Source organism: Shinella zoogloeoides (assembly GCF_033705735.1).
In the GTDB taxonomy this organism is placed as follows: Bacteria; Pseudomonadota; Alphaproteobacteria; order Rhizobiales; family Rhizobiaceae; genus Shinella; species Shinella zoogloeoides_A.
Window position 1 is genome coordinate 3125726 of the sequence record NZ_CP131130.1, and the last position, 54434, is coordinate 3180159.

Annotated in this window: 53 protein-coding genes, 1 tRNA gene and 1 pseudogene (2 of these 55 running past the window's edge); 24 read left to right on the forward strand and 31 right to left on the reverse strand. The window is 66.6% G+C overall.

Features of this window, described 5'->3' with window-relative positions:
* Positions 1 to 317: the 3' portion of a methionine synthase gene (gene metH, locus ShzoTeo12_RS15460; RefSeq protein ID WP_318910255.1), read on the forward strand. Its footprint begins 3478 nt before the window's first position; 317 of the gene's 3795 nt are visible here — the last part of the coding sequence; the start codon falls outside the window, past its left edge; the stop codon is at positions 315 to 317.
* Positions 318 to 323: 6 nt separating this feature from the next.
* Here the strand turns inward: metH and ShzoTeo12_RS15465 are convergent, their stop codons facing one another.
* The gene (locus tag ShzoTeo12_RS15465) at positions 324 to 1358 is read right to left on the reverse strand and encodes a YeiH family protein (RefSeq protein ID WP_318910256.1); all 1035 of its coding nucleotides are present in this window, start codon (positions 1356 to 1358) and stop codon (positions 324 to 326) included.
* 78 nt (positions 1359 to 1436) lie between these two features.
* Between ShzoTeo12_RS15465 and ShzoTeo12_RS15470 the strand changes: the two genes are divergently transcribed.
* A complete protein-coding gene (locus ShzoTeo12_RS15470; RefSeq protein ID WP_413251155.1) occupies positions 1437 to 2291 on the forward strand; it encodes a LysR substrate-binding domain-containing protein in 855 nt (284 codons plus the stop codon).
* 50 nt (positions 2292 to 2341) lie between these two features.
* Here ShzoTeo12_RS15470 and cobM read toward each other — a convergent pair whose 3' ends face one another.
* Together cobM and cbiE are read right to left on the reverse strand one after the other, a co-directional pair.
* A complete protein-coding gene (gene cobM, locus ShzoTeo12_RS15475; RefSeq protein ID WP_318910258.1) occupies positions 2342 to 3103 on the reverse strand; it encodes a precorrin-4 C(11)-methyltransferase in 762 nt (253 codons plus the stop codon).
* A gap of 1 nt (position 3104) precedes the next feature.
* On the reverse strand, positions 3105 to 4367 hold the full coding sequence (cbiE, locus tag ShzoTeo12_RS15480; RefSeq protein WP_318910259.1) for a precorrin-6y C5,15-methyltransferase (decarboxylating) subunit CbiE: 1263 nt from the start codon (positions 4365 to 4367) through the stop codon (positions 3105 to 3107).
* Here cbiE and ShzoTeo12_RS15485 point away from each other — a divergent pair.
* Positions 4351 to 5121, forward strand: coding sequence for a cobalt-precorrin-6A reductase (locus tag ShzoTeo12_RS15485; protein WP_318910260.1), 771 nt, complete (start codon positions 4351 to 4353; stop codon positions 5119 to 5121). The two genes, cbiE and ShzoTeo12_RS15485, sit on opposite strands and share 17 nt — an antisense overlap.
* Here ShzoTeo12_RS15485 and ShzoTeo12_RS15490 read toward each other — a convergent pair.
* The 6 genes from ShzoTeo12_RS15490 to ShzoTeo12_RS15515 form a co-directional block, all read right to left on the reverse strand.
* Positions 5085 to 5849 (reverse strand): precorrin-3B C(17)-methyltransferase, encoded by a 765-nt coding sequence (locus tag ShzoTeo12_RS15490; protein ID WP_318910262.1) that lies wholly within the window; start codon positions 5847 to 5849, stop codon positions 5085 to 5087. The genes ShzoTeo12_RS15485 and ShzoTeo12_RS15490 overlap by 37 nt on opposite strands.
* Positions 5846 to 6577, reverse strand: a complete 732-nt coding sequence (locus ShzoTeo12_RS15495; RefSeq protein WP_318910263.1) for a precorrin-2 C(20)-methyltransferase — start codon at positions 6575 to 6577, stop codon at positions 5846 to 5848. Before ShzoTeo12_RS15495 ends, ShzoTeo12_RS15490 begins: the two co-directional genes overlap by 4 nt.
* A complete protein-coding gene (locus ShzoTeo12_RS15500) occupies positions 6574 to 7206 on the reverse strand; it encodes a precorrin-8X methylmutase (protein ID WP_318910264.1) in 633 nt (210 codons plus the stop codon). Before ShzoTeo12_RS15500 ends, ShzoTeo12_RS15495 begins: the two co-directional genes overlap by 4 nt.
* Positions 7203 to 8528: a precorrin-3B synthase gene (cobG, locus tag ShzoTeo12_RS15505; protein ID WP_318910266.1), complete on the reverse strand. Its 1326-nt coding sequence runs from the start codon at positions 8526 to 8528 to the stop codon at positions 7203 to 7205. Before cobG ends, ShzoTeo12_RS15500 begins: the two co-directional genes overlap by 4 nt.
* On the reverse strand, positions 8525 to 9298 hold the full coding sequence (gene cobF / locus ShzoTeo12_RS15510) for a precorrin-6A synthase (deacetylating) (protein WP_318910268.1): 774 nt from the start codon (positions 9296 to 9298) through the stop codon (positions 8525 to 8527). The genes cobG and cobF overlap by 4 nt, the downstream gene beginning before the upstream one ends.
* A gap of 114 nt (positions 9299 to 9412) precedes the next feature.
* Positions 9413 to 10234: a helix-turn-helix transcriptional regulator gene (locus tag ShzoTeo12_RS15515; RefSeq protein ID WP_318910270.1), complete on the reverse strand. Its 822-nt coding sequence runs from the start codon at positions 10232 to 10234 to the stop codon at positions 9413 to 9415.
* A gap of 106 nt (positions 10235 to 10340) precedes the next feature.
* Here ShzoTeo12_RS15515 and ShzoTeo12_RS15520 point away from each other — a divergent pair, with 106 nt between their 5' ends.
* Positions 10341 to 11540, forward strand: a complete 1200-nt coding sequence (locus ShzoTeo12_RS15520; RefSeq protein WP_119257874.1) for an MFS transporter — start codon at positions 10341 to 10343, stop codon at positions 11538 to 11540.
* 62 nt (positions 11541 to 11602) lie between these two features.
* On the opposite strand, the gene ShzoTeo12_RS15525 is transcribed toward ShzoTeo12_RS15520, so the two are convergent.
* Both ShzoTeo12_RS15525 and ShzoTeo12_RS15530 read right to left on the reverse strand, forming a co-directional pair.
* Entirely contained in the window at positions 11603 to 12907 is a 1305-nt protein-coding gene (locus ShzoTeo12_RS15525; protein ID WP_119257875.1) for an NAD(P)/FAD-dependent oxidoreductase, read from the reverse strand.
* Positions 12907 to 14256: a glutamine synthetase family protein gene (locus ShzoTeo12_RS15530; RefSeq protein ID WP_318910273.1), complete on the reverse strand. Its 1350-nt coding sequence runs from the start codon at positions 14254 to 14256 to the stop codon at positions 12907 to 12909. Before ShzoTeo12_RS15530 ends, ShzoTeo12_RS15525 begins: the two co-directional genes overlap by 1 nt.
* Positions 14257 to 14435: 179 nt before the next feature.
* Here ShzoTeo12_RS15530 and ShzoTeo12_RS15535 point away from each other — a divergent pair, with 179 nt between their 5' ends.
* The gene (locus tag ShzoTeo12_RS15535; protein ID WP_245424875.1) at positions 14436 to 15089 is read left to right on the forward strand and encodes a GntR family transcriptional regulator; all 654 of its coding nucleotides are present in this window, start codon (positions 14436 to 14438) and stop codon (positions 15087 to 15089) included.
* A 71-nt stretch (positions 15090 to 15160) separates the two neighbouring features.
* Positions 15161 to 16414 carry an FAD-binding oxidoreductase gene (locus ShzoTeo12_RS15540; protein WP_318912464.1) on the forward strand — a complete coding sequence of 418 codons (1254 nt, stop codon included), beginning with the start codon at positions 15161 to 15163 and terminating at the stop codon, positions 16412 to 16414.
* Between the two features lie 60 nt (positions 16415 to 16474).
* Here ShzoTeo12_RS15540 and ShzoTeo12_RS15545 read toward each other — a convergent pair whose 3' ends face one another.
* Positions 16475 to 16915, reverse strand: coding sequence for an Lrp/AsnC family transcriptional regulator (locus tag ShzoTeo12_RS15545; protein WP_119257878.1), 441 nt, complete (start codon positions 16913 to 16915; stop codon positions 16475 to 16477).
* Between the two features lie 112 nt (positions 16916 to 17027).
* Between ShzoTeo12_RS15545 and ShzoTeo12_RS15550 the strand changes: the two genes are divergently transcribed.
* Entirely contained in the window at positions 17028 to 18128 is a 1101-nt protein-coding gene (locus ShzoTeo12_RS15550) for a saccharopine dehydrogenase family protein (protein WP_318910275.1), read from the forward strand.
* A 134-nt stretch (positions 18129 to 18262) separates the two neighbouring features.
* On the opposite strand, the gene ShzoTeo12_RS15555 is transcribed toward ShzoTeo12_RS15550, so the two are convergent.
* From ShzoTeo12_RS15555 to ShzoTeo12_RS15575, 5 genes are all read right to left on the reverse strand, one after another.
* Positions 18263 to 19222, reverse strand: coding sequence for a MerR family transcriptional regulator (locus ShzoTeo12_RS15555; RefSeq protein WP_318910277.1), 960 nt, complete (start codon positions 19220 to 19222; stop codon positions 18263 to 18265).
* 133 nt (positions 19223 to 19355) lie between these two features.
* Complete coding sequence (locus ShzoTeo12_RS15560; protein ID WP_318910279.1) at positions 19356 to 20588, reverse strand: pyridoxal phosphate-dependent aminotransferase; 1233 nt, start codon at positions 20586 to 20588, stop codon at positions 19356 to 19358.
* Positions 20589 to 20610: 22 nt separating this feature from the next.
* The gene (locus ShzoTeo12_RS15565; protein WP_318910280.1) at positions 20611 to 22134 is read right to left on the reverse strand and encodes an aldehyde dehydrogenase family protein; all 1524 of its coding nucleotides are present in this window, start codon (positions 22132 to 22134) and stop codon (positions 20611 to 20613) included.
* Positions 22135 to 22155: 21 nt separating this feature from the next.
* Positions 22156 to 23574, reverse strand: coding sequence for an FAD-binding oxidoreductase (locus ShzoTeo12_RS15570; RefSeq protein WP_318910281.1), 1419 nt, complete (start codon positions 23572 to 23574; stop codon positions 22156 to 22158).
* Positions 23575 to 23585: 11 nt separating this feature from the next.
* Entirely contained in the window at positions 23586 to 24983 is a 1398-nt protein-coding gene (locus ShzoTeo12_RS15575) for a VOC family protein (RefSeq protein WP_318910282.1), read from the reverse strand.
* A gap of 170 nt (positions 24984 to 25153) precedes the next feature.
* Here ShzoTeo12_RS15575 and ShzoTeo12_RS15580 point away from each other — a divergent pair, with 170 nt between their 5' ends.
* Positions 25154 to 26047 (forward strand): LysR family transcriptional regulator, encoded by an 894-nt coding sequence (locus tag ShzoTeo12_RS15580; RefSeq protein WP_318910284.1) that lies wholly within the window; start codon positions 25154 to 25156, stop codon positions 26045 to 26047.
* Positions 26048 to 26170: 123 nt separating this feature from the next.
* Positions 26171 to 27454, forward strand: coding sequence for an FAD-binding oxidoreductase (locus ShzoTeo12_RS15585; RefSeq protein ID WP_318910286.1), 1284 nt, complete (start codon positions 26171 to 26173; stop codon positions 27452 to 27454).
* A 120-nt stretch (positions 27455 to 27574) separates the two neighbouring features.
* Here ShzoTeo12_RS15585 and purU read toward each other — a convergent pair whose 3' ends face one another.
* A complete protein-coding gene (gene purU, locus ShzoTeo12_RS15590) occupies positions 27575 to 28459 on the reverse strand; it encodes a formyltetrahydrofolate deformylase (protein ID WP_119257885.1) in 885 nt (294 codons plus the stop codon).
* A gap of 370 nt (positions 28460 to 28829) precedes the next feature.
* Here purU and ShzoTeo12_RS15595 point away from each other — a divergent pair, with 370 nt between their 5' ends.
* On the forward strand, positions 28830 to 30017 hold the full coding sequence (locus ShzoTeo12_RS15595) for a hypothetical protein (RefSeq protein ID WP_318910287.1): 1188 nt from the start codon (positions 28830 to 28832) through the stop codon (positions 30015 to 30017).
* On the opposite strand, the gene ShzoTeo12_RS15600 is transcribed toward ShzoTeo12_RS15595, so the two are convergent.
* Genes ShzoTeo12_RS15600 through ShzoTeo12_RS15635 form a run of 8 tightly spaced genes read right to left on the reverse strand, consistent with a single transcriptional unit; the run spans position 30007 to position 38168 of the window.
* Positions 30007 to 31020, reverse strand: coding sequence for a succinylglutamate desuccinylase/aspartoacylase family protein (locus ShzoTeo12_RS15600; protein WP_318910289.1), 1014 nt, complete (start codon positions 31018 to 31020; stop codon positions 30007 to 30009). The genes ShzoTeo12_RS15595 and ShzoTeo12_RS15600 overlap by 11 nt on opposite strands.
* Before the next feature lie 30 nt (positions 31021 to 31050).
* Positions 31051 to 31395: a RidA family protein gene (locus tag ShzoTeo12_RS15605; protein ID WP_119257888.1), complete on the reverse strand. Its 345-nt coding sequence runs from the start codon at positions 31393 to 31395 to the stop codon at positions 31051 to 31053.
* 39 nt (positions 31396 to 31434) lie between these two features.
* Complete coding sequence (locus ShzoTeo12_RS15610) at positions 31435 to 32745, reverse strand: alanine racemase (protein ID WP_318910291.1); 1311 nt, start codon at positions 32743 to 32745, stop codon at positions 31435 to 31437.
* The gene (locus tag ShzoTeo12_RS15615) at positions 32738 to 33673 is read right to left on the reverse strand and encodes an amidohydrolase family protein (protein WP_318910293.1); all 936 of its coding nucleotides are present in this window, start codon (positions 33671 to 33673) and stop codon (positions 32738 to 32740) included. Before ShzoTeo12_RS15615 ends, ShzoTeo12_RS15610 begins: the two co-directional genes overlap by 8 nt.
* Positions 33670 to 34611, reverse strand: a complete 942-nt coding sequence (locus ShzoTeo12_RS15620) for an ABC transporter permease (protein WP_318910295.1) — start codon at positions 34609 to 34611, stop codon at positions 33670 to 33672. Before ShzoTeo12_RS15620 ends, ShzoTeo12_RS15615 begins: the two co-directional genes overlap by 4 nt.
* Positions 34608 to 35573, reverse strand: a complete 966-nt coding sequence (locus tag ShzoTeo12_RS15625) for an ABC transporter permease (RefSeq protein WP_318910297.1) — start codon at positions 35571 to 35573, stop codon at positions 34608 to 34610. Before ShzoTeo12_RS15625 ends, ShzoTeo12_RS15620 begins: the two co-directional genes overlap by 4 nt.
* Complete coding sequence (locus ShzoTeo12_RS15630; protein ID WP_318910299.1) at positions 35570 to 37078, reverse strand: sugar ABC transporter ATP-binding protein; 1509 nt, start codon at positions 37076 to 37078, stop codon at positions 35570 to 35572. The genes ShzoTeo12_RS15625 and ShzoTeo12_RS15630 overlap by 4 nt, the downstream gene beginning before the upstream one ends.
* Positions 37079 to 37097: 19 nt before the next feature.
* Positions 37098 to 38168, reverse strand: a complete 1071-nt coding sequence (locus ShzoTeo12_RS15635; RefSeq protein WP_318910301.1) for an ABC transporter substrate-binding protein — start codon at positions 38166 to 38168, stop codon at positions 37098 to 37100.
* Between the two features lie 221 nt (positions 38169 to 38389).
* Here ShzoTeo12_RS15635 and ShzoTeo12_RS15640 point away from each other — a divergent pair, with 221 nt between their 5' ends.
* Positions 38390 to 39175 carry an IclR family transcriptional regulator gene (locus tag ShzoTeo12_RS15640; protein WP_318910303.1) on the forward strand — a complete coding sequence of 262 codons (786 nt, stop codon included), beginning with the start codon at positions 38390 to 38392 and terminating at the stop codon, positions 39173 to 39175.
* 9 nt (positions 39176 to 39184) lie between these two features.
* On the opposite strand, the gene ShzoTeo12_RS15645 is transcribed toward ShzoTeo12_RS15640, so the two are convergent.
* Together ShzoTeo12_RS15645 and ShzoTeo12_RS15650 are read right to left on the reverse strand one after the other, a co-directional pair.
* Positions 39185 to 40393 (reverse strand): TIGR03862 family flavoprotein, encoded by a 1209-nt coding sequence (locus ShzoTeo12_RS15645; RefSeq protein ID WP_318910305.1) that lies wholly within the window; start codon positions 40391 to 40393, stop codon positions 39185 to 39187.
* A 94-nt stretch (positions 40394 to 40487) separates the two neighbouring features.
* The gene (locus tag ShzoTeo12_RS15650) at positions 40488 to 42110 is read right to left on the reverse strand and encodes an ABC-F family ATP-binding cassette domain-containing protein (RefSeq protein WP_318910307.1); all 1623 of its coding nucleotides are present in this window, start codon (positions 42108 to 42110) and stop codon (positions 40488 to 40490) included.
* Between the two features lie 211 nt (positions 42111 to 42321).
* On the opposite strand from ShzoTeo12_RS15650, the gene ShzoTeo12_RS15655 reads away from it, so the two are divergent.
* Complete coding sequence (locus ShzoTeo12_RS15655) at positions 42322 to 43383, forward strand: class I SAM-dependent methyltransferase (protein ID WP_318912465.1); 1062 nt, start codon at positions 42322 to 42324, stop codon at positions 43381 to 43383.
* Between the two features lie 87 nt (positions 43384 to 43470).
* Here ShzoTeo12_RS15655 and ShzoTeo12_RS15660 read toward each other — a convergent pair whose 3' ends face one another.
* Positions 43471 to 43686 carry a hypothetical protein gene (locus ShzoTeo12_RS15660; protein ID WP_119257898.1) on the reverse strand — a complete coding sequence of 72 codons (216 nt, stop codon included), beginning with the start codon at positions 43684 to 43686 and terminating at the stop codon, positions 43471 to 43473.
* A gap of 133 nt (positions 43687 to 43819) precedes the next feature.
* Positions 43820 to 43909 (reverse strand) — tRNA-Ser (locus tag ShzoTeo12_RS15665).
* A 329-nt stretch (positions 43910 to 44238) separates the two neighbouring features.
* On the opposite strand from ShzoTeo12_RS15665, the pseudogene rplU reads away from it, so the two are divergent.
* From rplU to ShzoTeo12_RS15685, 4 genes and pseudogenes are all read left to right on the forward strand, one after another.
* Positions 44239 to 44550 (forward strand): annotated as a pseudogene (gene rplU, locus ShzoTeo12_RS15670) (50S ribosomal protein L21); the annotation flags it as partial.
* Between the two features lie 88 nt (positions 44551 to 44638).
* The gene (gene rpmA, locus ShzoTeo12_RS15675; protein WP_318910310.1) at positions 44639 to 44908 is read left to right on the forward strand and encodes a 50S ribosomal protein L27; all 270 of its coding nucleotides are present in this window, start codon (positions 44639 to 44641) and stop codon (positions 44906 to 44908) included.
* Between the two features lie 128 nt (positions 44909 to 45036).
* Positions 45037 to 45669, forward strand: coding sequence for a GNAT family protein (locus ShzoTeo12_RS15680; protein WP_318910312.1), 633 nt, complete (start codon positions 45037 to 45039; stop codon positions 45667 to 45669).
* Positions 45666 to 46256 carry a GNAT family N-acetyltransferase gene (locus tag ShzoTeo12_RS15685; RefSeq protein WP_318910314.1) on the forward strand — a complete coding sequence of 197 codons (591 nt, stop codon included), beginning with the start codon at positions 45666 to 45668 and terminating at the stop codon, positions 46254 to 46256. Before ShzoTeo12_RS15680 ends, ShzoTeo12_RS15685 begins: the two co-directional genes overlap by 4 nt.
* 37 nt (positions 46257 to 46293) lie before the next feature.
* On the opposite strand, the gene ShzoTeo12_RS15690 is transcribed toward ShzoTeo12_RS15685, so the two are convergent.
* The gene (locus tag ShzoTeo12_RS15690) at positions 46294 to 47154 is read right to left on the reverse strand and encodes an endonuclease/exonuclease/phosphatase family protein (RefSeq protein ID WP_318910315.1); all 861 of its coding nucleotides are present in this window, start codon (positions 47152 to 47154) and stop codon (positions 46294 to 46296) included.
* A gap of 85 nt (positions 47155 to 47239) precedes the next feature.
* Here ShzoTeo12_RS15690 and obgE point away from each other — a divergent pair, with 85 nt between their 5' ends.
* The 8 genes from obgE to ShzoTeo12_RS15730 form a co-directional block, all read left to right on the forward strand.
* Complete coding sequence (gene obgE, locus ShzoTeo12_RS15695) at positions 47240 to 48250, forward strand: GTPase ObgE (protein ID WP_119257904.1); 1011 nt, start codon at positions 47240 to 47242, stop codon at positions 48248 to 48250.
* Position 48251: 1 nt separating this feature from the next.
* Positions 48252 to 49406 carry a glutamate 5-kinase gene (gene proB / locus ShzoTeo12_RS15700; protein WP_318910318.1) on the forward strand — a complete coding sequence of 385 codons (1155 nt, stop codon included), beginning with the start codon at positions 48252 to 48254 and terminating at the stop codon, positions 49404 to 49406.
* 3 nt (positions 49407 to 49409) lie between these two features.
* Entirely contained in the window at positions 49410 to 50687 is a 1278-nt protein-coding gene (locus tag ShzoTeo12_RS15705; RefSeq protein WP_318910320.1) for a glutamate-5-semialdehyde dehydrogenase, read from the forward strand.
* Between the two features lie 37 nt (positions 50688 to 50724).
* The gene (locus ShzoTeo12_RS15710) at positions 50725 to 51333 is read left to right on the forward strand and encodes a nicotinate-nucleotide adenylyltransferase (protein ID WP_245424876.1); all 609 of its coding nucleotides are present in this window, start codon (positions 50725 to 50727) and stop codon (positions 51331 to 51333) included.
* A 40-nt stretch (positions 51334 to 51373) separates the two neighbouring features.
* Entirely contained in the window at positions 51374 to 51844 is a 471-nt protein-coding gene (rsfS, locus tag ShzoTeo12_RS15715; protein ID WP_119257908.1) for a ribosome silencing factor, read from the forward strand.
* Between the two features lie 79 nt (positions 51845 to 51923).
* On the forward strand, positions 51924 to 52406 hold the full coding sequence (gene rlmH / locus ShzoTeo12_RS15720) for a 23S rRNA (pseudouridine(1915)-N(3))-methyltransferase RlmH (protein WP_318910322.1): 483 nt from the start codon (positions 51924 to 51926) through the stop codon (positions 52404 to 52406).
* A 185-nt stretch (positions 52407 to 52591) separates the two neighbouring features.
* Positions 52592 to 53977 carry a murein hydrolase activator EnvC family protein gene (locus ShzoTeo12_RS15725; RefSeq protein WP_413251156.1) on the forward strand — a complete coding sequence of 462 codons (1386 nt, stop codon included), beginning with the start codon at positions 52592 to 52594 and terminating at the stop codon, positions 53975 to 53977.
* A protein-coding gene (locus tag ShzoTeo12_RS15730; protein ID WP_119257911.1) for a S41 family peptidase crosses the window boundary here: on the forward strand, positions 53967 to 54434 show its start. The gene runs 855 nt beyond the window's last position; only the first 468 of its 1323 coding nucleotides appear in the window; its start codon is at positions 53967 to 53969; its stop codon lies beyond the right edge, outside the window. The genes ShzoTeo12_RS15725 and ShzoTeo12_RS15730 overlap by 11 nt, the downstream gene beginning before the upstream one ends.

The following is a 54434-nucleotide window of genomic DNA, read 5'->3' on the forward strand; positions in this document are numbered from 1 at the left end:
ATGCCGGCATCCGCCCCGCGCCGGGCTATCCCGCCCAGCCGGACCACACGGAGAAGACGACGCTCTTCCGCCTGCTCGACGCGGAAAAGGAGATCGGCGTCGAACTGACGGAAAGCTATGCCATGTGGCCGGGCTCCTCCGTCTCCGGCCTCTACATCGCCTCGCCCGAAAGCTACTATTTCGGCGTCGCCAAGGTGGAGCGCGACCAGGTGGAGGACTATGCGCGCCGCAAGGGCATGGCGGTCGGCGATGTCGAGCGCTGGCTCGGTCCCGTGCTCAACTACGTGCCGACGACCGTGCGGGAAGACGCGGCCTGAGACCTCTCAGGCCGTCGCAAGGTTGAGCAGCAGCACCATGGCATAGCTGGCGACGACCAGCAGGCCGAGCGAAAGCACGACCGTCACCGTCACCCGTGGCCCGGCGCGCAGGACGCGCTTCAGGTCGATGCCGAGGCCGAGCGCGGCCATGGAGAGAATGGTCAGCACGGTGGCCGCTTTGCTCATGGTCCCGGCAAGCCCGGCATCGATGAGACCGAAGCTGCGCGCGAAAAGCATGGCGAGGAAGCCGAGGATGAACCACGGCACCAGCCGGTGCAGCGCCGGCCGGCGCCCGCCCGCCTTGCCCGAGACGAGCGACAGCACGAAGACGACCGGCCCGAGCATCAGCACGCGCATCAGCTTGACGAAGGTGCCGATCTGGATGCTGAGGGCCGAGACCGGGGCGGTGGCGGCCAGCACCTGCGGCACCGCATAGACCGTCATGCCCGCCATCACCCCGTAGCCCGTCGCCGACAGGCCGAGCAGCGGCACCAGCGCCGGCAGCAGCAGCACCGTCACCATGCCGAGCACCGCCGTGAAGGCGATGGAGGAGGCGACGTCCTCCGCATCCGCATGGATGACCGGCGCGGTCGCGGCGATCGCGGAATTGCCGCAGATGGAATTGCCGCAGGCGACCAGCAGCGCGACACGGCGCGAAAGCCCGAGCCCCCGGCCGATCCCGTAGCTGGCGACCAGGACCATCGCAACCACCGCCGCGATGGCGGCGATCAGCGGCAGGCCCATGCCGGCGATCGCCGCCGCGCTGACGCCGGCGCCGAGCAGCACGATGGCGACCTCCAGGAAATACTTGGCCGAGAAGGCGATGCCGGGATCGAAGGCCTCCGGCCGGCGCAGGAAGAGGCGCACGAGCGAACCGATAAGGATCGCCAGCACCAGAGCCTCGATCCACGCGCCGCCCGTCAGCCTGAGTTCGGCGCGTTCGGCGGCGAGCGCGAGGCCGGAGACCAGCGCCGAGAGAAGCACGCCCGGCGCCAAAGCGCGAATTCCAAGGATCGGATGTTTTTTGGGTGTTTTTTCCATGCGCAGATCAATGCGCTTGAAAAACCATTCGATCCATCGGCAAATATCTGATGTTTCATTCGATTGGATCGAACGATGATGACATTGGAACAACTTCGCATCTTCACCGCCGTGGCGGAGCGCGAGCACCTCACCCGGGCTGCCGAGACGCTGCACCTCACGCCGTCGGCGGTGAGCTCGGCGATCCGCGTCCTGGAGGAGCGCTACGGCATCGCCCTTTTCCACCGCACGGGCCGGCGGATCGAGCTGACGGAGGCGGGCCTTGCATTCCTGCCCGAAGCGCGGGCGACGCTGGCGCGCGCGACGAGCGCCGACCTCTTCCTCACCGAGATCGGCGGCCTGAAGCGCGGCACGCTCGCCATCGCCGCCAGCCAAACGGTGGGCGGCTACTGGCTGCCCCCGCTCCTCATCCGCTTCCACGAGACCTATCCGGCCATCGACATCCGCATGGTGGGCGGCAATACGGAGCAGGCGGCAGAGGCCGTTCTGGAGGGGCGGGCGGAGCTGGGCATCGTGGAGGGCGAGGTCGATCACCCCGCATTGTCGCAGCGCATCGTCGCCCGCGACCGGGTGCTCGTCGTCGCACCTCCGGGCCATCCCCTCGCCGGCCGGCCGGTCACGCCGGACGAACTGACGCAAACCCGCTGGATCCTGCGCGAACCCGGCTCCGGCACCCGCAGCGCGCTGACCTCGGCTCTCGACGAAACGGCGCTGGATATCGCGCTGTCGCTGCCCTCCAACGAGGCGGTGCGCAGCGCCGTGCTGGCCGGCAACGCCCTGACGGCCGTCTCAGAATATGTGGTGCGGGACGACCTTGCCGCCGGCCGGCTCGCGCTGGTCGCCTTCGACCTGCCCGAGCGCGCCTTCCGCCTGCTGCGGCACAAGGAGCGCTACCGCTCCAAGGCCGCCCTCGCCTTCGAAAAGCTGCTTTAAAGCAGTTTTACGCCCGGAATTGCGTCGCTTCGAGGAAAAGCGGAAATACTCTAGTCGCCCCTGCCGCGGAACCGGCGCTGATAGCCGGGATCGTAAAGTGCGCTCTCGCGGAAATCCGCCGCCGCGAGCGTGCGGCCGACAAAGATCAGCGCCGTGCGCTCGATGGGCTCTTCCGTCACTTTTGCCGCGATATCGGCAAGCGTGCCGCGCACGACGCGCTCGTCCGGCCAGGAGGCCTTGACGACGATGGCGACCGGGCAATCGGCGCCATAGAGCGGCGTCAGCTCTTCCACGACCTTGTCGAGCGCGTGGATGGCAAGGTGGATGGCGAGCGTCGCCCCCGTCGCGCCGAACCCTTCCAGCGTCTCGCGGTTCGGCATGGGCGAGGCGCGGCCGGAAACGCGGGTGAGCACGAGGCTCTGCGCGACGGCCGGGATGGTCAGTTCGCGCCCGAGCGCGGCGGCGGCGGCGGCGAAGGAGGGCACGCCCGGCGTCATCGTATAGGCGAGCCCATGTTTCTCCAGCCGGCGGATCTGCTCGGCGACGGCGCTCCAGACGGAGAGATCGCCGGAATGCAGCCGCGCCACGTCCTCGCCCGCTTCGGCGGCGCGGATATATTCCGCCTCGATCTCGTCGAGCGACAGCGGCGCCGTATCGACGATGCGCGCGCCCGGCGGGCAATATTGCAGCAGCTCCGGCGAGACGATGGATCCGGCATAAAGGCAGACCGGACATTTGCCAATGAGATCGCGGCCGCGAACGGTAATGAGGTCGGCCGCGCCCGGGCCGGCGCCGATGAAGTGAACGGTCATGTCATTCCTCAGTTTGTTGAGCCGGCTTCACCCAGCGCCATTGCGTCACCGGCATGGCCGGCCGCCAGCCGGTCATCCGGCCGACGGGCGCGGCCCGCGCGATATCGATGCGGATCAGCGACCCGCCGAGGCGGGCGTGACGGGCAAGAAGCACGGCTTCCATCTCCGTCGTCACTGCATTGGCGACGAGCCGCCCGCCGGGCTTCAGGCCGGCAAGCACCGCCTCCATCACCCCCGCCTCGCTGCCGCCGCCGCCGATGAAGATGGCGTCGGGCGCGGCAAGCCCGGCCAGTGCCCCGGGCGCGGTGCCTTCCACGACGGAAAGCCCCGGCACGCCGAAGCCTCGCGCATTGCGGCGGATGCGGGCGGCACGCTCCGGATGACCTTCGATGGCGATCGCCCGGAGCGAGGGGTCAGCCAGCATCCACTCGATGCCGATCGAGCCCGAGCCCGCGCCGATATCCCACAAGAGCTCGCCGTGCCGGGGCGCGAGCGCCGAAAGCGTCAGCGCGCGGACCTCCCGCTTGGTGATCTGGCCGTCATGCTCGAAAAGGCCGTCGTCCAGGCCCGACGTATAGGGGAGGATCCGCGCGCCCTCGCCGGCCACGACCTCCACGGCGCAGACATTCAGCATGTCCGCGTCCGCAAGGGCAAAGCGGTCGGCCCGGTGGCTGCTCACCCGTTCCCGCGTGCCGCCGAGGGCCTCCAGCACGGTCAGTCGCGAAGCGCCGAAGCCGCTCTCGGCCAACAGGGCCGCGAGATCAGCCGGGCCATCGCTGTCCGAGGTCAAAGCAAGGATGCGGCTGCCGGGATGAAGATGCGGACGGATGAGATCGATGGGGCGGCCATGCAGGGAGACGCAGACCGTATCCTGCAGCGCCCAGCCCAGGCGCGATGCGGCGAGGCTGAAGGAGGAGGGGGCGGGGAAGACACGCATTTCCGCCCGCGCGATGCGCCGGCAAAGCGTGACGCCGACGCCATGGAAGAAGGGATCGCCCGAGGCGAGCACCGCGACGGGCCGCCCCCGCGCCGCCAGCACCGCCTCGATTGAACGCTCGAAGGGGCTGAGCCAGGCATGCCGCTCGCCGCGGATCGCCGCATCGGCAAGCTCCAGATGCCGCGCGCCGCCGAAGACCATTTCGGCGCCGGCGATGGCGGCCTTGGCCTCGCTGCCGAGACCGGCTAGACCATCCTCGCCGATGCCGACGATGGTGAGCCACGGGGCGGGCAAGGGAGCTGGATCAGGCGTGGACAAGAGACGCATCCTCATTCTGGGCGGCACGGCCGAGGCGCGCGACCTTGCGGCCCGGCTCGCCGGAAGGGCCGATCTTGCCGTCACGCTGTCGCTCGCCGGCCGCACGCTCGATCCCGCGCCGCAACCGGTGCCGGTGCGTAGCGGCGGCTTCGGCGGCGCCGAGGGGCTTGCCGCCTATCTTCGCGGCGAGGCCATCGATCTCGTCATCGACGGGACCCATCCCTTCGCAAGGCAGATCTCCGCCAATGCCCGCGCCGCAAGCGAAGCCACCGGCATTCCGCTGCTGTGGCTGGAGCGCCTCGGCTGGGAGGAGACGGAAGGCGACCGCTGGACGCGCGTCGCCTCGATCCCCGAGGCCGTGGCGGCGCTGGGCACGGAGCCGCGCCGCGTCTTCCTCGCCATCGGCCGGCAGGAGGCGAAGGCCTTCGACGCCGCCCCGCAGCACCACTATCTGGTGCGCAGCGTCGATCCGGTCGATCCGCCGCTCGATGCGCCCCATGTCGAATACCTGCTCGCCCGAGGGCCCTTCGCCGTCGAGGCGGACGTAGAATTGCTGCGCGACCGCCGCATCGAGGTGATCGTCAGCAAGAATTCCGGCGGCGACGCCACCTACGGCAAGATCGTCGCGGCGCGCATCCTCGGCCTGCCCGTCGTGCTGGTCGAGCGGGCGGCGAAGGGCGATGGCCACCAAGCCGGAACGGTCGAGGAGGCGTTGCGGCTTGCCGATCATCTGCTCGGCGCCTTCAGGAAGCGCGGCGTATAGACGAGGTCAGGCAGGTCGGGCCGCGCGATGATGCGGGTCTCCGGCGAGCCGATGACGACGCAGGTCGCCATGTCAGCACGCTCCGCCTCTGCTTCTCCAAGCGGCATGACCAGCATGCGCTCGTCCGCCCGGCCGGCGGCGCGGCCGAAAATGACGGGCGTTTGCGCCGGCAGGACCCCTCTCAATATCTCGAAGGCCTTGCCGAGCTGCCAGGGCCGCGCCTTGCTGATCGGATTGTAGAGCGCGATGACGAGGCCCGCTTCGGCAACCATGCGCAGCCGCTTTTCGATGATCTCCCAGGGCTTCAGGTTGTCCGACAGCGAGATGGCGCAGAAATCGTGGCCGAGCGGCGCGCCGATGCGCGCGGCGACCGCCAGCATGGCCGTGACGCCCGGCACGACGACGAGATCGACGGACTTCCATTCCTCCGGCCCGGCATCGATGGCCTCGCAGACCGCCGCCGCCATGGCGAAGACGCCCGGGTCGCCGCCCGAGACGACGCAGACATTGACGCCCGCCGCAGCCCGTGCCAGTGCCGCTTCGGCGCGGTTCAGCTCCTCGCGGTTGTCCGAGGCGACCTTGACCTGGTCAGGCCGAAGGTTCAGCCGGTCGATATAGGGGAAATAGCCGAAGAACTCCGTCGAGGCCTCAACCGCGCGAAGCGCCTCCGGCGTCATCTGGTCCGGATTACCGGGGCCGGTGCCGATCACATGCAGCCTGCCGGTCATGGGCGGCCGCTCCAGCCGGGCACGAGCACCAGCGAGAAATAGGGCGCGGTATCGTCGAGCTTTTCCGAAAGCCGCATGGACTTGCCGGCCGGCGTCGTGCCGCGCTCGACATAGACCGCCTCGCCGAGCCGGCCGGCATTGGAAAGCGCCCGGCGGATCTTCGGCAGGTTGCGGCCAACCTTCATGATCACGGCGGCCTCGGTATCCCCGAGACGGCGCGACAGCTGCTCCTCGCCCATCGTGCCCGGCAGCACGGAGAGCACGTCGTCGCCCTGCACGATCGGCAGGCCCGAGAGCGACCAGCAGCCGGACATGGCGGTGATGCCGGGAATGACCTCCGTCGAGAAGCGGCCGGCGAGGCGCACATGCAGGTGCATATACGAGCCGTAGAACATCGGGTCGCCTTCGGACAGGATCGCGACCGTGTGGCCGGCGGCAAGATGCTCCGCGACGGCAACGGCAGAGGCATTATAGAAGGCCGTGATCCGGCTCTTGTAATCCTCGTGCTCCTTGTCGATCTCGACCGTCACCGGATAATGGAGCGGCAGCTCCACCATGCCGGGCTTGAGCAGGCCTTCGACGATGGCGCGCCCGTTGCCGGTGCCGCCGGCCTTGGCGAACCAAGCCAGCACATCGGCCTCGCCAATGGCGCGCACGGCTTTGAGGGTCAGGAGTTCCGGATCGCCCGGGCCTGTGCCCACGCCGTAGAGTTTTCCCGTCATGGTCATACTCCCGGCCTTGCCAGCGCATTGAGCGCGGCCGCTGTCATGGCGCTGCCGCCGAGGCGGCCGCGCACGATGGCGAAGGGCACGCCATAGGAATTTTCCGCCAGCGCCTCCTTCGATTCCGCCGCGCCGACGAAGCCGACCGGCATGCCGAGGATCGCCGCCGGCTTCGGCGCACCGTCGCGCAGGAGTTCGAGCAGGTAGAAGAGCGCCGTCGGTGCATTGCCGATGGCGACGACCGAGCCGGCCATGCGCTCCAGCCAGAGGCGGATGGCCGCGGCCGAGCGGGTATTGTCGATCTCTTTGGCGATCTCCGGCGTGCGCGGATCGCGCAGCGTGCAGATCACCTCGTTCTCCGCCGGCAGGCGGGCGGCGGTGACGCCGCGGGCGACCATTTCGGCATCGCAGAAGATCGGCGCGCCGGCCTGAAGCACCGCGCGGGCCGAACCCACGAAGTCCGGCGAGAAGACGAAATGCGCCGCCGCCTCGACAAGGCCGGCGGCATGGATCATGCGAACGGCGACGTCCGATTCCGCCTCGGAAAAGCGCGAAAGATCGGCTTCGGCGCGGATGATCGCGAAGGATTTCTCATAGATGGCCGTGCCATCCTTCATGTAGTCGTAGTCTGTCATTGCTGGCCTTGATATGCGGAAATAAGGGCGGCGGGCGCTGTGCGGTCGATGAGGCTCTTCGCCGTCTCGCCCTCCATGCGACGCGCGCGCAAAAGAGTGCCGATGCGCTGGATCGCCGGCCTGAGGTCGCCGGCGGGCAGGGTGGCGGCGGGCGCATCGCTTGCCCGCCCATCGAGGACGAACCCGACGCCGGCGGCCGTGCCGCATAGCGTGACGGCGGCGCGCGCCGGATGGGCGCAGCCCTTCGGGCAGCCGGAAATGTGCACGTCGAGAGAACCGTCCAGCAGGCCTCCCGCCTCCGCTACCACGGCATCGGCCGCGGCACGGGTATCGAAGCGCGCCGAGGCGCAGCCGGCGGCACCGGCGCATATCGAGATGAAGCGGCCGGGCGCGGTCTCCGCGCACCAGAAGCCTTCGCGGTCCGCACAGGCTTGAGCGGCCGCCAGCCTCTCCCCGGAAAGCCCGCGCACAAGAAGCGCCCGATGCGGCGCGAGGCGGAATTCGGAAGCGCCGCAGGCGGCAAGGCCCTGCACGAGGGCGGCAAGTCTGTCGGCCTGCACCTGACCGTAGGCGGGGGCGATGCCGAGCAGGCTTTCGCCGCCAATGTAGTGAATGCCGAGGGGGTGGCTGGGAAGAACCTCGGAGAAGGCCGCTTCCGGAACCGTGCCGAACTGCGCGGCAAGCACCGCCGCATCGAGGTCGCGCCCTCGGGCGGCCGGGCCGATGGCGGCAAGGGCGGTGACGACCGCCATCGCGCCGGCGATGACGCGCTCCGGCGGAAGCACCGCGACCGGCCGCGCCGTCCGCCGGTCGCCGCCGACCGAAAGCCGCCATCCCGCACCATCGGCAAGCGCGTCCAGCCGGATATCGGCCACCATGTCGGCAAGGGAAAGCACCCCGCCGCCATCGACGACGATGGCGAGCTTGGGCGCGAGCGTGAGCGAGGCCGCGGCGATCGCCTTGCGCAGCGCATCGGCAATCAGTGTCGCATCGGCGATCTCGGAAGGATCGATGCCGGACAGCGGCGGGATCTCGATGGCGACGCCCGCCTGCGGCACGATGCCGGCGGCGGCAAGCCCTTCGGCAAGGCGCGGCACCGAGGCTTCCGTCAGGCCGCGAAGCTGGAGATTGCCGCGGGCGGTGATCTCGATGAGGCCGTTGCCGTGCTCGCGGGCGAGGCCGGCAAAAGCGAGCAGGTCTTCGCCCGTCAGCGCCGGAGCGGCCGGGCGCAGGCGCACGAGGAGGCCGTCGCCGGTCTGCATCGGCGCGGAAAGCGACGGGCAGGCGCCGCGGCGCAGGGCGCTCGTTGCGAAGGCCGTCATGCGGCTTCCTCCTCGCCGGCCGGACGGCGGATCAGGTAGGTGTCCATGATCCAGCCGTGCTCCTCGCGCGCTTTGGCCCGGGTTTCGGTGATGGCCTCAGCCACGTCGGCAAGCTTGCCGGACAGCAGAATTTCGTGCGGCGTGCCGAGATAGGCGCCCCACCAGATCTCCGCCTCGGGATCCGTCACCGTGCGGAAGGCCTGCACGCCGTCCAGCATGACGAGCGCATCGCGGGCGGATTCCGGCCAGCCTTCCGCAAGGCGGCGGCCGGTGGTGATCTCGACGGGCAGGCCGATACGGTTGAGCGCGATGCCGTGGCCGGCACAGAGCGCCTGCACGCTGGTGATGCCGGGAACGACCTCCGTGCCGAAGGCGACGCGGCCGACGTCGCGCACATGCCCGACGATGCGCAGCGTGCTGTCGTAAAGCATCGGGTCGCCCCAGACGAGGAGGCCGAGCGTCTGATCCTCGCCGAGCTCGTCCAGCAGCGTGCGCTCGTAGATGGCGGCGATGGCGCGGTGCCAGTCATGGACGCCGTCCTCATAGGAGCCGTCGGCGCGGCGTACCGGCACGGCATAGTCGAGGATGCGGCAGGCGGGGTTTTCCAGAAAACGGTCGCAGATTTCACGGCGCACCTCGGCAAGATAGGCCTTTTCTGCACCCTTGGTGGGGATGAGCAGCACATCCGCCCGGTTCAGCGCCTTGATGGCCTGAACGGTCATGTGCTCGGGATTGCCCGCGCCGATCCCGATAACCAGTATCTTCCTCAAAATCCGTCTCCCGTGCGGCTGGCGCTCCCGGCTTGCGGCCCGGTCTGGGTCCCGCACCCCTTCCTAACGCCAAACGCCACCGGAAAACAGTCCCCGATTGTCGCAAGCCTTGGCTCAAGCCGCCTTGCGACTCGTGAGGTAGGCGAGCGGCGAGGTGCCCAGCATGCGGCGGAACATGGTGGTGAAGGCCGGCACGCTCTCGTAGCCGGCATCGAGCGCGACGCGCGTCACCGGCTCGCCGGCGGCAAGGCGCGGCAGGCAGGCGAACAAACAGGCCTGTTGCCGCCAGGTGACGAAGCTGACGCCCATTTCCTGCCGGAAGAAGCGGGTGAAGGTGCGCCGGCTCATGTTGAGGCGCCGCGCCCAGTCGTCGATCTTCGCCGTCGGCGAGGGCTGGTCGACGAAATCGCGGCAGAGGCCGGCCAGCCGTCCGCTCGCAGGAAAGGGCAGGCCGAGCCGGCGCTCCGGCAGGCGGCCGATCTCGTCGAGAAGCAGGGCCATGATCAGCTCCGCCCGCCCGCGCTCCTCCGCCGGCGCGCCCTGCCGCACCACTTCGGCGATGAGCTGGCGGGCAAGATCGGTCACCTCCAGCACGGTCGGCTCCAGCGTGGCGGCGCGGCCCTCGGGCGAATAGATATAGACCGAGCGCATGCTGACATCGCTGTACATCTCGACGGAATGCTCCAGCCCGCGCGGAATGACGAGGGCATGGCCGGGCGGGATCATCCAGCGGCCGCGATCGGTCGCAACCAGCACGACGCCGGAAAAGACGCAGAGGAACTGCGTGCGGCGGTGGCGATGTCGCGGCACGGTATAGCCGCCCGGAATATCCGAACTGTGGACGAGGATATCCTCGTTGGATTGCTCCATGCGGGCGAGGTTGCGGATGTGGTCGGCATCCAGCGCCCTGAGGCGCGCAGCGTTGAGTTTTTCCATTTTGGCCCACTCGCGTAAGAAATGGACCTCACCACAAAAGCAGGCCGCAAGCAATCCTTGTATTTCAGCAAAAATCGCCGATCTGGCGGATCATTTCGAGGCCAATATGTCGACTGTCGTTCCTGCGGCGCCGCGCAGCGCCGCCGCCACCACCTATTCCATCATCGTCGCCGTCAGCGCGTGCCACATGCTGAACGACATCATGCAGTCGCTGCTGACGTCGCTCTATCCGCTGCTGAAGGAGAACTACGCGCTCGATTTCGTGCAGATCGGCCTGCTCACCATGGCCTTCCAGGTCACGGCCTCGCTGCTGCAGCCGGCCGTCGGCATCGTGACGGACCGCTGGCCGATGCCGTTCTCGCTGCCGGTCGGCATGGGCAGCACCTTCGTCGGGCTGATCATGCTTGCCTATGCCCATTCCTTCCCCGTGCTCGTCTTCGGCGCCTGCCTGATCGGCCTCGGCTCGGCGATCTTCCACCCGGAATCCTCGCGCGTCGCGCGCCTCGCCTCCGGCGGGCGGCACGGCCTTGCGCAGTCCATGTTCCAGGTCGGCGGCAATGCCGGCACGGCGATGGGGCCGCTGCTCGCCGCCTTCATCGTGCTGCCCTTCGGCCAGACGAGCGTCGCCTGGTTCTCGGCCGTCGCGCTTGTCGGCATGGTCATCCTCACCTGGGTCGGCAACTGGTATGCCGGCGAGCGCCGCCTTGCCGCCGGCCGGCCGGCCGCCAGCCGCGAGCTGCCCCTGCCGCGCGGCAGGGTCGCCTGGGCGCTCGCCGTCCTCGTCCTGCTGACAACGACGAAGAACGCCTATCTCGCCAGCATTTCCAGCTACTTCACCTTCTATACGATCGAGCGCTTCGGCCTCGACGTGCAGCAGGCGCAGCTCATGCTGTTCCTCTTCCTCGGCGCCTCCGCGCTCGGAGTCTTCATGGGCGGCCCGATCGGCGACCGGCTCGGCACGCGCTTCGTCATCTGGTTCTCGATCCTCGGCGTCATCCCCTTCGCGCTGATGCTGCCCTATGCGAACCTCTTCTGGACGGGCGTCCTGACGGTGCTGATCGGCCTGATCTTCTCCTCGGCCTTCTCCGCCATCGTCGTCTTCGCACAGGAACTGGTGCCGGGCCGCGTGGGCATGATCGCCGGCATCTTCTTCGGCTTCGCCTTCGGCGCAGGCGGCCTCGGCGCTGCGCTGCTCGGCGGCGTCGCCGACAGCCACGGTATCGAGTTCGTCTACAAGGTCTGCTCCTACATGCCGCTGCTCGGCATCCTCACGGTCTTCCTGCCGCGCCTGCCGGCAAAGCACTGAGGCCCTCCACCTCAAGCAGAAACGCCCGGCTCTCGCCGGGCGTTTTCGTTTCGGGACGGTTTTCAAAGCCCGAAGGCATCCTTGAACTGGTACCACCAGGAGCCGATAGTCGAATATTGCGCGCGGAACATCCGCCCGCCCGGGAAGGGGATCCAGGGCAGCTTCTCGAACTGGCTGAAGCGCGACAGGTCGCCGTGGATCGCCTCGCTGAGGATCCTGCCGAAGAGATGCGAGCCGGTGACGCCGTGGCCGCTGTAGCCATGGGCGAAATAGGTGTTCTTGCCGATCTTGCCCATCTGCGGCACGCGCGAGAAGGAGAGCGCGAAATTGCCGCTCCACGCATAGTCGATCTTCACGCCCTTGAGCGACGGGAAGACCTTTTCGAGGTTCGGGCGGATCTTCGCGCGCACATCCGCGGGGTCCGTGCCACCATAGACGGTGCCCCCGCCGAAGATCATGCGCTTGTCGGCCGACAGGCGGAAATAGTCGAGGATGTAGCGCACATCCTCCACGCACATGTCGCTCGGGATCAGCGCGTCGGCGCGCTCGCCGAGCGGCTCGGTGGCGATCATCTGCGTGGAGACCGGCATGACGCGCGAGACGAGCTTCGGCACGACATGGCCGAGATAGGCATTGCCGCAGATGACGGCGGTATTCGCCGTCACGCTGCCCTTTGCCGTGTGGATCACCGGCTTTTCGGCCTCGTGCTCGACGCGGATGACGGGCGACTGCTCGTAGATCACGCCGCCGAGCGATTCCAGCGCCTTGGCCTCGCCGAGCGTGAGGTTGAGCGGGTGCATGTGGCCACCGGTCGTGTCCAGCATGCCGCCGATATAGGCGTCGGTATCCACCAGCTTGCGCATGGCCGCCTTGTCCAGCATCTGGTGGTCGTCCATGCCGTAGCTCTTCCACAGCGCCTTCTTGTGCTCCAGCTCCTTCATGTGGGCGGGCGTATAGGCGGCGTAGATGTTGCCGTTCTTCAGGTCGCAATCGATCTCGTATTGCGAGACGAGGCGGCGGATGATCTTGCCGCCTTCCTGCACGAGGCTGCCGACGAAGGCGCCGGCCTGGTCGCCGTAGCGGCGCTTGATCGTGTCGAGGCTGGCGTTAAGGCCATTGACGACCTGCCCGCCGTTGCGCCCGGACGCCCCCCAGCCGATGCCCGCGCCCTCCACCATCACCACCTTGTAGCCCTTTTCGGCGAGGTGGATGGCGGTGGAAAGGCCGGAATAGCCCGCGCCGAGCACGGCGACGTCGGCCGTGACCGCGCCTTCCAGCACCTTCGGCGTGCGGATGATGTTGCGGGAGGCGGCGTAGTAGCTGTCGGGATAGGCGCCGTTGCCGGCATAGGACTGGTTGTTGGCCATCAGACGATTTCCAGATAGGCGCTGAATTCGAAGTCGGTCACCTGTTCGGCAAAACCGGCGATTTCCTGCCGCTTGCAGGCGATCAGCATGGAGCGGAGGTCCTGGTCGAAGATCTCCGAGACGATCGAGCCGTTCTCGAACGCGGTGACGGCCGAACCCCATTCGCTCGGGATACGCGGCAACTGCGAGAGATAGGCCCGGCCCGAGACCGGCGCCGGCGGCTCCCACTTGTTGCGGATGCCGACGAGGGCGGCGCCGAGAATGCCGGCCATGACGAGATAGGGATTGGCGTCCGCGCCGGCGACACGATGCTCGATGCGCCGCGCCTTGTTGTTGCCGCCGGGAATGCGGATGGCGGCGGTGCGGTTCTCGTAGCCCCAGGAGATCGAGGTCGGCGCATGGGTGTCGGGGCGCAGGCGCCGGTAGGAGTTGTAGTGCGGGGCGAAGAGCAGGGTCGATTCCGCCATGCCGCGCGTCAGGCCCGCGACCGCATGCTTCATGATCGCCGACCCCTCGGCGGTGCCGTCGTCGAAGACATTGTTGCCGTCCTCGTCGATCACGCTGAAATGCATGTGCATGCCGCTGCCCGAGCGCATGCCGTAGGGCTTGGCCATGAAGGTGGCGGCAAAGCCGTGCTTGCGCGCGACGCCCTTGATGATGCGCTTGAAGAACAGCGCGTCGTCGGCCGCCTTCAGCGGATCGTCGGAATGGATGAGGTTGATCTCGAACTGGCCGATGCCGTTTTCGGCGACCGCCGAATCCGCCGGCACGTTCTGCCGCTCGCATTCCGCATAGACGTCGGAGAAGAACTGGCCGAAGTCGTCCAGTTCGTCGATGGAGAGGATCGCGTCGGAATCGAGGCGCTTGCCGGTATAGGGCGAGATCGGCGGCTCGGCATGGTCCGGCTCGGCGTCGATCAGGTAGAATTCCATCTCCGAGGCGACGACCGGGCGAAGGCCAAGCTCATGATACTGCCGCACGATATGGGCGAGCGCCTGGCGCGGATCGGCAAGGAAGGGATCGCCGTTCTCCTTGAACAGCCAGAGCGGCACGACGGCGGAAGGCTTCAGCGTCCAGCTCACGGGCAGCGCGCCGCGGCCGGTCGCCGCGCAGATGCCGTCCATGTCGCCCGAGGCGAAGACATGGCTGGAGCCGACGATGTCCTCGCCCCACACGTCGACGCCGACGATGGAGAGCGGCATGCGGATTCCGCCTTTCAGCACCTTCTCCGCCTGCCCGACGGGAACGCGCTTGCCCCGCAGGATGCCGTTGAGGTCGCAGACGACGGCCTGGATGCTTTCCACGCCATCGGCATTGATCAGCCATTCGGAGTCTTCGTTGAGCGTCATGATCCCCTATCCATATCACATAATTATTTTTGTGATCACATTTTGCAGATATGCACACTTTCTTGTCGCCGGTCAAGCTGCTAGAACCTGTCACAAAGGCAGGGCAGCACGCCATAGCCTGTCACAGGAGGGATGGATTGGGCAACTTGGCGCTTGAGCCGCTGGCACGGCCGGAAGGCATGACGACGCATGAATATGCGCATCGGCGCCTGCGCCAGGCGATCATGGTGGGCTCGATCCGGCCGGGAGAATCGCTGACGATCCGCGGCATCGCCGAAGCCATGGAATCGAGCCCGACGCCGGTGCGCGAGGCCTTGCGCCGCCTTTCCTCCGAGGGGGCGCTGCGCGTTCTCGACAATCGCCGCATCATGGTGCCCCGCATGACGGCCGACCGTTTCGGCGAACTCGTCGCGCTGCGCGCCATGCTGGAGCAGCACGCCGCCCGCAGGGCCGTGCCGCACATCACCGAGCGCTGCATCGACCGGCTCGCCGAGATCGACAAGGCGCAGGACGAGGCGATTTCCCGCAAGGACAAGGCGACGGCGCTGCTGCTGAACCAGGAATTCCATCGCACGCTCTATACCGCCAATCCCGAGCAGGTGATCATGCCGATGGTGGAGAGCGTCTGGCTGCAGCTCGGCCCCTTCCTCGGCATCGCCATGGAGCATGTCGCCCAGCTCTATTTCGTCGACCGCCACCAGGAGGCGATCGCGGCGTTGCGCAAGCGCGACGAGGATGCGGTTGCCGCCGCCATCAAGGCCGACATTTCCGAAGGGATCGGCGGTTTCGAGCGCTCGGCCATCGAGAACCTGCTGCGGCTTGCCGGCCAATAGCCTGCGCGGCTGTTGCCTTGCCCGAGGCGCCGATGCATTGATGGGCGAGGTAGAATCCTCGGGGCATGCAGATGAAGACGGATGTCATTGTTCTCGGTGCGGGCGTGGTCGGCATTTCCACCGCGATCCACCTGGCGCGGCGCGGCAAGTCGGTTGTGCTGGTCGACCGCCGCGGGCCGGCGGAAGAGACTTCCTACGGCAATGCCGGCCTCATCCAGCGCGAGGGCGTCTATCCCTACGGCTTCCCGCATGATTTCGGCGCGCTCTTCCGCTATGCGCTGAACAACACGATCGACGCGCATTACCACCCCTCGGCGATCCCCGGCATCATTCCTTTCCTTGCCCGCTACTGGTGGCATTCCGGCTTCCGCCAGCACCAGAGCATCGCCCATCTCTATGCCCCGCTCATCGAGCATTCGATCAGCGAGCATGCCGACCTGATCGCCGCCTCCGGCGCCGACGACCTCATCCGCAAGGACGGCTGGATGAAGGTTTTTCGCACGGAGAAAGAGCGGGACAAGGCCTATGCGGAAGCGGAGAAACTTTCGGCCAATTTCGGCGTCAACCACCAGAAGCTGACGACCGCCGAGGTCTCCGCCGCCGAGCCGCATATCCGCGCGGAGCTGACCGGTGGGCTGCGCTGGACCGATCCCTGGTCGATCCGCGACCCGCAGAGCCTGCTGAAGCGCTACCTCGCCTATTTCCAGTCGCTCGGCGGCATGCTGAAATCCGGCGACGCGGCGACCATCGAACATGTACTCGAAGGCGAGGGCTGGCGCATCGCCACGCCGGAAGGCCCGCTGGAGGCGAAGGATGTCGTCGTCGCGCTCGGCCCCTGGGCCGATACGGTGACACGCAAGCTCGGCTACCACTTCCCGCTCGCCGTCAAGCGCGGCTATCACATGCACTACGGCGCGGAGGAAGGCGCGACGCTCAACAACTGGGTGCTCGACGCCGAGCGCGGCTATTTCCTCGCGCCCATGCTGCGCGGCATCCGCCTCACCACCGGCGCGGAATTCGCCCGGCGCGATGCGCGCAAGACCCCGGTCCAGCTTCGCCGCGCCGAAAAGGTCGCCCGAGAATTCTTCCCGCTCGCCGAACGCCGCGACGAGGAACCCTGGATGGGCGCCCGCCCCTGCACGCCGGACATGATGCCGATCATCGGCAAGGCCCCGCGCCACGCCGGCCTCTGGTTCGCCTTCGGCCACGCCCACCACGGCATGACCCTCGGCCCCATCACCGGCCGCGTTCTGGCAGAGAAGATGCTCGGCGAGCGGACGACGATCAATATCGGGCCGTACCGGCCGGAGCGGTTCATCGCCTGAAGGTGACGAGCCTTGCTTTGGTTGAACTTGGCCGCCTCGCTCTTCCCGCTCACCCCTCGCCTAGCGCCGGATCCGCGTCGACAGGATGATCGACGACAGCGTGCGCTCCACGCCGTCGATGGCGCCGATGCGGTCGATCAGGTGATCCAGCTCCGCAATCGACGTAGCCTCCACCACGGCGATGAGGTCGAAGCTGCCGCTGACCGAATGGAGCGTGCGCACGGCGGAAATGGCGTGCAGGTCCGTCGTGATGCGGGCGAGGGTCTTGGGTGCGATGGTGATCAGCACGTGGGCCTTCACCATGCCGCTCTCATAGGCATCGGACAGTTTTACGCCGTAGCCGGCGATCACGCCGTCGCGCTCCAGCCGGTCGATCTTGGCCTGCACGGTGGTGCGGGACAGGCCCAGCTTGCGGGCGATGGTGGCCGTCTGTTCGCGAGCGTTCTCGCTGAGAATGGCGAGAAGTTCGCGATCCTTGGGTCCCAACGTCGAAATGCTCATTTTTACCGTCGTTCTGCCGATATCGATGGCGCATTATGCCAGATGTGGCGCTTTAAATCGACAGTACCCGCCCTCAAAATAGGCGCATCAATTCATGCCGGAGGGTAATCACATGAAGGACATCGTCGTCATCGGCGCAGGCAAGATCGGTTCGACCATCGCGCGCATGCTGGCCCATAGCGGTGACTACCGCGTCACCGTCGCCGACCGCTCGGAAGAGCAGCTGGCCGCCATCGAGCAGCACGAGGCCGTTTCGACCGCCGTCGTCGACATCGCCGATGCTGCCGCCATGAAGGCGCTGCTCACCGGCAAGTTCGCCGTTCTCTCGGCTGCCCCCTACCACCTGACGGTCGCGATCGCCGAAGCTGCCGCCGCTGCCGGCGTGCACTATCTCGACCTCACGGAAGACGTCGAATCCACCCGCCAGGTCAAGCGCATCGCCGAGAACGCCAAGACGGCCTTCATTCCGCAGTGCGGCCTCGCACCGGGCTTCATCTCCATCGTCGCCAACGACCTGGCAAGCCGCTTCGACACGCTCGACAGCGTTCGCATGCGCGTCGGCGCCCTGCCGCAGTACCCGTCCAACGCTCTCAACTATAACCTGACCTGGAGCACGGACGGCGTCATCAACGAATATATCGAGCCCTGCGAAGCCATCGTCGAAGGCGCGCTGATCGAGGTTCCGGCCCTCGAAGAGCGTGAAGAATTCTCGCTCGACGGCGTCACCTACGAAGCCTTCAACACCTCGGGCGGCCTCGGCACGCTCTGCGAGACGCTGAAGGGCAAGGTTCGCACGCTGAACTACCGCACGATCCGCTATCCGGGCCACGCCGCCATCATGAAGGCGCTGCTCAACGACCTCGGCCTGCGTCATCGCCGCGAAGTCCTCAAGGACATCTTCGAAAACGCCCTGCCGACCACCACACAGGACGTCGTGATCATCTTCGTGACCGTTTCCGGTCGCAAGGGTGGCCGCCTGATCCAGGAAACCTACGCCAACAAGGTCTACAGCGCTCCGGTCGCCGGCGCCCTGCACTCGGCCATCCAGATCACGACGGCCGGCTCGATCTGCGCCGTGCTCGACATGCTGGCTGACGGCTCGCTGCGCGCCGAAGGCTTCGTTCGCCAGGAAGAAATCGCCCTCGACGCCTTCCTCGCCAACCGCTTCGGCCACTACTACGCCCAGGAAAACCGCGGCGCGCACGCCGCCTGATTTTCCCGACTTCTTCAACGCCCCGGCCAGACCGGGGCGTTTTCGCATCGTGGCCCGGCCGCGGGGAAGAGAGAACGCCAGCAAGGCGCGAACAGATAAAAATGGGGCCTCTTCGAGGCCCTTTTCTTTTGCAATCAGGCAGCGCTCGGCCGAAAGGCGATCACGCCCTCCGTCCGCGACCGCACGGTCGGCGTCGCAACGCATGTCGCGACCGCCTCGTAACCCCGCGCGCCCTTGTGGGGTGCCACGACCATCGGCATGTCGTGATTGGCCGGGCAGTAGAGGATGGTTTCGTCCGCGCAGATATCCGTGAGGTCGAGGATCGACGAGGAGCGCGTGAGCAGGAACAGCGGGCGTTTCCCGAAAGGCCGGCTTCGCAGATAGCGTCGCAGCACCTGCTGCGTGGCCTGATCCAGTCCCTGCTCGACCATGTCGATGACGAGGGCCGCTGCCTGCGAGGTTTCGATGGCGCGGATCAACGCCGTCAGGGCCGGCGAGGCGTTCGCGCCCTGCTCGACAAGCCGGCGAAGATGGTTGTCGCTTCGCGCCTGTGCTGCCGCATCGCTGTCCGCCAGCCGCTCCAGACCGATAAAGGCGGCATCCGGCAAGGCTTCGGCAATCGCCTGCGCCAGCCGCGTCTTGCCGCTTCCCAAGGGGCCGGTGATGTAGGTGACCGGCTTGATGGCCGGGAGGTCGAACCGCTCGCCGCCCCAGGGCCACGGCAATTCCAGCGAGATCGTCCTCTCCGCCACCGATACCGTTTGCTTTCGCACCGCCTCGACCGATCGCACGGTCTCGGCCAGATCATCGAGCTGGCGTTCGAGGCCGGCTTGATGGGCGGCGAGCGCGGCGCCGAGATTGTCGCCACCGGCCGACAGGACAGCCTTGATCTGCGCAAGGCCCATCCCGAGCCGCCGCAAGGCGGCGACTTCCCTTGCGCGGGCCAGTTCGGACGGACCGTATATCCGCCAGCCGGCGGCCGTGCGCAGCGGCGCCAGCAGTCCATTCTGCTCGTAGAGCCGGAGCGCCTTGGCCGAGACGCCGAGTTCCCTTGCCGCTTCAGCGGCGGTCAGATGAAGGCTGGACCTGCGCACGAATCACCTCCCTGTCGTTCACCACCCTTTTATGCGGTCGGCCCCCGGGGCTGGGTCAAGCAGACGTTTCGGCAAAGAAAAACCCGCCGCAGGCTGGCTGCGGCGGGCCGAGAAGGCGAGGTGCGCGGGCAGCTCAGGAGAGCCGTGCGCAGGCCTCTGCGATGCGCTTCAGCGCTTCCGTCAGTTCCGCTTCCGACGTGGCGTAGGAGATGCGGAAATAGGGCGAGAGGCCGAAGGCCGAGCCCGGGACGACGGCGACATTCGCGTCTTCGAGGAGGTAATCCGTGAAGTCGCTGTCGGCCTCGATGCGCTTGCCCTTCGGCGTCGTCTTGCCGATCACGCCGGCGCAGCCGGAGAAGGTGTAGAACGCGCCTTCCGGGGTGCGGCAGGCAAGGCCGGGAATGGCGTTGAGCGCGGAGACGACGAGGTCGCGACGGTGTTTGAAGCTTGCCTGGCGGTCCTTCAGGAAGTCCTGGGGGCCGTTCAGCGCCTCGACCGAAGCGGCCTGGCTGACCGAGGACGGGCAGGAGGTCGCCTGGCTCTGAATCACGGCCATCGCCTTGATCAGCGCCTTGGGGCCGCCGGCATAGCCAATGCGCCAGCCGGTCATCGCATAGGCCTTCGAGACGCCGTTGATCGTCAGCGCGCGGCTTTTCAGGCGCGGCTCGATGGCGACCGGGGTCACGAATTTGAAGCCGTCATAGACGATGTGCTCGTACATGTCGTCGACCATCAGCCAGACATGCGGATGGCGCAGCAGCACGTCGAGCAGCGGGCGGTAGTCGGCCTCGCTGTAGGCGGCGCCCGACGGGTTCGACGGCGAGTTGAAGAGCACCCAGCGGGTCTTCGGCGTGATCGCCTTTTCCAGCTGTTCGGCCTTCAGGCGGAAGCCGGCTTCCGCGTCGCAGGGGATCAGCACCGGCACGCCGCCGCAGATTTCCACGATGTCGGAATAGGACGTCCAGTAGGGCGTCGGGATGATCACCTCGTCGCCCGGATTGACCGTCGCCATGAAGGCGTTGAAGAGGATCTGCTTGGCGCCCGTCGCGACGGTGACTTCGTCGATTGCGTAATCGACGCCGTTCTCGCGGCGGAATTTTTCGGAAATTGCCTTCTTCAGTTCCGGCGTGCCGTCGAGCGCGGTGTACTTGGTGTCGCCCTTGTCGATGGCAGCCTTGGCGGCGGCCTTGACGTTGTCGGGCGTATCGAAGTCAGGCTCGCCGGCGCCGAGGATGATGACCGGCAGGCCTTCCTTCTTCATGGCGCTCGCGCGGGCGCCGATCTGCAGGATTTTCGAAACGCCGATGGCGGCGATGCGCGAGGCGGGCACGAAGCCCGCCTCCTCGATCTTGGTCTGGCTGTTCATGGTCGGTTACTCGATGTCGCCCTTATTCGATATCAAAGGAGACGCCCTGGGCGAGCGGCAGTGCCTTCGAGTAGTTCACCGTGTTGGTGGCGCGGCGCATATAGGCCTTCCAGGCGTCGGAGCCGGATTCGCGGCCGCCGCCGGTTTCCTTCTCGCCGCCGAATGCGCCGCCGATTTCAGCGCCCGAGGTGCCGATATTGACGTTCGCGATGCCGCAGTCCGAACCGTCGGCCGACAGGAAGCGCTCGGCTTCCTGAACGTTGAGCGTGAAGATCGACGAGGAGAGACCGGCCGAAACGGCATTGTGGTCTTCCAGCACGGCTTCGAAGTCGGAATACTTCATGACGTAGAGGATCGGCGCGAAGGTTTCTTCGAGAACCGGGCCGGCCTGCTTCGGCATTTCGACGATGGCGGGCTTGACGTAGTAGGCCGTATCCTTGCCGGCTTCGGTGACGCGCTCGCCGCCGGTGACGGAACCGCCCTCGGCCTTGGCCGCTGCGATTGCCTTCTGCATGCCGTCGAAGGCCTGCTTGTCGACCAGCGGGCCGACGAGAGCGGAGGTTTCCAGCGGGTTGCCGACGGAAACGCTGGTGTAGGCCTTCTTCAGGCGCGGAACGAGCTGGTCGTAGACGCTGTCATGCACGAAGAGGCGGCGCAGCGTCGTGCAGCGCTGGCCGGCGGTGCCCATGGCGCCGAAGGCGATGGCGCGCAGCGCCATGTCGAGGTCGGCCGAGGGGCAGACGATGCCGGCATTATTGCCGCCGAGCTCGAGGATCGAGCGGGCGAAACGCTTGGCGAGGCGCGGGCCGACTTCCTTGCCCATGCGGGTGGAGCCGGTGGCCGAGACGAGCGCGACCTTGTGGTTGTCGACGAGGGCTTCGCCGATGGCGCGGTCGCCGATGAGGACCTGCGACAGGTTCGCCGGCGCATCGCCGAAGCGGGCGAGCGCGCGCTCGAAGATCGCCTGCGAGGCGAGCGCCGTCAGCGGGGTCTTTTCAGACGGCTTCCAGACGATGGAATTGCCGGCGACGAGCGCAAGCGCCGCGTTCCACGACCAGACGGCGACCGGGAAGTTGAAGGCCGAGATGATGCCGACGACGCCCAGCGGGTGCCAGGTTTCCATCATGCGGTGGCCGGGGCGCTCGGTGGCGATCGTCAGGCCGTAGAGCTGGCGGGAGAGACCGACGGCGAAATCGCAGATGTCGATCATTTCCTGCACTTCGCCGAGGCCTTCGGAGGTGATCTTGCCGGCTTCGATGGAGACGAGGCGGCCGAGATCGGCCTTGGAGGCGCGCAGCTCTTCGCCGAGCAGGCGGACGAGTTCGCCGCGCTTGGGAGCCGGAACGAGACGCCAGGCCTTGAAGGCTTCGTGGGCGGCGTCGATCGCCTTGTTCGTCTCGGCGGCGGAGACGGTCTTCAGCTTGCCGATCTCTTCGCCGCTGACCGGGCTGAAGGAGGCCATGTCGCCACCCTGCCAGGCCGCGCGGGCAACGCCGAGCTTGTCGAGAAGGGCTGCGGTTTCGGTTTTCACGTCGACTTTCGTCATCGGGTATCTCCCTGTTGCATCTCAGAAGGTGATGGCGCCGAGCGGGCCCGGCGAAGTGATGGTTTTCAACCCGGCCGCAAGCCTGCGGATCTCGTCCGGGGTGTATCTGTCGTAGAAGGCCTGGTTCTTGCGGCCGATGGCGTGCTCGGCGGAAAAGCTTCCCTCGAACCGCTCGACCGCGACGGTGAAGACCCATTCGCGCAGGTCCGCCTCGAAATCGGGATCGGCAAGGCGCGGATCGTCCTTCGCCACGACGAGGTTGAAGTGCACGCCGCCATCGCCGATATGGCCGAAGTCGCAGATCGTCACGTCCTCGAAGTGATCAGGCATTTCCGCCTTCATATGGGCGAGGAAGGGCATGATGTCACCCCGGCGGAAGGCAAGATCGAAGGCGATCAATCGCCCGCTATGCTTCACGCCCTCGGACAGCGCATGGCGCAGCGCCCAGATCTCGTGCGGCGGGCCGACGAAGGCGTCAGCCAGCGGCGCGTCCTCCCGCTCCCAGATCGCGGCCAGGACTTCCTCCAGCACCGCGTCGAGCGGCTGCTCGCCCTCGCGCGGCGGGGTGGAGCGGGAGATTTCCGCGAGGATCACGAAGTCCGGCACGATGCCGCCCTGGAAGGGATTGCGCAGCGAGGGCACATGATCGAGCGCGGCGCGCACGGCATTGCCGGACATGCCCTCGAAGGCTGAAAGGTAGCTGCCGAGCGCATCTTCCATGGCGACCAGCAGGGTCGCGACCTGTTCTTCCGAAGCCGGCACGAGGAGCGCCGTCGCCGACTGCTTCGGTGCGGGCTCGAGATTCAGCACGCATTCGGTGACGATGCCGAAGGCGCCGGAGGTGCCGATGAAGAGCTGCTTCCAGTCGATGCCGGTATTGTTCTTGCGCAGGCCGGACGAGAGGTCGAGCACGGTGCCCGCCTCGTCGGCAAGAACGACGGTGAGACCGAGCGTGTTGCGGCGGACATCGCCGTAGCGCAGGAAGCGCGAGCCGCCGGTATTCGTCGCGATCATGCCGCCAAGGCGCGGATCGGCGCCGAGGTCGATCGGGAAGAAGAGGCCGGCCTCTTCCAGCCTGCCATTGAGATCGGAAAGGCGAAGGCCCGCGCCTGCCTTCACCGTGCGGTTGACGCGGTCCAGTTCGAAAGGCGCGGTCAGGCGGTCGAGGCTGAGGATGCCCTGGCTTCCGCTCCCGTCCGGCGTCGAGCCGGAAACGAGGCCGGTATTGCCGGATTGCGGCACGAGGGCGATGGCGTTCCGCACGCAATAGGAAACGACGGCGGAGGTTTCCGCGGTCGTCGCCGGGCGGGCGACGAAGGCGGCGCGTCCCTTGTCGTAGCGCGCGCCGGTCTCGTAAGCGGCCATGTCGGCGGGCTCGGTGAGAAGACCCTTCTCACCGACGAGGCTTTTCAGCGCTTCGATATGCCCTGCCTCGATCATGCTGGCGTCCATTATTCCGCGGCGGCCGCCATGTTGACGATGCCGAGGCACATTTCAAGCGAGGCGCGCTGGATGCCGGCATAATGTGCGAATTCATCCAGCACCGCGCCGCCGAGATCGCGCTCGAACACCACCTGGTTGGGGCTTGCGACGAAGTCCTGCGTCGCATCGTCGCCGAGGTTCGACTGGAAGATGCCCGCGGCGCTGACCGGCAGGAAATCCTCGTAGACGATCGGGTCGAACTGGATGAGGCCGGCTTCGATGGCGGTTTCCAGATCGGCGTTGCGACCGGTGACGGACATGCCCTTCTCCGTCAGCGAATAGCGGAAATAGCCGAGGCCCGCCTTGCGGATACCGTCCCAGTCGTCCGGGAAGGCCTTGAAGACGTCGGCGAGCGCCGCCTCGTAGTCGCCGGCATTGGAACCGTCGGCGGCCGGGCGCACGCGGGCGCGGGTCTCGTTCAGCAGCTGGTCGTAGAGCGCGCGGCCCTTCGGCGTCAGCGCCACGCCGCGCTGCTCGATCTCGCCGAAGCGGGCGGTGTGCGAGCCCTCCTGCCAGCGTCCGTCCTCACCGATAAAGGAAACGGCCTCTTCCAGCGCCTTGAATGAGGTCTGGCGCAGGAGGATCGGGCACTTGCGGGTCGGCGGGCCCTCGACGACGGCCTTGGGGGCGATGCCCTCTTCCGGCATGCGCGCCTGCACCTTGTCGATGTCGAGCGTGCGCGGCGTCAGGTGGTTGATATGCGGGCCCTTGAAGGAGACGACGTCGGCGACCAGCCGGTGCGCGTCGTGCAGGCGCCTGTACATGTCGGCGCTGACGATGGCGTGGTCGTGCCAGCGGAAGGTTTCCAGCACTTCCGCGACGAGACGGGCGGCATCGACCGCATTGAGGCCGCCGTCGCGCTCGGCCTTTTCGACCAGCGCAACCGCCTCGTCGGTGAAGATTTTCCGGGCCGCCAGAACCGCGGCCGCTTCCTCGCGCAGCGCGGCATCGGCGATGAGATCGAGGCGCAGCAGCGAGGTGAAGACGCGGAACGGGTTGCGGCTGAGGCTTTCCGCGCCGACCGGACGGAAGGCGGTGGAATGAACCGGCACGCCGGCCGTGGAAAGATCGTAGTAGCCGACCGGGAACATGCCCATGACGGCGAAGACGCGGCGCATCATGGAAAGCTCTGCCGGCGTGCCGAGACGGATGGCGCCGTGGCGCTCCTCGGAAATGCGCTCCAGCGAATCCGTCGCGTCGAGACGCGCCTTCAGATGCGGGTCGGCGGCAAGCGTCTCCGCGTTCACATCGGCGACCAGCGACATCAGCGTGCCATAGGCCGGAACCTCGTCGCGATACATGGCGGACATGGCGGCAGAGAAATCCGCGCGGATCTTGTCGGCAGAAACCTGTGCATTTGCTTTCATGGCGAACAGTCTCGTCTCATGGTTGCGCAATTTCCGCCGGAAAAGCGCTCACACTTTTCCGGAAATTGCTTTAGAAGGGTGGGAGGCCCTGATCATTCTCAAAACGGATAATACCGGATCGTTTCTCCAAGCGATTGCGACCGTTCTGACTATGTTGATGCGAGGAATGAATGAAGCTCAGTCGCAGGCTGATCCCGGACGTCACCACGCTGCAAGCGTTCGAATGCGCTGCCCGCCACGGCAGCTTCACGCAGGCGGCGCATGAACTGAATCTCACCCAGAGCGCCGTCAGCCGCCAGATAAAGGACCTCGAGGAACAGCTCGGCGTTCTGCTCTTCGAGCGCGTGCGCCAGCGCGTCGTGCTGTCCGACGACGGCCGCCGCTTCCTGCCGGAAGTGCGCAAGCTGCTGCACCAGACGGAAGAGACCATGCTGCGCGCCATGGCGTCGGCCTCCTCCGAGCACAGCCTCGCCATCGCCACGCTGCCGACCTTCGGCAGCCGCTGGCTGACGCCGCGCATTCCGGGTTTCCTCGCCGAAAATCCCGGCACGATCATCAACATCGCCTCCCGCTCGGCGCCGTTCGATTTCGACGAGGAGAATTTCGACCTCGCGATCCATTACGGCCAGCCCGTCTGGGCCCGCGCGGCCTGCTCCTATCTCTGCAGCGAGGAGATTCTGCCGGCCGCAAGTCCCGAACTCCTGAAATCCTGGAGCCTTGCCGAGCCGAAGGATCTGGAGAAGGCGCCGCTGCTGCATCTCGCGACCCGCCCGAAACTCTGGGCGCAATGGTTCGAGCTGAACGGCGGCTCGGCCGACACCGCCTATCGCGGCCACCGCTTCGACCAGTTCGCCATGGTCATCGAATCGGCCGTCGCCGGCCTCGGCTTCGCGCTGCTGCCGAAATATCTCATCGAACAGGAGCTGGAGAACGGCCGCCTCGCCGTCGTCTTCGACCGCCCGATGCAGACCGAGAACAGCTATTATCTCGTCGTGCCCGAGGGAAAGCTCGAAAACCCGCTGAGCCAGGCCTTTCGCGCCTGGATCGCCAAGGAGGTTCCCTGAGGGACCTGCGCGACGGCTTGATGCGGCGGGGGCATGACCCCGTTCGCATTTTTTGCTTTAGTCATGGTGGCACTTGGCCGATTGTGCGAGGGAAGATCTTCCTCCTTTAAAAGACACACCACCATGCTCAACGATCCGCGCTCCCATGGCCTTTGGGAGATGACTGCCCCGCCCGCCCCCGAAACCGCCGCCTTTTCCGGCTCGACCGAGGCGGACGTCGTCATTGTCGGCGGCGGCTTCACCGGCTTTTCGACCGCCCTTCATCTTGCCGAGCGCGGCACGCGCGTCGTCGTGCTCGAAGGGGCGGAAATCGGCTATGGCGGCTCCGGCCGCAATGTCGGCCTCGTCAATGCCGGCATGTGGGTGATGCCCGACGAACTGCCCGGCGTGCTCGGCGACGTCTATGGCGGCCGCCTGCTCGAAGTGCTCGGCAATGCGCCCCGCCTCGTCTTCGACCTCGTCGAGAAACACGCCATCGATTGCGAGATCAATCCCGTCGGCACGCTGCACTGCGCCGTCGGCCAGTCCGGCTTCGACGAACTCAAGCAGCGCGCCGAGCAATGGGCCCGCCGCGGCGCCCCGGTGCGCCTGCTCGACGCCGCCGAGACGGCGGTGAAGGTCGGCACGGACGCCTATGCAGGCTCGCTGCTCGACCTGCGCGCCGGCACGATCCAGCCGCTCGCCTATGTGCGCGGCCTTGCCCGCGCCGCCATCGCCGCCGGTGCGAAGGTCTTCACCGGCAGCCCGGTGACGGGCGCGGAGCGGAACGGCAAGCGCTGGACGGTCAAGACAACACGCGGCACGGTCACGGCGGACTGGGTGGTCGTCGCCACCAACGCCTATACGGTCGCCCCATGGAACGAAGTTCGCACCGAGCTCGTGCATCTTCCCTATTTCAACTTCGCCACCGTGCCGCTCTCGCCGGAGATGCAGGCAAAGATCCTGCCGGAAAAGCAGGGCGCATGGGACACGAAGGAAGTCCTCTCCTCCTTCCGCTTCGACAAGCGCGGCCGTCTCGTCTTCGGCAGCGTCGGCGCGCTGCGCGGCACCGGCACCGGCATCCACAAGGCCTGGGCGCGCCGCGCCCTGAAGAAGCTGTTCCCGGCGATCGGCGACATCGCCTTCGAGGCGGAATGGTACGGCAAGATCGGCATGACCTCCGACAGCCTGCCGCGCTTCCACCGCCTTGCCGAAAACGTCATCGGCTTTTCCGGCTATAACGGCCGCGGCATCGCGCCCGGCACGGTCTTCGGCCGCACCCTCGCCCAGCTCATTGCCGGCGAGATCGCCGAAATGGACCTGCCGCTGCCCGTCAGCGAGCCCGAGGCGCAGTCCTTCCGCACAGTGCGCGAAGGCTATTACGAACTCGGCGCGCAGATCGCCCATTTCGCCGGCGCGCGCCTCTAGAGCATTTCCAGCAAAAGTGCGAAGCGGTTTTGCGTTCGGAAATGCGGCGAAACTTCCAGGCGAAAGCTGCCCGAGGCACTGCAAACAGAAAGGCCGGCATTACGCCGGCCTTTTATCGTTTCAGCCCATGCGCTCCGACTTGTAGGAGCCCGGGCTCGGCGGGAAGACGATGGTCTTGTTGCCGTTCATGAAGACCCGGTGGTGGATATGGGCGTGCACGGCGCGGGCGAGCACCTGGCTCTCCACGTCGCGGCCGATCGAGACATAGTCGTCCGCCGACTGCGCATGGGTGATGCGCGCGACGTCCTGCTCGATGATCGGACCCTCGTCGAGGTCTTCCGTCACATAGTGCGCCGTCGCGCCGATCAGCTTCACGCCGCGCTCGAAGGCCTGCTTGTAGGGGTTGGCCCCCTTGAAGGACGGCAGGAACGAGTGGTGGATGTTGATGATGCGGCCCGACATCTTCTTGCAGACGGCGTCCGACAGGACCTGCATGTAGCGGGCGAGAACGATGAGTTCGGCGCCGGACTGCTCGACGACTTCCATCAGCCGTGCCTCGGCCTGCGGCTTGTTCTCCTTCGTCACCTTGACGTGATGGAAGGGGATATCGTGGTTGACGATGACTTTCTGGTAATCGAAATGGTTGGAGACGACGCCGACGATGTCGATCGGCAGCGCGCCGATCTTCCAGCGGTAGAGCAGGTCGTTGAGGCAATGGCCGAAGCGCGAGACCATCAGCAGCACCTTCATGCGCTCGTCGCTGTTGTGGAACCGGTGGACCATCGCGAATTTCTTGGAGATCGGAGCGAAGCCGGCATCGATATCGTCCTGCGTTGCGCCGCCCTCGCTGGTGAAGGTGAGGCGCATGAAGAACAGGCCCGTCTCGAGGTCGTCGAACTGCGACGAATCCACGATATTGCATTCCTTCTCGGCCAGGTAGCCGGTGATCGCAGCGACGATGCCGCGGGTCGATTGGCAGGTTACGGTCAGCACATAGCTTTTCATCGGTCTCATCTCGCGTTCGGCCGGTGCTGCGGGCAGGCGCCGGCGATCCCCTTTTTTGCGGCCGCGTGAACGGCTCGGTGCATATTTCAGGCCGCTCGCGGCAGCGCAAGCCCCTGCAATGGCGGAAAGCTACGCCGGGTCTTGCAAGGAATCCCTCCGGTTCGCGACATCCAATGCGTCGAAAATGCCAGCAGGCCCGCCCGAAGCCGCCCCACCGCCCTTCCGGCCCGCTCTGCGTGATCCCGCCTGAAGGGCGAAGGCGGCGCTTTCTTGCACAAATGCAAGCCCGGCCCCTTCCGGGCGAAAATCCATATGGACACTATTATGGACATATGTTCTATAAAATGGACAGAGTAGACGGGAGCGCGCCATGCATCTTTCCATGTGGACCTATCCCTGGGACATCCAGGACCAGGGACTGGAGGCGCTCGCCGCCGACCTTGCCGGCCGCGCCGGGCTGAACACGGTCAGCATGGCCACCTCCTACCATGCCGGCCGCTTCCTTCAGCCGCGCAGCCCGCAGCAGAAGGCCTATTTCCCGGAGGACGGCACGGTCTATTTCCGGCCGGACGAAAGCCTCTGGCGGGACAAGACGATCCGCCCGCTGATGGCCGAAAACGTCGCCGAGCGCGGCGACATGCTGGCGGCGCTGGCCAAGGCACGGGCGCAGACCGGCCTCAAGGTCTCCTGCTGGACGGTCTGCCTGCACAACAGCCGCCTCGGCATGCTGCATCCCGGGCATGTCACCCGCAATGCCTTCGGCAATGCCAACTATTACAATCTCTGCCCCTCCAGCCCCGCCGCGCGCGACTATGTCGTGACCCTCGTCCGCGACATCACGACGAACCACAAGCCCGACATGCTGGAGCTGGAGAGCCCGAACTTCATGGGCTTTGCCCATGAATACCACCACGAGAAGGACGGCGTCGGCCTCAATGCCGAGGACGACTTCCTGCTCTCGCTCTGCTTCTGCGACCATTGCACCGCGCGGGCCGAAAAGGCCGGCGTGCCGGTGGAGGGCGCGCGCAGGACGGTCGCCCGCTTCATCGCCGAGCTTTGCGAGCGCGCCGTGCCGGAGCGACAGTTCCCCGATTTCCCGGAAGCCGGCATCGACACCTTCCGCGCCCATCCCGAGCTTCACGCCTTCCTCGCCTGGCGCAGCGAGCCGGTGACGAGCCTGATCGGCGAGATCAGGGCCGCCGCCGACCCGGCGACGCGCATCGTGCTGATCGACCTCAAGGACGGCTGGCTCGGCGGCGTCGACCTTGCCGCCGTCGGCAGGCTCTGCGACGGGGCGATCCTCTGCTGCTACGACATGACGCCCGAGGCCGTCGGCGAGGTCATCCGCACTGGCCGGACGCTGCTCGGGCCGGACAAATTCCTGGGGCTCGGCCTTCGCGTCTTCTATCCCGAGGTCGACGGCCCGGACATCCTGACCGCGCGCGTGAAAAACGCCGTCGAAGCGGGCGTCGACGGCGTCAATTTCTACAATTACGGGCTCATTCCGGCCAGACGCCTCGACTGGGTGGGCGAGGCGGTGGCGGCGATCAGCCGCTGATCGGCTCGGCCACCTGGATCAGGCAGTCGCCGGCCTCACTGTCCGTGTGCAGCCGGTGGGAGATGACGATGCCGCCTTCGGCAAAGCGCAGCGCCTCCTCGCCGTCGTCCAGTCGCTCCAGATCGTGATACCAGCCGGCAAGGTCGCCGGCCGCCACATGCGCGCCGAGCGCGACGGCCGGCTCGAACCAGCCGCGCCGGCTGGCATAGATGCCCTGGCTGTGCCGCGACAGCGAGAGAAGCTGAAGCGCGGGCGGCGCGGGCAGGGCCTGCCGCGACAGGACGGGCTTCTCGATAATGCCGAGCGCCAGGAGCAGCCGGTCGATGGCCGCCGCCGTGAAGGCCATGCTGTCAGGCGTCACCGTTCCGCCGCCGCCGAATTCGCCGGAAAGGCCGATCGTGCCGGCCCGGCCGGCGGCCCCCATCGAGGTCGGCGCCGCCGGCCCGTTGTCGGCGATGAAGGCATGGGCCGCGCCCATCGCCCGCATCAGGTCGAGCGAGCGCTCGAAACGCGCGGCATCGGCCTGCCGCTCGATGAGCGTGCAGGCCAGATGCGCCATGGAGGTGCCGCCGGAATGGAGGTCGAGCACTGCGTCGTGCTGCGGGAACAGCGTGTGCTCGAGGAAATGCGCCAGCCGCGCCGTCGGCGTGCCGGCGGGATCGCCCGGAAAGGCGCGGTTGAGATTGCCGCCGTCGAAGGGCGAGCAGCGTTTGGCCGCCATCACCGCCGGCAGGTTCGCCATCGGCAGGATGGTGACGGCGCCGCGGATCTTCGCCGCATCGAGAAGCCGCATCAGCCGCCCGAGCTGAAGCTCGCCCTCATATTCGTCGCCATGGTTGCCCGCCATCAGCAGAAGGCTCGGTCCCGCGCCGTTCTTCAGGCGCAGGATCGGGATGCGGATCTGGTAATAGGGCGAGCGGTCGACCGAATAGGGAATGGCGAGATGCCCGGCCTGCCGGCCGTCCAGCGCGAAATCGATCGGGTTGACAAGTCCGCTGTGCATGGGGGTCTCCAGTCCGGGCAGGGGCCGCCCTCAGAGGGCGGCGACGGCGGTCATTTCGACGCGCAGGTCGGGATCGGCAAGGCGGGCCTCGACGCAGGCGCGGGCCGGCGGATTGGCTGGATCGATCCACGCATCATAGACACCGTTCATCGCATCGAAATCCACGATCGCCGGCAAGAAGACATTGACGGCAAGGAGCTTCGAGCGATCCGTGCCGGCTTCCTTCAGAAGGGCGTCGATCTTGCCGAGCACGTCCTGGGTCTGGGCTTCGATGCCGGCCTTGCGGTCTTCGGCGACCTGGCCGGCAATGTAGACGAGACCGCCATAGCTGACGGCCTGGCTCATGCGCGAACCCTTCTGGTAACGCTGGATCATCGCGTGTTTTCCTTTTCTTCTGTGCTTGCTTGGGGAGGATCAGCCGAAGCTGGTGAGATAGGCGGCCGTCACCGTATGGTCCGGGTCGAAGCCGTAGAGGATGGCGTGCCGGTCGAGGCAGGTGCAGGGATGCGAGATGCCGAACTCGACAACATCGCCGATGGCAACATCGCCTGCCCCCGGCAGGGCGACGAAGGCGTGCTGGTCGTTGAGGCGCAGCACCTCGGCGCCGGTGAAATCGCCAAGCCGCGCGCCGTTCCGGTAAAGCGCCAACGGTCGCGGCAGGCCCTGGTCGATGGCGACGTCGCGAAGGCCCATGCCGCAGATCGCAAGGCCCGACTCGGGGCGCGACAGCACCTCCGCCCAGACCCTGAGCGCCGGCTGGAAGCCCCCGGAGGCCGACACGGTCTCCTCGCCGATACGGAAGCCGCCGCGCGCATCGAGGCCGGCAAGGCCACGCTCGTAGATGCCGTGGTCGTGGAAGAAGATCGCCCCGCAGCGCAGCACCAGCCGGCAATCGGGATCGGCCTTGACGGCGGCGGAAAGCCCGGCGACGACCCGGTCGAAGAAGACCGAACCGCCCGCTGTCACAACCAGCGGCCGCTCGCTGCCGATGCGGGCGCGCACCTTCGGCAGGAAATCCGCCGTGAGCCGCATCAGGCCGTCGATCCGGCTGAGCGTCTCGTCGGCGTCGGCGGTCGCGGCGGCGCCCTCATAGGCGGCGATGCCGGTCAGCCGGAAGGTTGGCGTTTCCGCCGCAAGGATCGCGTCGAGGATCGCCCCGGCGGCCTCGGCGCTGCGCGCACCGGCGCGACCGGCACCGAACTCGACCAGAAGGCCGAGCGGCGGCAGGTCGCCGCGCTCCTGCCAGGCCGTGCGCAGTGCCTCGGCAAGCGGAAGCGAATCGACGAATATATGTATCTCCGCCGTCGGATAGCCGGCGAGCAGCGCGGCAAGGCGACGGGCAGCGGCAAGGCCGCCGATCTCGTTGGCAAGCATGAGCCGGCGCTGGCCGGCCTTCAGCAGCACGGCGGTCTGGCGGATATCGGCGACGGTCGTGCCCCACGCGCCCGCGGCCAGCAGCGCGCCGGAAATCGCCGTCGACATCGGCGTCTTGGCATGCGGGGCGATCTCGACGCCCTGACCTTTCACATAGGCCATCATCAGGTCCACATTGGCGGCGAAGGCCTGCCGGTCGAGCGAGATCAGCGGCAGCGCCATACTGCCGTCGAAGGGCTTCCAGCCCTGCCTGCCGATGGCATCGAGCGCAAGCGGCGCATGGCCCGGCGGAAAGCCGCGGATGCGGTCGTCGATCATCGGATTGTCGGTGGCGGCGTGAAGGTCAGACATGGTGTTCTCCCATCCCGAGGCGGTAGGTCTCGTTGGCGGTCGTGAAGAAAAGGGCGCGCTGCTCGTCGAGCGAAAGCGGCGCGGCGACGGTGCGAAAGACCTCGTAGACCTCGTCGAAGGAGGCATGCAAGCCGGCCACCGGGAAATCGCTGGCGAACATCGCGCGCGCCGGTCCGAAGCAGTCGAGCGCGTGCTCGATGACCGGCCGCAGGCTTTCGAGCGTCCATTCATTGTCATAGGCGACGAGGTCGGAAATCTTCAGCCGCACGTTCGGCTCGCGGCCGAGCGCCCGCAGGCCGCTCCTCCAGAGCGCCATGCCCGCCTCGCTCCGGTCCGCCGGGCTGCCGGCATGGTTGAGCGCGAAGAGCGTGTCGGGAAAGGCGCGCACGAGATCGACCGCCTCGTCCATCTGCCAGGGATAGAGCATCAGGTCGAAGACGAGGCCGGGGCGGGCGAGATGGGCAAGCCCCCGGCGCCAGGCGGGATCGGCCATGCGATGCGGGCGCGGCGCAAAACTCTTTGCCGGCTCCGGGTGCCAGCTCACGATGTCGCGGATGCCGACGACGTTCGGATTGGCCGCCTCCGCCTCGAGCAGGCGAAGGACATCGGGACTGTCGAGGGGGACGCGGGCGACATAGCGCCGCGCGATGCCACAGGAACGGTCGAGCCCGTCCAGCCAGCGGCTTTCCTCCAGCGGATGCGCGTCCGACCAGCCGGCTTCGACATGCACCGTGGCGACGATGTCCTGCCGCGCGGCATCGGCGCGATATTCGGCGATGCCGTAGTCCTTCAGGATCGGCGCGAGGCTGCCATAGACCATCTCGCCGCCGGTCGCCCACGCCCTTTCCAGCCAAGGGTGACGCCCGAGCGACAGGTCCCAGAGATGGTGGTGCGGGTCGATGACCGGCCCGCCGTAGCGCATGCTCATCGCCGCGCCTCTCGGCCGGAAATGAGCAGCAGCGCGAGGATCAGCGTGCCGAACATGATCGAGCGCCAGCCGGGCGAGGCATTGACCACCGTGATCAGCGCCGTCGTGGTGACGAGCAGGATCGCGCCCGGAATGGTGCCGGCATAGGTGCCGCGCCCGCCGAGGATGGAGGTGCCACCGAGCACGACGGCCGCGATCGACGTCAGGAGATAGGGATCGCCGATGCCGACATAGCCCTGCCGATTCATGCCGAGCACCAGGATGCCGGCAAGGCCCGCGAAGAAGCCCGAGAGAGCATAAAGGATCAGCGTGTTGCGCGTGACGCTGACGCCGGAAAGCCGCGTCGCCAGCGGATTGGCCCCGAGGGCGAGGAAGCGCGCGCCGATGGGCATACGGTGGATGAGCAGCAGCACGGCGGCCGACACGACGACCCAGAGGATCACGCCGGCGGGAATGCCGAGCGGCCGGGCTTGCCCGAGCAGGATGACCGCCGGATTGCTGACCGTGACCGCGCTGCCGCCGGCGACGATGACGAGCAGGCCCTGCAGGAAGGTCGCCATGGCGAGCGTCATGATGATCGGCGGCACGCGGAGATAAGCCGCCCCCGCGCCGTTGAGGAAACCGATGCCGGCGGCAATCGCCAGCGCAAGGACGATGCCGACGAGGCCGGTCGGGTCCCAGGCGGGGGAGATCAGCGGCAGGAGGATCGCCGTGACGGTGATGACCGCGCCGACCGAAAGGTCGATGCCGCCCATCAGGATGACGAGCGTCTGTCCGGCCGCCGCGATGCCGATGACGGCGGCAAGCTCCAGAAGGTAGCGCAGGTGCCCGTAGGCGCCGAAGCCGCGCAGCGTGAGGCCTGCGACGAGCCAGACGAGCGCCACCAGCACGAAGGTCAGGAGCGGCGGGTTGCGGAACAGGGATCGCACTGCATTCATCGCCTTGCCCTCCAGACGCCGAGAAGTTCCGGCACCGCGACGGCGCCGACGATGATCAGGCCCTGCGCGACATATTGCGCGACGGGTGGGAAGCCGAGGAAGAACATCACGTTGATCATGACGGAGAGCAGCAGGCTGCCGCAGATCGCCCCGCGCATCGTGCCCTTGCCGCCGAGGAAGCCGACGCCGCCGAGCACGGCCGCGGCAATCGAGTTCAGCGTGAAGGGATTGCCGATGACCGGGTCGCCCGAGCCGGTCTGCGCCGCGACGAAGAGGCCGGCCAGCGCCGCCAGCAGGCCGGAAAGCGCGAAGGAGACGATCTTCACCCGTTCGACCGGAACGCCGGAGCGGAAGGCGCCGACGGGATTGTCGCCCGCCGCATAGATGCCGAGGCCGAGCGGCGTTGCCAGAAACGCCTTCCAGAGCACGAGGATGACGACGAGCAGCAGGAAGGCGACCGGCGTGTGGCCGGCAAGCGTCGTCGAGAGCCAGCCGGGGATGAAGCCGCCCGGACGCGGAAGGAGGATCAGCGCGACGCCGGTGATGATGAAGGAGCCGGCCAGCGTCACGATGATCGCCGGCAGGCGCAGATGCGCGACGATGGCCCCGGTGACGGCGCCGATGGCAAGGCCGGTGAAGGCGACGGCGAGGAAGCCGCCCGGCACGCCGAGGACGCCCTCCATGGTGGTCGCGGCGATGACCGCGCCGAGGCTGACGAGCGGGCCGATGGCGAGCGTGATGCCGCCGTTCAGCATCAGCAGCGCCTGCGCCATGGTGACGAGCGCCAGCGGGAACCAGTTCTGCGTGAACTTGGAAAAGCCGCCGACGGAAAGGATGCCCGGAAAGAGCACGGCATAAAGGATCAGGAAGGCGGCGACGACGAGATAGAGGCCGCCGAGGCCGCGGTTGCGGCGGCGCTGGACGGCGCCGTAGAGCCAGCCGGAGGACGAAACAGCGCTCATGCGGCCGCTCCCTTTCTGTCGATGCCCATGGCCGCGCCGACGATGGCCTCTTCACTGATGGCGTCGCCCGACAGCGTCGCCGCGACGCGGCCCTCGCGCAGCACCACGACGCGGTCGCACAAATGCACGAGCTCGGGCGTATCGGAGCTTGCGAGGATGACGAGCCGGCCCTCGGCGGCGAAGGCGCGCAGCATGAGGTAGATCTCGCGCTTGGTCTCGATGTCGACGCCGCGCGTCGGATCGTTGAGCAGCAGCACGGACGGGTCCAGCGGCAGCCACTTGGCGAGCGCCACCTTCTGCTGGTTGCCGCCCGAAAGCGCCTGCACCGGACGGGCGACGTCGCCCTTGATGGTGAGCCGGCGGGCGACATCGGCGATCAGCCCGGTTTCCGCGGCCCGGTCGCGCAGGCCCCCACGCGCAAGCCGGCCGAGAGAGGGCAGGATGAGGTTGGAGGCGATGGAATGCGGCAGCACCAGCCCCTCGTGCTTGCGGTCGGCGGGCACATAGACGATGCCGGCCGCATTGGCCGCCTCGACATGAACGGGCAGGCCGTTCCTGCCGGAAACCGCAGCCTTGTCGGCCTTTGAGGGAATCGCGCCGTAAAGGCCGAGCAGCAGGTCTTCCTGCCCCTGCCCGACGAGGCCGCCGATGCCGACGATCTCGCCCGCATGGGCGAAAAAGCCGATGTCGCGCACGAGGCCGGCGGAAAAGCCCTCGACGCCGATGCGCCGCGTGCCAGGATTGGAAACGGCGCGCGGCGGGAAGAGATCGCCCGTCTCGCGGCCGACCATCAGGCGCACCAGCCCCTCCCCGTCGATGCCGGCAAGCGACTGGTCGGCGGTGACGCCGCCGTCCTTCAGCACGGTGACGTGGGAGCAGAGCGCCTGCACCTCGTTGAGACGGTGGGAGATATAGAGCAGCGCCGTGCCGCGGTCGCGCAGCGTCTCGATGAGGCGGGCGAGGATGCCGGCCTCATGGGCGGAGAGCGAGGAGGTCGGCTCGTCGAGGATGAGCACGCGGGGCTTACGGAAGAGCGCCTTGGCGATCTCCACCATCTGGCGGCGGCCGAGTGCGAGGTCGGCGACCGGCATGTCGAGCGGCTCGGTGAGGCCCACCATGTCGCAGACCTCCCGCACGCCGCGATGGAGCGCAGCATAGTCGATGAGGCCGAAGCGGCGCGGGAAGGCGCCGAGGCCGATATTCTCGGCGATCGACAGGTCGGCCGTCAGGCTCAGCTCCTGCTGCACCACGGCGATGCCGGCCGCGCGGGCGGCGGCCGGGCTGAAGCGCCCGACCGGCTTGCCGTCGACGGAAATCGTGCCGCTGTCCGGCTGGAGAGCGCCGGACAGCAGATTGATCAGCGTGGATTTTCCCGCGCCGTTCTCGCCGAGCAGGGCATGGACCCTGCCCGGCAGAAGGGCGATATCGACGCCCTTCAGAACCGGATTGCCGAAAAATCCCTTGAACACCTGCCGGGCTTCCAGCAGGGGCCTTGGTTCCGTCATGACGGCGTCCTCTTCGGGTTTACTGCGCGATCAGCTTGTCGAACAGCGCCTGATCGTAATCCGAATAGATGTAGCCGTCGGCCGGGAACTGGTCGGCGCGGGCGAGGTAGCCGTCGATCGAGCTGTCGTCGATGACCGGCAGCGGAACCTTGATGAAGGCGGGAACGTCCTTGCCTTCCAGCGCCTGCACGGCCGTGTAGACGGAAAGCGCGCCGAGCCAGTTCGGCTGCATCGTCGCCCAGCCCTTCAGGCCCTTTTCCTTCCACAGTTCCAGGAACTGGCGGGCATTCTCGCCGGTGATCGGAACCTGCTCGCGGCCCTGGCGGTCGAAGGCCATGACGGAGCCGGCCGAAAGCGCGCCGCCGAGCGAGAGCACGCCGTCGATCTCCGGATTGGCGAAGAGCAGGCTCGTCATCGCCTCCTGCGCCGGGGCGACGTTATATTCGGTGTTCGTCTCGGTGATGATCTCGAGGCCCGGATTGGCGTCGAGCACCGGCTGGGCGCCCTTGCGGCGGTCGTCGCTGACCGAGATGCCGGCCGGGCCGTTCATGACGATGATCTTGCCCTTGCCGCCGAGCTGGTCGGCAAGCCACTTGGCGGCGCCCGCGCCCCATTCACTGGAATCGGTGTTGATCTTCGCCGTCACCTTGTCGGTGTTGACGAGGCTGTCGAAGTTCACGACCGCGATGCCCTTGTCGCAGGCATCCGAAATGACGCGGTCGAGCGCGTTGGACGAGCCGGCGATGACGACGATGGCGTCGACATTGGCGTCGATCATCGACTGGATATGCTGGATCTGCGTCTGGGCGTTGCCCTGCGCATCCGTGATCATCAGGTCCTTGACGAGGCCGTCCTTCTTCAGCGTCTCGACCTCGGCGGCAATCGTGCCTTCGGTCTGCTTCATCCAGGTCGGCACCGAATAGATGTTGGCCCAGCCGATCGTATAGGGCGCCTTGCGATCGCCCTTGATGCAGTTGGCGGCGGCCGACGCCGTGCCGGCGCCAAGGACGAGGAGAGCCGCGGCGGCAGCGGCACCCGCGAGAAGGCGGCTGCGCAGCGAGGCGGACGGGCGGTGCTTGGAAATGTTCATGTCGATCCCCTTTTTGTGCGGCAGCAGGAACGGGCTTGCCATCCGTTTATGTCCAATATAGTGTACATATGATCTTTATAGCGGACGGCGCGATCTTATGCCGATTTTTCCGCCCCGCAAGAGGGGGGCGAAAATTTCCCTGGCAGGGGCCGGAAACGAGCGGATTGACAGATGCCGCGGCCGGCGTGACAAGCTGGCGCGACAAATGAGGATGGACAGGCATGGATGCGATTGCGGACGAAGCAGGCGGCAAGCGGGCGAGAGGGCTCGACCGGGCCTTCGAGATCCTCGATTTCCTGCGCCAGAAGCGCCAGCCGCTGAAGCCGAACGAGATCGCCGCGCAGATCGGCGCGCCGCGCTCATCGGTCTATGAACTGGTGAACCTCCTCTTGCGCAACGGCATCCTGGAATTCACCGGTGGCGAGGGCCGGGTCTATCTCGGCCGCAAGCTCTATTTCCTCGGCGCGGCCTACGAGAACCATTTCGACTTCACCCGCGAATGCGAGGCGGCGCTCGACCGGCTTGCCGACGAGACGCGCGAAACCGCGCAGTTCTGCATGCTGGACGGCAACAAATATACGGTCGTGCGCATGCGCGAGGGCGCCCGGCCCTTCCGCATCTCCACCGACATGGGCCAGTCGGTGCCGATCCCGTGGACCGCCTCGGGCCGGCTGCTGGTCGCGCATATGACGGATGCGGAGATCCTCGCCTTCATCCCGCCGGAGGATTTCCGCCTGCCGAGCGGCGAATGGCTCGATCCGCAGGCATTCCTGGCCGAGGTGCGGCAATCTTCGGCCGACGGCTTCTTCACCTTCAACAGCATCGTCGACAGCTTCACCCATTGCTTCGCCGTGCCCGTCATGGATGAGGAGCGCCATGCCGTGGCGACGCTCTGCCTCGTCGCCCCGCGCGCCGACGGCCTTGCCAACCGCGACCGCTACCTCGCCTGCCTGAAGGACGCCGCCGCCACGCTCGGCCACGTGCCGGCACGGGCGAAACGCGCCTGATACGGGCTATTATTTATTGGATAGCCAGCGATCCATCCCGAGCGCGGCCGCACGGCCGGTGGCAAGACACGCCGTCAGCAGGTAGCCGCCGGTCGGCGCTTCCCAGTCGATCATCTCGCCCGCGACGAAGACGCCGGGCAGCGCCTTGAGCATGTATCCCTCGTCGATGGCGTCGAACCTCACGCCGCCTGCCGACGAGATCGCCTCGGCAATCGGCCGCGAACGCACGGGGCGGAGCGGCACCGCCTTGATCGCCGCCGCCAAAGCCGCGGGAGCCAGCGCGGCCGCATCGGGAATGCAGGCCCGCAGCAGAGCCGCCTTCACTCCGTCGAGCCCGGCGCCCTTGCGCAGCCGGGTGGAAAAGCTCGCCTTGCCGCCCTGACGGGCGAGATCCGCAGCCAGCCGCTCCATCGTGCGGCCCGGCGCGAGATCGAGCGTCAGGATCGCCGTCCCGGCTTCCTCCAGCGCATCGCGCAATACAGCCGCATGGGCATAGATCAGGCTGCCCTCGACACCCGAGGCCGAGATGACGAATTCGCCGGGGATCGTCCCGGCCGCCGAGCGCGCCGTGACGCCCTTGACCGGCGCGCCCGCGAATTTCTCCACGAAGAACGCCGGCCAATCGACATCGAAACCGCAATTGGCCGGCCGGAAGGGCGCGATATCGACGCCCCTTTCCGCAAGCGCACCGACCCAGCCGGCATCCGAGCCGAGGCGCGGCAAGCTCGCCCCACCGAGCGCCACGAGGATCGCATCGAAGGCCATGGTAATCGCGCGCCCGGACGTCTCGACCGCCAGCCCCTCCGGCGCGAAGCCCGTCCAGCGATGGCGCACGCGGATATCGACCCCCTGCCCTTCCAGCCGCGCCCGCCAGGCGCGCAGCAGGGGCGAGGCCTTCATCACGGTCGGAAACACCCGGCCGGACGACCCGACGAAGGTCTGCGTGCCGAGCCCGGATGCCCAATCCCGCAGATCGTCCGGCGGGAAGGCATCGAGCGCCGCACGCAGATGCCCGTTCGCCGCGCCGAAACGGGTGGCGAAGCGCTCATAGGGCTCGGAATGGGTGATGTTGAGGCCCGACTTGCCGGCCAGCAGGAACTTTCGCCCGACCGTCGGCATCGCCTCCAGCACCGTCACGGCATGGCCGCGCGCGGACAGCATCTCTGCCGCCATCAGCCCGGCCGGCCCGCCGCCGACGATCCCGATCCGCTTTGCCATCCTGTTCCCGCGCACTGACATTTCGATAGAGCGGTCCACCGTCACATCGCCGCCGATGCGCCCGTCATAACGCAATCACGGCGGCGGCGACAGGTCAGCTTGCGAGGCCCGGTGCCTCGTGCCCGGTCTGGGCGACATATTCGGTATAGCCGCCCGGATACTGGTGGATATCGTCGCCGTTGAGCTCCAGCACCCGGTTCGACAGCGCGCCGAGGAAATGGCGGTCATGCGAGACGAAGAGCATGGTGCCCTCGTATTCCGACAGCGCCTTGATCAGCATCTCCTTGGTGTCGAGATCGAGATGGTTCGTCGGCTCGTCGAGGATGAGGAAGTTCGGCGGATCGAACAGCATCGCCGCCATGACGAGCCGCGCCTTCTCGCCGCCGGAAAGCACCCGGCACTTCTTCTCCACGTCGTCGCCGGAAAAGCCGAAGCAGCCGGCCAGCGTGCGCAGCGGCCCCTGCCCCGCCCGCGGAAACTCCGCCTCCAGCCATTCGAACACGGTCAGGTCGCCGTCGAGGAGATCCATCGCATGCTGTGCGAAATAGCCGACCTTGACGCTCGCCCCGATCGTCACGCTGCCGGCATCGGGTACCGCGGCGCCGGCGACGAGCTTCAGCAGCGTCGACTTGCCCGCGCCGTTGATGCCCATCACGCACCAGCGCTCCCGGCGGCGGATCAGGAAGCTGAAATCCTCGTAGATCGCGCGGCTGCCATAGGCCTTGCCGACATTCTTGAGGCTGACCACGTCCTCGCCCGAGCGCGGCGCCGGCTGGAACTCGAACATCACCGTCTGGCGCCGGCGCGGCGGCTCGACGCGCTCGATCTTGTCGAGCTTCTTCACCCGGCTCTGCACCTGCGCGGCATGCGAGGCGCGCGCCTTGAAGCGCTCGATGAACTTGATCTCCTTGGCGAGCATCGCCTGCTGGCGCTCGAACTGCGCCTGCTGCTGCTTCTCGTTCTGCGCGCGCTGCTGCTCGTAGAAGCCGTAGTCGCCGGAATAAGTGGTCAGCGAGCCGGCATCGATCTCGATGATCTTGTTGACGATGCGGTTCATGAACTCGCGGTCGTGCGAGGTCATCAGCAGCGCGCCGTCATAGCCCTTCAGGAACTGCTCCAGCCAGATCAGGCTTTCGATGTCGAGATGGTTGCTCGGCTCGTCGAGCAGCATGACGTCCGGCCGCATGAGCAGGATGCGGGCGAGCGCCACGCGCATCTTCCAGCCGCCCGAAAGCTTGCCGACGTCGCCGTCCATCATCTCCTGGCTGAAGCTGAGGCCGGCCAGCACCTCTCGCGCCCGGCTCTCCAGTCCGTAGCCGTCGAGTTCCTCGTAGCGCGCCTGCACCTCGCCGTAGCGCTCGATGATCGCATCCATCTCGTCCAGCCGGTCGGGATCGACCATCGCCGCCTCGAGTTCGCGCAGCTCCGCCGCGACGGAACTCACCGGCCCCGCCCCGTCCATCACCTCGGTGACCGCGCTGCGCCCCGCCATCTCGCCGACATCCTGGCTGAAATAGCCGATGGAGACATGCTTCTCGACGGAAACCTGCCCCTCGTCCGGTAGCTCCCGCCCGGTGATCATGCGGAAGAGCGTCGTCTTGCCCGCCCCGTTGGGCCCGACCAGCCCGATCTTCTCCCCGCGGTTCAGCGCGGCGGAGGCCTCGATATAGAGGATGCGGTGGCTGTTGGACTTGCTGATATTCTCGATGCGGATCATGGAAGGAAGCCTCGTCGTGTCCCGCGCCCTATGCCACGAGGCAGTGCGGCAAGTCCATGCGGGTGCGGTGGCGAATCTCCATGAAATGTGCCGGTTCCGCATCTCGTGCGCGAGACCCTTGCCCGCGCGGCGTGCTGGACCACCGGTCTCGATTGATGTTATATTCAATTATCCTAAAATTAAGAATCTGTCCTGGCCATGGGAGGCTTCCATGCGTGAACCGGATATGCAGAAACTCGACGCGCTCGTCGGCCGCCTCGTCGGCGATATCGGCGCCGCGGTAACGGGCGCTCTGGTCGTGCTCGGCGACCAGGTGGGTATTTTCAGGGCGATGGCCGACGGCGAGCCGGTAAATGCCCGGGGGCTTGCGGCGAAAACCGGGTTGAAGGAGCGCTACCTGCAGGAATGGCTCAGCGCTCAGGCCGCCGCCGACTATATCGACTATGACGAAGCAACGAACCGTTTCAGCCTGACGCCGGAGCAGGCGATGGTGTTTGCCGAGGAGAACAGCCCGGCCTTTTTCGTCGGCGCATTCGAGGTCGTCCAGTCCATGTGGGTGGACGAACCGAAGGTCGCCGATGCGTTCCGCACCGGCAAGGGCGTCGGCTGGCATGAGCACAGCACCTGCCTTTTCCGCGGAACCGAACGGTTTTTCCGTCCCGGCTACAACAGCCATCTGGTGACCGAATGGATTCCGGCCCTCGACGGCGTCGAGGAAAAACTCAGGTCAGGCGCCAGTGTCGCCGACGTCGGCTGCGGCCATGGCGCATCGACCATCCTGATGGCACAGGCCTATCCGGCGTCGCGATTCGTCGGCTTCGACTATCACGGCCCCTCGATCGAAAGGGCAAGGGCAGCGGCCGAAAAGGCCGGAGTGGCCGATCGGGTCACCTTCGAGCAGAGCGCGGCAGCGCAGTTTCCGGGCCGCGACTACGACATGATCGCGATGTTCGACTGCCTGCATGACATGGGCGACCCGGTGGGCGCCGGACGGCATGTGCGGGAAACGCTCGCCCCGGACGGAACATGGATGATCGTCGAACCCTTCGCGCATGATCATCTCAAGGACAATCTCAACCCGGTCGGCCGTGTCTATTACGGCGCATCGACAATGATCTGCACGCCCGCCTCGCTCTCCCAGGACGTGGGACTCGGGCTTGGCGCACAGGCAGGAGAGCTGCGCCTTCGCAAGGTCGCGCTCGATGCGGGCTTCACCCGTTTCCGCCGGGCAACGGAAACGCCGTTCAACATGGTATTCGAGGTGCAGGCTTGAAAGGCGGCAATCGCCACGCGTGAAGAGCGCCTATCCGCAAAAGGCGGATGAAGAGCGCCCATCGCCATCGGAACAGATGAAGACCCTTCACCAGTTGCCGGGATCCGCCGTGTGATCGGTCAGCGCGTATTCCTCCGCCTTTTCCGGATCGAGCACCAGTTCCGTCGTCATGTTCTTCGCGTCGGTGACCCGATAGGTGACCGGCACAGGGTCCCTGCTGAGTTCGCGATACATCATCAGCGCGGCTTCCTCGGCGGTATCCGCTTCGACTTCAATGCCGGTCGTGACCGTGAACATCGCCATGGCATCACCTCGCTGCGCACCGGTTCTCGTCGGCAGCAGTGTAGCCCCCGCGCCGATCGAGCGCCAGACTCGCGCAACGGATCGGAGAGCCATCCCGTCTCGTTCGGAAAAATATCGATCTATTGGAAACTTATGGCGGAGAGGGTGGGATTCGAACCCACGATACCCTTGCAGGTATGCCGCATTTCGAGTGCGGTGCATTCGACCACTCTGCCACCTCTCCGGATGTCGGTCGGCGCCTTCAGCGCGGGGCGGTACATAGCGGGTGTCGGGCGGGGGCGCAAGGGGGCAGAAAGCATCTAATTGCAATGGTGACGGAAATCTCCTTGACAGTTTTCATCGGCTCACCTATTGCGCAAGGTGCAGTGGTATAGGTCTCACCTGTGCCGCGACGATGGTTCTTTGTGCCGTACTTCCTCGCTTCGCGGGGATATGCCGGCAGGAACCGACCTAACCGGCGGGGCGCCAATGCCTCTCCATTCGTAGCGACTGACAAAAAGACGGCCGTGCCCTCATGGGCAAAGAGCCGGTACGAACATGAAAGGATATAAAATGTTCGCAGTCATCAAGACCGGCGGTAAGCAGTACCGCGTGGCCGCCAACGACGTCCTGACGGTTGAAAAGCTGTCCGGCGAAGCTGGTGCGAAGATCGAATTCACCGAAGTGCTGATGGTCGGCGTCGGCGCCGATGCCACGATCGGTGCGCCCTTCGTTGAAGGCGCCGTCGTGACCGCCGAAGTCGTCGAGCATGGCCGTGGCAAGAAGGTTATCGCCTTCAAGAAGCGCCGCCGCCAGAACTCGAAGCGCTCGCGCGGCCATCGCCAGCACAACACGACTGTCCGTATCGTCGAGATCGCGGCAGCCGGCGGCAAGGCAAAGAAGGCTTCCAAGAAGTCTGAAGCCGAAGCCGTTGCAGCAGCCGAATAATCCGGACAGGTAAAGGAGAACTCCCATGGCACACAAAAAAGCTGGCGGCTCCTCGCGCAACGGTCGCGATTCCCAGTCCAAGCGCCTCGGCGTGAAGAAGTTCGGCGGCGAAGCCGTCCTCGCAGGCAACATTATCGTCCGTCAGCGCGGCACGCAGTGGCATCCCGGTGCCAATGTCGGCCTCGGCAAGGATCACACGATCTTCGCCCTTACAGCTGGCAATGTGAATTTCCGTACGAAGGCCAACGGTCGCGTCTACGTGTCTGTAATGGCGAAAGCGGAAGCAGCGGAATAAGCCGGTAGCGCTCTAAAACAGCCGGCGTCTCATCGACCCGGCTGACGCTACAGGTTTCGGACCTGCAGGAAAAAAAGGGAGATGAGGCAAGTCCTTATCTCCCTTTTTCTGTTCTGGAGGAACGAGCCATGCAGACCGAATTGTTGCGGGAAGACCAATCAAGGTCTCCCAAGGAAAGGCTGAGGCCTGAACGGTCGAGGACCGATTGCCCGATCTTGCTGTCGCCGAGGCTCGTCATGAGAGCCCCGCACGAAGACGACATCGACGCCCTTGCCCATCTTGCCAACAACGCCAACATCGCCAACATGGTCGCCCGCATGCCGCACCCGTACATGGTTGCGGACGCCGCTGATTTCGTGCGACGCACACGCGCCGGCGCGATTGGCAAGTGCGTCTATGCCATTACGAAAGCCGATAACGGCGCCTTCCTCGGCTGCTGCGGGATCGAACCGCACGAGGACGGACGCACGGTCGAGCTCGGCTACTGGCTGGGCGAGCCCTACTGGAACCAAGGTTATGTCACCGAGGCGGCGCATGCGCTGATCGACATGGTCTTCCGCACCCGCGATGTCGAGCAGATCGATGCGCGCTGCCGGGTCATGAACATCCCCTCGCGCCGGGTCATCCAGAAGTGCGGCTTCCAGTTCCAGGCGACCGGCATGGTGCAGAGCCTCGCCGTCGGCGGCATGGTGCCCGTCGAATGGTACCGGCTCGACCGCAAAACCTGGGTTTCGCTGAAGAGCTGGGGAGGCATGCGATGAACGCCATGCAGACCCGGAGGGAACGCGAGCGCGTTACCGGCCCCGGCCCCTGCCCGACCATCCGGACGGCACGCCTCACCCTGCGGCCCCACCGCATGCCCGATGCGGATGCCATCGCCCAGTCGCTCGGCGATTTCGAGGTCTCGCGCATGCTGGCGCGGGCCCCCGCCCCCTATGACCGGCAGGATGCGGCCGAATGGCTTGCCATCGCGACCACCGATCTTAACGAGGGCTGGGCCTTCGCCATCACCACCGGCGACGACGTGCATATCGGCTGCGTCTCCTTCGAGCGGCTCGGCGGGGAATGGCATCTCGGCTACTGGCTGAACCGCTTCTACTGGCGGCGCGGCTATATGAGCGAGGCGGTACATGCGGCAATGGCGCGGTTCATGACGCGCATGCCCGGAACGGACATCCATTCCGGCGTCTTCGCCGACAACCCCGCTTCGCTGAGGGTCCAGGAGAAGGCGGGCTTCCGCATCACCGGATGCAGCGACCTCTACTGCGTCGCCCGCGGCTCGATGGTCCCGCATATCGAGACGCGGCTGGAGCCGGGCGACTTCCGCCCGGCAATCCCGCGGCAGTAAGAAAGAACGGGGCGGAGCGATCCGCCCCGCTTCCATGTCAGGACAATTCGAACCAGACCGGCATATGGTCGGAGCCGAAGGCGGTCTCGTCGACCCAGGCGTCCGTCAGCCGCTCCACGAGGCCGTGGCTGAGGAAACAGTAGTCGAGGAACATGCGGTCGGCATGGTCCTTGGGGTTGATCCAGCTGAAGCTTCCGGCATGGCGCTTGCCGAGGCCGGCCAGCGCATCCACCGGGTTGGTGGCGCGGATCTGCCGCCCGTAGAGGGGATCGACGCCGCCGGCCATCTCGCAATATTCCGGCGATTCCGGCACCATGTTGAAGTCGCCCATCAGCACGTAGTCATCGGGCGCCGGCGGTTCGGCAAGACCGAATTCGTGCGCGCCGGAAATGGCTCCGCCCTCGTCGCCGTAGAGCCTGGCGCGGTCCTTGAGGTAGCGGATCTGCGCGATGCGCTCGTCACGGTGGACGTGATCGAGATGCACGGAATAGACGCGGATCGGCCCGCCGGGCGTTGCGATGACCGCTTCGGTCGCGCCGCGCTGCAGGTTCAGCTTGTCGAGGGTGCGCGTGCGCGGCAGGAGGATCGTGCGGGTCGAGAGGATCGGCCAGCGCGAGAAGATCATGTTACCGAACTGGAAGCGGCGATTGACCACCCGGCCCTTCTCGATCGCCGAGCCCGCATCGAGATCGCAGGCCGGGCCGAAGACGGAATAGTGGTTGGCGAGCAGCGTGCGCAACTCGGCGACCATGTCGACATGGCCGTTGCGGTGGAAGTTCCGCGTCACTTCCTGCAGGGCGATGATATCGGCGCCGTGGATGCTGGAGGCGATGCGCGGCAGGTCGAAACGATCATCGAGACCGATGCCGTACTGGACGTTGTAGCTGACGAATTTCACGATAGTCTTTGACCTCTGCGGGAAGCGGCTATATCGAAGACGGCAAAATGACCATGACGATCAAAGTAAAGCAAACGGCGAGCCAATGAAGTTCCTGGACGAAGCAAAAGTCTATATCCGCTCCGGCGACGGCGGGGCAGGGGCTGTCTCGTTCCGCCGCGAAAAATTCGTGGAATTCGGCGGCCCTGACGGCGGCGACGGCGGGCGCGGCGGTGACGTGTGGGTGGAGGCCGTCAACGGCCTCAACACGCTGATCGATTTCCGCTTCCAGCAGCACTTCAAGGCGTCCATCGGCACGCATGGCATGGGCCGCAACCGCACCGGCGCGAACGGCGCCAGCGTGACGCTGAAGGTGCCGGTCGGCACGCAGATCTTCGAGGAAGACAACGAGACGCTGATCATCGACCTCGTGACCGAGGGACAGCGCTTCAAGCTGGCCGCCGGCGGCAATGGCGGCTTCGGCAACGCGCATTTCAAGTCGGCCACCAACCAAGCGCCGACCTGGGCCAATCCAGGCCTTGCAGGCGAGGAGAAGACGATCTGGCTTCGCCTGAAGCTGATCGCCGATGCCGGCCTCGTCGGCCTGCCGAATGCCGGCAAGTCGACCTTCCTTGCGACCTGCACGCGCGCCCGGCCGAAGATCGCCAACTATCCGTTCACGACGCTGCATCCGAACCTTGGCGTCGCGACCATCGACGGCGCGGAGTTCATCCTTGCGGACATTCCGGGTCTCATCGAGGGCGCGCATGACGGGATCGGCCTCGGCGACCGTTTCCTCGGCCATGTCGAGCGCACGCGCGTTCTGCTGCATCTCGTCTCCGCGCAGGAGGAGGATGTCGCGAAAGCCTACAAGACGGTGAAGCGCGAGCTGGAGGCCTATGGCGGCGGCATCACCGACAAGCCGGAGATCGTCGCGCTGTCGCAGATCGACGTGCTCGACGAGGATGAGCTGAAGAAGAAGTCCAAGGCGCTGGCAAAGGCCTGCGGGCAGACGCCGCTGCAGCTTTCCGCCGTCGCCAATGTCGGCATGATCGGCACGCTGCGCGCGGTGCGCGACATCATCGTTCAAGCGAAGAATTCCGGATCCGACGACTGAGATGACGAAGAACCGCAAACCGCTCGGAAAATACCGCCGGATTGTGATCAAGATCGGCTCGGCACTGCTCGTCGACCGGGCGAGCGGCCTGAAGAAGGCATGGCTCGACGCCATGTGCCGGGATATCGCGGCGCTCCGGGCCGGCGGCACGGACGTTCTCGTCGTCTCGTCGGGCGCCATCGCGCTCGGCCGCTCGGTGCTGAAGGTGCCGGCGGGCGCGCTGAAGCTGGAGGAAAGCCAGGCGGCGGCCGCCGTCGGCCAGATCGCTCTTGCGCGCGCCTGGTCGGAAAGCCTTTCGGCTGACGGCATCGTCGCCGGCCAGATCCTGCTGACGCTGGGCGACACGGAAGAGCGCCGCCGTTATCTCAACGCCCGCGCGACGATCAACCAGCTCCTGAAGCTCGGCGCCGTGCCGATCATCAACGAGAACGATACGGTCGCCACGACGGAAATCCGCTATGGCGACAACGACCGGCTCGCCGCCCGCGTCGCCACGATGACGGGTGCGGACCTGCTGGTTCTGCTCTCGGATATCGACGGGCTCTACACGGCCCCGCCGCATCTCGACCCCGAGGCGCGTTTCCTTGAGACCATCGACGCCATCACGCCCGAGATCGAGGCGATGGCGGGCGGTGCGGCTTCGGAACTGTCGCGCGGCGGCATGCGCACCAAGATCGACGCCGGCAAGATCGCGACGGGCGCGGGCTGCGCCATGATCATCGCCTCGGGCAAGGTCGACCATCCACTGCGCGCCATCGAAGAGGGTGCGCGCTCCTCCTGGTTCGCCCCTTCGGGTTCGCCAGTTACCGCGCGAAAAACGTGGATTGCCGGGCAATTGCAGCCGGCCGGACGGCTGGAGATCGATGCGGGCGCGGAAACGGCGCTTTCGGCCGGCAAGAGCCTGCTGCCCGCGGGCGTGCGCGGCGTCTGGGGTTCGTTCTCGCGCGGCGACACGGTTTCGATCTACGGCACGAACGGGCGCGAGATCGCCCGTGGCCTCGCCGGCTACGATGCCGACGAGGCGCGGCTGATCGTCGGCAGGAAATCGGCCGAGATCGCCGCCGTTCTCGGTTATGCCGGGCGCGCCGCGATGGTGCACAGGGACGATCTCGTGGTGACCGGGCTGCCTGTCGCCATCGAGGCGGGAGGGATTTGAGCCATGCTTGACCAGGTGAAGACCGACATCGACAGCCTGATGGCCGAAATCGGCCGCAATGCCCGCGCCGCCGCCCGCCCGCTCGCCATCGCCACGGCCGATCAGAAGAACCGCGCCCTTGAAGCCATGGCTGCTGAAATCCTCGCGCATCGCGAGGCGATCCTTGCCGCCAATGCCATCGACCTTGCCAATGCGAAGGAGAGCGGCGTCGCGGCCTCCTTCATCGACCGGCTGACGCTGACCGCCGAGCGCATCGAGGGCATTGCCGGCGCGATCCGCGACATCGCCGCGCTCAAGGACCCTGTCGGCGACGTCATCGCCGAATGGGACCGGCCGAACGGCCTTCATATCGAGCGCGTGCGCACGCCGCTCGGCGTCATCGGCGTCATCTATGAGAGCCGCCCGAACGTGACGGCGGATGCCGGCGCGCTGTGCCTGAAGGCCGGCAATGCCGTGATCCTGCGCGGCGGCTCGGACAGCGTGAATTCATCGCAGGCGATCCATTCCTGCCTGGTCGCCGGCCTGAAGGCCACCGGCCTTCCGGAACATGCGATCCAGTATGTGCCGGTGACGGACCGCGCCGCCGTGGGCGCCATGCTGTCCGGTCTTGGCGGCGCCATCGACGTCATCGTGCCGCGCGGCGGCAAGAGCCTCGTCGCGAGGGTGCAGAGCGAGGCGCGCGTGCCGGTCTTCGCCCATCTCGAAGGCCTCTGCCATGTCTACGTCGACAAGTCCGCCGATCTCGACATGGCGAAAAAGATCGCCGTCAACGCCAAGATGCGCCGCACGGGCATCTGCGGCTCTATGGAGACGCTGCTGATCGACCGCGCCGTCGCAGACACCCATCTCGCCCCGCTGGTCGAAGGTCTTGTCGCCGCCGGCTGCGAAGTGCGCGCGACGGAGGAAATCCGCGGCCGCATCCCGGGCCTCGTTGCCGCAACGGAAGCGGACTGGTCGACGGAATATCTCGACGCCATCCTCTCGGTCTCGCTGGTCGACGGCATTTCCGGCGCCATCGAGCACATCAACCGCTGGTCCTCCGCCCATACGGAAGCCGTCATCGCCGAGGATCCGGCGGTCGTCGAGCGCTTCTTCACCGAGATCGATTCGGCCATCCTCCTGCACAATGCCTCCACCCAGTTCGCCGATGGCGGCGAATTCGGCATGGGCGGCGAGATCGGCATCGCGACCGGCAAGATGCATGCGCGCGGCCCGGTTGGGGTCGAGCAGCTCACCTCCTTCAAATACCGCGTGCGCGGCACCGGACAGGTGCGGCCCTGAGGTGACGGCGGACACGGTTGCAGAGCGCTACCTCCGGATGCCGCATGTCGAGAAAGGCATGTCGGTGGGCCTTTTCGGCGGCTCCTTCAACCCGCCGCACCAGGGCCATGCGCTCGTCGCGGAAACCGCGCTGCGCCGCCTCGGCCTCGACCAGCTCTGGTGGATGGTGACGCCCGGCAACCCGCTGAAGGACCACCGGGAACTGGCCCCGCTCGCCGAACGCATTCGCCTCAGCGAGGCCATCGCACCCGGTCCGCGCGTCAAGGTGACGGCCTTCGAGAAGCGGCTCGGCCAGAGCTACACGGCCAAGACGCTCGAACGGGTCCAGGCGCTGAACCGCGGCGTGAATTTCGTCTGGATCATGGGCGCCGACAATCTCGGCACCTTCCATCACTGGCAAAACTGGCGGAAGATCGCCTGCACCTTCCCCATCGCCGTCATCGACCGGCCGGGCTCGACGCTCTCCTATCTTTCCTCCCGCATGGCCAAGACCTTCGACCATGCCCGCGTCGACGAGGAGGATGCCATGTCGCTTCCCGGCCGCCCGGCGCCGGCCTGGACCTTCATTCACGGGCCGCGTTCGGCCCTCAGTTCCACGGCGCTGCGCAAGGGCGCGACGCTAGAGAAAACCATCCCTCAGAAGTGACGTCTTGAAACTGCCCCCCATCGGTGCCTACATTTGGTAGGTGCCGGCGCGTTTTGCCGGTACGGGACGTGCTGCTTGTATCCAGAAAGGAACGAACCTGACAACAGTGCACGCAAAGGGAAACGTCGTCGGCGTTTTCTCCAGGAGCGCGGGAAGGGGCGATGATGCCGCCGACCGGGCCCTTCAACTGGTCCTCGCAAGCCTCGAGGACTCCAAGGCGGAAGATATCGTCACCATCAACATTGCCGGAAAATCGGCGCTGGGCGACTACATGGTGGTCGTGTCCGGACGCTCGAACCGTCATGTCATGGCGATCGCCGATCACCTCATCACCGATCTCAAGGACGAAGGCCTGGGTAATGCCCGCGTCGAGGGCCTTGAGGCGGGCGACTGGGTGCTGATCGACACGGGCGATATCATCATCCACGTGTTCCGGCCGGAAGTCCGGGAGTTCTACAACATCGAACGGATGTGGGCGGCTCCCGAGATCGAGGACGGCACGGTACACTAATCCAGACGCCGGGCACCTGTCCGGCGAAAGCAGGCGGTGGCGCGGTTGCGCGTCACCCGAACGGACAGGGCTTGAGGCGATGCGGGTTGGACTTTTTTCGGTGGGACGGCTGAAGGCCGGCCCTGAGAAGGAACTTGCGGCCCGCTATATCGACCGTTTCGCGAAGGCCGGTCCCGCCATCGGCCTCGAACTCGGCAAGCTTGCCGAAGTCGGCGAAAGCCGGGCCGGCAATGCCGACACGCGCAAGCGCGAGGAAGCGGCCATGCTGGAAAAGGCGCTGCCCGACGGCGCCGTGCTGATCCTGCTCGACGAGCGCGGCAAATCGCTCGATTCCCCGGCCTTTGCCGATTTTCTCGCCGGCTTCCGCGATTCCGGCAAACGCGACCTGATGATCGCCATCGGCGGCGCAGACGGGCTCGACCCCGCCCTTTACGAGCGCGCCAACGCCACGCTCTGCCTCGGCAAGATGACCTGGCCGCACCAGCTCGTGCGCATCCTGCTGGCCGAACAGCTCTACCGCGCCGTCACCATCCTCTCCGGCCATCCCTACCACCGCAGCTGACGGATAGCATCATGGCCGCGCAAGCCTCGCGCCCCATGATGGCGGAGGCCGTATTTTTGGCGCTGTTTGTTGGCGAAATCGGCAAATCAGCATAGAGCAGGTCCAGCAAAACGTTCGGCCCAAAAAATGTTCGGAACGCGATGAGGAAGACCGGCACAGCCAATCCGGGTGAAGGTGTCAGCCGCCTGCTGCGGCCGGCCATGCTCTCGGCTGCCCTGTCGCTGGCCCTCCTTCCCCACCCGCTCGCCGCCGAGCCCAACGAGACATCCGTCGCGCTGGAAAAGACCGGCTCGCTGCCGAAGGCCGAGCCCGATCCCGCCGCGGCGCTCGCCCTTCGCCGCGACAGCACGCGCCGGGAGCTTGACGCCCTTTCCCAGTCGATCACCGTTTCGTCGGAGAAGACCAGACAGCTCGAAGCGGAGATCGCCAATCTCAACAAGTCGCGCCAGAGCCTGCGCGAGGCGATCGTCCAGTCGGCGGCCAGGCGCAAGGCGATGGAAGAGAAGATCCTCGACGGCGAGAAGCGGCTGGAGGGCATGCGCGACCGGGAAGCCGGCGTGCGCGCCTCGCTGCACGAGCGGCGCGGCCTGCTCGCCGAAGTGCTCGCCGCGCTCCAGCGCATGGGGCGAAACCCGCCGCCCGCCCTTCTGGTGACGCCGGAGGACGCGCTTTCCTCGGTGCGCAGCGCCATCCTGCTCGGCGCCGTCGTGCCCGGCATCCGCAAGGAGACGGATGCGCTCATCGACGACCTCGCCGCCCTGATGGACATCAAGAGCAATATCGACCGCGAAAAGACCGAGCTGACCGACGCCATGCAGGTGCGCATCGAGGAGGAGAAGCGCTCGGAAATGCTGATCGCCGAGAACGAGGCGCTGACCGAGACCAATGCCCGCACGCTCGCCGCCGAACGGCGCCGCGCGGAGGAGCTCGCCGCCCGCGCGACCAGCCTCGAAGGGCTGATCGGCAGCCTGGAGCAGGAGATCGGCTCCGTGCGCGACGCCGCCGCGCTCGCCCGCGCCAAGGAAGAGGAACGGCGCGGACAAAGCGAGGCCGAACGCGAGAAGGCGAGGGCGCTCGCCCGCGACAGCGTGCCCGACAAAAACCGCATTGCTCCGGCATACGAATTTTCGCAGTTGCAGGCAAAACTCGACTATCCCGTGGCGGGAGACGTGCTGCGCCAGTTCGGCGAGGCGGACGGCACCGGCCACGATTCGCAGGGGCTGACGCTGGCGGCCAATCCGGGCGCGCTGGTCACGGCCCCCTCGGACGGATGGATCGTCTTTGCCGGAACGTTTCGCAGTTACGGGCGCATGATCATCCTGAATGCCGGGGAAGGCTACCATCTCGTGCTTTCCGGCATGGACAGGGTGAGCGTGCGGGAGGGTCAGTTCGTCGTGGCGGGAGAACCGCTCGCCGTGATGGGTGAAAAAAGGGTCGCGAGTGTCAACGCTTTGGCGCTGGAAACGGACAAGCCGACACTTTACATTGAATTCCGAAAGAACGGAAAACCGGTTGATTCCCGGCCGTGGTGGTCCGCCAAGAAATCTGGAAAGGCACGCAATGATTCGTAGGGCTTCACTTGTTATTGTCGGTGCACTCATGGGTGCTACGGCCATGAGCGTCATCAACACGGTAACCCTGCCCGCGGAAGCAGCCGGTTCGTCGACCTATCGCGAACTGTCCATCTTCGGTGACGTGTTCGAACGCGTGCGCGCCCAGTATGTGACGCCGCCGAAGGAAGACCAGCTCATCGAGAATGCCATCAACGGCATGCTCTCCTCGCTCGATCCGCATTCCTCCTACATGAATGCCAAGGACGCCGAGGACATGCGCACCCAGACGCGCGGCGAGTTCGGCGGCCTCGGCATCGAAGTCACGATGGAAGACGAACTCGTCAAGGTCATCACACCGATCGACGACACGCCGGCCGCCCGCGCCGGCGTTCTTGCCGGCGACTTCATCTCGAAGATCGACGGCCAGGACGTCCGCGGCCTGAAGCTGGAAGATGCGGTCGAGAAGATGCGCGGC

What these genes read in the sequence shown, in the direction of transcription:
- ShzoTeo12_RS15465 (WP_318910256.1), bottom strand. Translation starts at nt 1,358, where the DNA reads ATGGAAAAAACACCCAAAAAACATCCGATCCTTGGAATTCGCGCTTTG.
- ShzoTeo12_RS15470 (WP_413251155.1), top strand. Translation starts at nt 1,437, where the DNA reads ATGACATTGGAACAACTTCGCATCTTCACCGCCGTGGCGGAGCGCGAG.
- cobM (WP_318910258.1), bottom strand. Translation starts at nt 3,103, where the DNA reads ATGACCGTTCACTTCATCGGCGCCGGCCCGGGCGCGGCCGACCTCATT.
- cbiE (WP_318910259.1), bottom strand. Translation starts at nt 4,367, where the DNA reads ATGCGTCTCTTGTCCACGCCTGATCCAGCTCCCTTGCCCGCCCCGTGG.
- ShzoTeo12_RS15490 (WP_318910262.1), bottom strand. Translation starts at nt 5,849, where the DNA reads ATGACCGGCAGGCTGCATGTGATCGGCACCGGCCCCGGTAATCCGGAC.
- ShzoTeo12_RS15495 (WP_318910263.1), bottom strand. Translation starts at nt 6,577, where the DNA reads ATGACCATGACGGGAAAACTCTACGGCGTGGGCACAGGCCCGGGCGAT.
- ShzoTeo12_RS15500 (WP_318910264.1), bottom strand. Translation starts at nt 7,206, where the DNA reads ATGACAGACTACGACTACATGAAGGATGGCACGGCCATCTATGAGAAA.
- cobG (WP_318910266.1), bottom strand. Translation starts at nt 8,528, where the DNA reads ATGACGGCCTTCGCAACGAGCGCCCTGCGCCGCGGCGCCTGCCCGTCG.
- ShzoTeo12_RS15515 (WP_318910270.1), bottom strand. Translation starts at nt 10,234, where the DNA reads ATGGAAAAACTCAACGCTGCGCGCCTCAGGGCGCTGGATGCCGACCAC.
- ShzoTeo12_RS15520 (WP_119257874.1), top strand. Translation starts at nt 10,341, where the DNA reads ATGTCGACTGTCGTTCCTGCGGCGCCGCGCAGCGCCGCCGCCACCACC.
- ShzoTeo12_RS15525 (WP_119257875.1), bottom strand. Translation starts at nt 12,907, where the DNA reads ATGGCCAACAACCAGTCCTATGCCGGCAACGGCGCCTATCCCGACAGC.
- ShzoTeo12_RS15530 (WP_318910273.1), bottom strand. Translation starts at nt 14,256, where the DNA reads ATGACGCTCAACGAAGACTCCGAATGGCTGATCAATGCCGATGGCGTG.
- ShzoTeo12_RS15535 (WP_245424875.1), top strand. Translation starts at nt 14,436, where the DNA reads ATGACGACGCATGAATATGCGCATCGGCGCCTGCGCCAGGCGATCATG.
- ShzoTeo12_RS15540 (WP_318912464.1), top strand. Translation starts at nt 15,161, where the DNA reads ATGAAGACGGATGTCATTGTTCTCGGTGCGGGCGTGGTCGGCATTTCC.
- ShzoTeo12_RS15545 (WP_119257878.1), bottom strand. Translation starts at nt 16,915, where the DNA reads ATGAGCATTTCGACGTTGGGACCCAAGGATCGCGAACTTCTCGCCATT.
- ShzoTeo12_RS15550 (WP_318910275.1), top strand. Translation starts at nt 17,028, where the DNA reads ATGAAGGACATCGTCGTCATCGGCGCAGGCAAGATCGGTTCGACCATC.
- ShzoTeo12_RS15560 (WP_318910279.1), bottom strand. Translation starts at nt 20,588, where the DNA reads ATGAACAGCCAGACCAAGATCGAGGAGGCGGGCTTCGTGCCCGCCTCG.
- ShzoTeo12_RS15565 (WP_318910280.1), bottom strand. Translation starts at nt 22,134, where the DNA reads ATGACGAAAGTCGACGTGAAAACCGAAACCGCAGCCCTTCTCGACAAG.
- ShzoTeo12_RS15570 (WP_318910281.1), bottom strand. Translation starts at nt 23,574, where the DNA reads ATGATCGAGGCAGGGCATATCGAAGCGCTGAAAAGCCTCGTCGGTGAG.
- ShzoTeo12_RS15575 (WP_318910282.1), bottom strand. Translation starts at nt 24,983, where the DNA reads ATGAAAGCAAATGCACAGGTTTCTGCCGACAAGATCCGCGCGGATTTC.
- ShzoTeo12_RS15580 (WP_318910284.1), top strand. Translation starts at nt 25,154, where the DNA reads ATGAAGCTCAGTCGCAGGCTGATCCCGGACGTCACCACGCTGCAAGCG.
- ShzoTeo12_RS15585 (WP_318910286.1), top strand. Translation starts at nt 26,171, where the DNA reads ATGCTCAACGATCCGCGCTCCCATGGCCTTTGGGAGATGACTGCCCCG.
- purU (WP_119257885.1), bottom strand. Translation starts at nt 28,459, where the DNA reads ATGAAAAGCTATGTGCTGACCGTAACCTGCCAATCGACCCGCGGCATC.
- ShzoTeo12_RS15595 (WP_318910287.1), top strand. Translation starts at nt 28,830, where the DNA reads ATGCATCTTTCCATGTGGACCTATCCCTGGGACATCCAGGACCAGGGA.
- ShzoTeo12_RS15600 (WP_318910289.1), bottom strand. Translation starts at nt 31,020, where the DNA reads ATGCACAGCGGACTTGTCAACCCGATCGATTTCGCGCTGGACGGCCGG.
- ShzoTeo12_RS15605 (WP_119257888.1), bottom strand. Translation starts at nt 31,395, where the DNA reads ATGATCCAGCGTTACCAGAAGGGTTCGCGCATGAGCCAGGCCGTCAGC.
- ShzoTeo12_RS15610 (WP_318910291.1), bottom strand. Translation starts at nt 32,745, where the DNA reads ATGTCTGACCTTCACGCCGCCACCGACAATCCGATGATCGACGACCGC.
- ShzoTeo12_RS15615 (WP_318910293.1), bottom strand. Translation starts at nt 33,673, where the DNA reads ATGAGCATGCGCTACGGCGGGCCGGTCATCGACCCGCACCACCATCTC.
- ShzoTeo12_RS15620 (WP_318910295.1), bottom strand. Translation starts at nt 34,611, where the DNA reads ATGAATGCAGTGCGATCCCTGTTCCGCAACCCGCCGCTCCTGACCTTC.
- ShzoTeo12_RS15625 (WP_318910297.1), bottom strand. Translation starts at nt 35,573, where the DNA reads ATGAGCGCTGTTTCGTCCTCCGGCTGGCTCTACGGCGCCGTCCAGCGC.
- ShzoTeo12_RS15630 (WP_318910299.1), bottom strand. Translation starts at nt 37,078, where the DNA reads ATGACGGAACCAAGGCCCCTGCTGGAAGCCCGGCAGGTGTTCAAGGGA.
- ShzoTeo12_RS15635 (WP_318910301.1), bottom strand. Translation starts at nt 38,168, where the DNA reads ATGAACATTTCCAAGCACCGCCCGTCCGCCTCGCTGCGCAGCCGCCTT.
- ShzoTeo12_RS15640 (WP_318910303.1), top strand. Translation starts at nt 38,390, where the DNA reads ATGGATGCGATTGCGGACGAAGCAGGCGGCAAGCGGGCGAGAGGGCTC.
- ShzoTeo12_RS15645 (WP_318910305.1), bottom strand. Translation starts at nt 40,393, where the DNA reads ATGGCAAAGCGGATCGGGATCGTCGGCGGCGGGCCGGCCGGGCTGATG.
- ShzoTeo12_RS15650 (WP_318910307.1), bottom strand. Translation starts at nt 42,110, where the DNA reads ATGATCCGCATCGAGAATATCAGCAAGTCCAACAGCCACCGCATCCTC.
- ShzoTeo12_RS15655 (WP_318912465.1), top strand. Translation starts at nt 42,322, where the DNA reads ATGCGTGAACCGGATATGCAGAAACTCGACGCGCTCGTCGGCCGCCTC.
- ShzoTeo12_RS15660 (WP_119257898.1), bottom strand. Translation starts at nt 43,686, where the DNA reads ATGGCGATGTTCACGGTCACGACCGGCATTGAAGTCGAAGCGGATACC.
- rpmA (WP_318910310.1), top strand. Translation starts at nt 44,639, where the DNA reads ATGGCACACAAAAAAGCTGGCGGCTCCTCGCGCAACGGTCGCGATTCC.
- ShzoTeo12_RS15680 (WP_318910312.1), top strand. Translation starts at nt 45,037, where the DNA reads ATGCAGACCGAATTGTTGCGGGAAGACCAATCAAGGTCTCCCAAGGAA.
- ShzoTeo12_RS15685 (WP_318910314.1), top strand. Translation starts at nt 45,666, where the DNA reads ATGAACGCCATGCAGACCCGGAGGGAACGCGAGCGCGTTACCGGCCCC.
- obgE (WP_119257904.1), top strand. Translation starts at nt 47,240, where the DNA reads ATGAAGTTCCTGGACGAAGCAAAAGTCTATATCCGCTCCGGCGACGGC.
- proB (WP_318910318.1), top strand. Translation starts at nt 48,252, where the DNA reads ATGACGAAGAACCGCAAACCGCTCGGAAAATACCGCCGGATTGTGATC.
- ShzoTeo12_RS15705 (WP_318910320.1), top strand. Translation starts at nt 49,410, where the DNA reads ATGCTTGACCAGGTGAAGACCGACATCGACAGCCTGATGGCCGAAATC.
- ShzoTeo12_RS15710 (WP_245424876.1), top strand. Translation starts at nt 50,725, where the DNA reads ATGCCGCATGTCGAGAAAGGCATGTCGGTGGGCCTTTTCGGCGGCTCC.
- rlmH (WP_318910322.1), top strand. Translation starts at nt 51,924, where the DNA reads ATGCGGGTTGGACTTTTTTCGGTGGGACGGCTGAAGGCCGGCCCTGAG.